General features: G+C 68.0%; 51 protein-coding genes (2 of these 51 cut by a window edge). 22 read left to right on the top strand and 29 right to left on the bottom strand.

Going from position 1 to position 55506, the window contains the following annotated elements:
* Nucleotides 1-2361: the 5' portion of an ATP-dependent helicase HrpB gene (hrpB, locus tag LMF57_RS19335; protein WP_229290432.1), read on the bottom strand. 147 nt of this gene lie to the left of the window's left edge; the window shows 2361 of its 2508 coding nt (coding positions 1-2361); the start codon lies at nucleotides 2359-2361; its stop codon lies beyond the left edge, outside the window.
* Nucleotides 2362-2429: 68 nt separating this feature from the next.
* On the opposite strand from hrpB, the gene LMF57_RS19330 reads away from it, so the two are divergent.
* Nucleotides 2430-3227 carry a TatD family hydrolase gene (locus LMF57_RS19330; protein ID WP_229290431.1) on the top strand — a complete coding sequence of 266 codons (798 nt, stop codon included), beginning with the start codon at nucleotides 2430-2432 and terminating at the stop codon, nucleotides 3225-3227.
* A gap of 81 nt (nucleotides 3228-3308) precedes the next feature.
* Here the strand turns inward: LMF57_RS19330 and LMF57_RS19325 are convergent, their stop codons facing one another.
* The 5 genes from LMF57_RS19325 to LMF57_RS19305 all read right to left on the bottom strand — a co-directional run bounded on the left by LMF57_RS19325 (nucleotide 3309) and on the right by LMF57_RS19305 (nucleotide 8850).
* Nucleotides 3309-4232, bottom strand: coding sequence for an NAD-dependent epimerase/dehydratase family protein (locus tag LMF57_RS19325; protein ID WP_229290430.1), 924 nt, complete (start codon nucleotides 4230-4232; stop codon nucleotides 3309-3311).
* A gap of 4 nt (nucleotides 4233-4236) precedes the next feature.
* Entirely contained in the window at nucleotides 4237-5175 is a 939-nt protein-coding gene (panE, locus tag LMF57_RS19320) for a 2-dehydropantoate 2-reductase (RefSeq protein WP_229290429.1), read from the bottom strand.
* A 249-nt stretch (nucleotides 5176-5424) separates the two neighbouring features.
* Nucleotides 5425-6339 (bottom strand): IS110 family transposase, encoded by a 915-nt coding sequence (locus LMF57_RS19315; protein WP_229290428.1) that lies wholly within the window; start codon nucleotides 6337-6339, stop codon nucleotides 5425-5427.
* Nucleotides 6340-7084: 745 nt separating this feature from the next.
* Entirely contained in the window at nucleotides 7085-7885 is an 801-nt protein-coding gene (locus tag LMF57_RS19310) for an ABC transporter permease (RefSeq protein WP_229290427.1), read from the bottom strand.
* Entirely contained in the window at nucleotides 7882-8850 is a 969-nt protein-coding gene (locus tag LMF57_RS19305; RefSeq protein ID WP_051501690.1) for an ABC transporter ATP-binding protein, read from the bottom strand. The genes LMF57_RS19310 and LMF57_RS19305 overlap by 4 nt, the downstream gene beginning before the upstream one ends.
* An 84-nt stretch (nucleotides 8851-8934) precedes the next feature.
* On the opposite strand from LMF57_RS19305, the gene LMF57_RS19300 reads away from it, so the two are divergent.
* Nucleotides 8935-9684 carry a ferredoxin--NADP reductase gene (locus tag LMF57_RS19300; protein WP_080149594.1) on the top strand — a complete coding sequence of 250 codons (750 nt, stop codon included), beginning with the start codon at nucleotides 8935-8937 and terminating at the stop codon, nucleotides 9682-9684.
* 65 nt (nucleotides 9685-9749) lie between these two features.
* On the opposite strand, the gene LMF57_RS19295 is transcribed toward LMF57_RS19300, so the two are convergent.
* Both LMF57_RS19295 and LMF57_RS19290 read right to left on the bottom strand, forming a co-directional pair.
* On the bottom strand, nucleotides 9750-10916 hold the full coding sequence (locus tag LMF57_RS19295; RefSeq protein WP_229290426.1) for a lytic polysaccharide monooxygenase: 1167 nt from the start codon (nucleotides 10914-10916) through the stop codon (nucleotides 9750-9752).
* A 236-nt stretch (nucleotides 10917-11152) separates the two neighbouring features.
* Nucleotides 11153-11638 carry a DUF1203 domain-containing protein gene (locus LMF57_RS19290; protein WP_229290425.1) on the bottom strand — a complete coding sequence of 162 codons (486 nt, stop codon included), beginning with the start codon at nucleotides 11636-11638 and terminating at the stop codon, nucleotides 11153-11155.
* A gap of 271 nt (nucleotides 11639-11909) precedes the next feature.
* Here LMF57_RS19290 and LMF57_RS19285 point away from each other — a divergent pair, with 271 nt between their 5' ends.
* The 3 genes from LMF57_RS19285 to LMF57_RS19275 are packed head-to-tail and all read left to right on the top strand — an operon-like array spanning nucleotide 11910 to nucleotide 15360.
* A complete protein-coding gene (locus LMF57_RS19285) occupies nucleotides 11910-13436 on the top strand; it encodes an alpha/beta hydrolase (protein ID WP_025877567.1) in 1527 nt (508 codons plus the stop codon).
* Nucleotides 13433-14179, top strand: a complete 747-nt coding sequence (locus LMF57_RS19280; protein ID WP_117311700.1) for an ATP-binding cassette domain-containing protein — start codon at nucleotides 13433-13435, stop codon at nucleotides 14177-14179. Before LMF57_RS19285 ends, LMF57_RS19280 begins: the two co-directional genes overlap by 4 nt.
* Complete coding sequence (locus tag LMF57_RS19275; protein WP_093819457.1) at nucleotides 14176-15360, top strand: ABC transporter permease; 1185 nt, start codon at nucleotides 14176-14178, stop codon at nucleotides 15358-15360. The genes LMF57_RS19280 and LMF57_RS19275 overlap by 4 nt, the downstream gene beginning before the upstream one ends.
* 72 nt (nucleotides 15361-15432) lie before the next feature.
* Here the strand turns inward: LMF57_RS19275 and LMF57_RS19270 are convergent, their stop codons facing one another.
* The gene (locus LMF57_RS19270; RefSeq protein ID WP_229291412.1) at nucleotides 15433-16236 is read right to left on the bottom strand and encodes a helix-turn-helix transcriptional regulator; all 804 of its coding nucleotides are present in this window, start codon (nucleotides 16234-16236) and stop codon (nucleotides 15433-15435) included.
* Between the two features lie 75 nt (nucleotides 16237-16311).
* Between LMF57_RS19270 and LMF57_RS19265 the strand changes: the two genes are divergently transcribed.
* The gene (locus tag LMF57_RS19265; protein ID WP_025877559.1) at nucleotides 16312-16566 is read left to right on the top strand and encodes a hypothetical protein; all 255 of its coding nucleotides are present in this window, start codon (nucleotides 16312-16314) and stop codon (nucleotides 16564-16566) included.
* 74 nt (nucleotides 16567-16640) lie between these two features.
* Here LMF57_RS19265 and LMF57_RS19260 read toward each other — a convergent pair whose 3' ends face one another.
* Both LMF57_RS19260 and LMF57_RS19255 read right to left on the bottom strand, forming a co-directional pair.
* Nucleotides 16641-17648 (bottom strand): energy transducer TonB, encoded by a 1008-nt coding sequence (locus LMF57_RS19260; protein WP_025877557.1) that lies wholly within the window; start codon nucleotides 17646-17648, stop codon nucleotides 16641-16643.
* A 201-nt stretch (nucleotides 17649-17849) separates the two neighbouring features.
* Nucleotides 17850-18476: a TIGR00645 family protein gene (locus LMF57_RS19255; protein ID WP_032976840.1), complete on the bottom strand. Its 627-nt coding sequence runs from the start codon at nucleotides 18474-18476 to the stop codon at nucleotides 17850-17852.
* A gap of 113 nt (nucleotides 18477-18589) precedes the next feature.
* On the opposite strand from LMF57_RS19255, the gene LMF57_RS19250 reads away from it, so the two are divergent.
* From LMF57_RS19250 to LMF57_RS19235, 4 genes are all read left to right on the top strand, one after another.
* A complete protein-coding gene (locus tag LMF57_RS19250) occupies nucleotides 18590-19279 on the top strand; it encodes a glutathione binding-like protein (RefSeq protein WP_229290424.1) in 690 nt (229 codons plus the stop codon).
* Nucleotides 19280-19436: 157 nt separating this feature from the next.
* Entirely contained in the window at nucleotides 19437-21662 is a 2226-nt protein-coding gene (locus tag LMF57_RS19245; protein WP_229290423.1) for a DPP IV N-terminal domain-containing protein, read from the top strand.
* A gap of 25 nt (nucleotides 21663-21687) precedes the next feature.
* Complete coding sequence (locus LMF57_RS19240) at nucleotides 21688-22203, top strand: cytochrome c oxidase assembly factor Coa1 family protein (protein WP_229290422.1); 516 nt, start codon at nucleotides 21688-21690, stop codon at nucleotides 22201-22203.
* Between the two features lie 76 nt (nucleotides 22204-22279).
* Nucleotides 22280-24076 carry a DUF885 domain-containing protein gene (locus LMF57_RS19235; protein WP_229290421.1) on the top strand — a complete coding sequence of 599 codons (1797 nt, stop codon included), beginning with the start codon at nucleotides 22280-22282 and terminating at the stop codon, nucleotides 24074-24076.
* A gap of 76 nt (nucleotides 24077-24152) precedes the next feature.
* On the opposite strand, the gene LMF57_RS19230 is transcribed toward LMF57_RS19235, so the two are convergent.
* Nucleotides 24153-24611, bottom strand: a complete 459-nt coding sequence (locus LMF57_RS19230; protein ID WP_025877548.1) for a hypothetical protein — start codon at nucleotides 24609-24611, stop codon at nucleotides 24153-24155.
* Nucleotides 24612-24792: 181 nt separating this feature from the next.
* On the opposite strand from LMF57_RS19230, the gene LMF57_RS19225 reads away from it, so the two are divergent.
* From LMF57_RS19225 to LMF57_RS19210, 4 genes are all read left to right on the top strand, one after another.
* Nucleotides 24793-25041 carry a hypothetical protein gene (locus LMF57_RS19225; RefSeq protein ID WP_032952021.1) on the top strand — a complete coding sequence of 83 codons (249 nt, stop codon included), beginning with the start codon at nucleotides 24793-24795 and terminating at the stop codon, nucleotides 25039-25041.
* A 123-nt stretch (nucleotides 25042-25164) separates the two neighbouring features.
* Nucleotides 25165-26082: a bestrophin family ion channel gene (locus tag LMF57_RS19220; RefSeq protein ID WP_208081776.1), complete on the top strand. Its 918-nt coding sequence runs from the start codon at nucleotides 25165-25167 to the stop codon at nucleotides 26080-26082.
* A 19-nt stretch (nucleotides 26083-26101) separates the two neighbouring features.
* Complete coding sequence (gene hemB, locus LMF57_RS19215) at nucleotides 26102-27091, top strand: porphobilinogen synthase (RefSeq protein ID WP_025877543.1); 990 nt, start codon at nucleotides 26102-26104, stop codon at nucleotides 27089-27091.
* Nucleotides 27092-27124: 33 nt separating this feature from the next.
* A complete protein-coding gene (locus LMF57_RS19210) occupies nucleotides 27125-27394 on the top strand; it encodes an SHOCT domain-containing protein (RefSeq protein ID WP_025877541.1) in 270 nt (89 codons plus the stop codon).
* 1443 nt (nucleotides 27395-28837) lie between these two features.
* Here the strand turns inward: LMF57_RS19210 and LMF57_RS19205 are convergent.
* Entirely contained in the window at nucleotides 28838-29701 is an 864-nt protein-coding gene (locus LMF57_RS19205; protein ID WP_208081633.1) for a PD40 domain-containing protein, read from the bottom strand.
* A gap of 48 nt (nucleotides 29702-29749) precedes the next feature.
* On the opposite strand from LMF57_RS19205, the gene aroE reads away from it, so the two are divergent.
* The 3 genes from aroE to dinG all read left to right on the top strand — a co-directional run bounded on the left by aroE (nucleotide 29750) and on the right by dinG (nucleotide 33204).
* Complete coding sequence (gene aroE / locus LMF57_RS19200) at nucleotides 29750-30595, top strand: shikimate dehydrogenase (protein ID WP_229290420.1); 846 nt, start codon at nucleotides 29750-29752, stop codon at nucleotides 30593-30595.
* 3 nt (nucleotides 30596-30598) lie between these two features.
* Nucleotides 30599-30949: a hypothetical protein gene (locus LMF57_RS19195; RefSeq protein WP_032976849.1), complete on the top strand. Its 351-nt coding sequence runs from the start codon at nucleotides 30599-30601 to the stop codon at nucleotides 30947-30949.
* A 152-nt stretch (nucleotides 30950-31101) separates the two neighbouring features.
* A complete protein-coding gene (gene dinG, locus LMF57_RS19190; RefSeq protein ID WP_025877533.1) occupies nucleotides 31102-33204 on the top strand; it encodes an ATP-dependent DNA helicase DinG in 2103 nt (700 codons plus the stop codon).
* A 40-nt stretch (nucleotides 33205-33244) separates the two neighbouring features.
* Here the strand turns inward: dinG and LMF57_RS19185 are convergent, their stop codons facing one another.
* Nucleotides 33245-33856, bottom strand: a complete 612-nt coding sequence (locus tag LMF57_RS19185; RefSeq protein ID WP_222388169.1) for a hypothetical protein — start codon at nucleotides 33854-33856, stop codon at nucleotides 33245-33247.
* 81 nt (nucleotides 33857-33937) lie between these two features.
* Nucleotides 33938-35776, bottom strand: coding sequence for a dihydroxy-acid dehydratase (ilvD, locus tag LMF57_RS19180; RefSeq protein WP_025877530.1), 1839 nt, complete (start codon nucleotides 35774-35776; stop codon nucleotides 33938-33940).
* A 504-nt stretch (nucleotides 35777-36280) separates the two neighbouring features.
* Here ilvD and LMF57_RS19175 point away from each other — a divergent pair.
* Genes LMF57_RS19175 through LMF57_RS19165 form a run of 3 tightly spaced genes read left to right on the top strand, consistent with a single transcriptional unit; the run spans nucleotide 36281 to nucleotide 38683 of the window.
* Nucleotides 36281-36850 carry a DUF1190 domain-containing protein gene (locus LMF57_RS19175; RefSeq protein ID WP_140225328.1) on the top strand — a complete coding sequence of 190 codons (570 nt, stop codon included), beginning with the start codon at nucleotides 36281-36283 and terminating at the stop codon, nucleotides 36848-36850.
* Nucleotides 36851-36857: 7 nt separating this feature from the next.
* The gene (locus LMF57_RS19170) at nucleotides 36858-38036 is read left to right on the top strand and encodes a glutathionylspermidine synthase family protein (protein ID WP_229290419.1); all 1179 of its coding nucleotides are present in this window, start codon (nucleotides 36858-36860) and stop codon (nucleotides 38034-38036) included.
* Nucleotides 38036-38683, top strand: a complete 648-nt coding sequence (locus LMF57_RS19165) for a hypothetical protein (protein ID WP_229290418.1) — start codon at nucleotides 38036-38038, stop codon at nucleotides 38681-38683. The genes LMF57_RS19170 and LMF57_RS19165 overlap by 1 nt, the downstream gene beginning before the upstream one ends.
* A gap of 144 nt (nucleotides 38684-38827) precedes the next feature.
* Here the strand turns inward: LMF57_RS19165 and LMF57_RS19160 are convergent, their stop codons facing one another.
* From LMF57_RS19160 to LMF57_RS19115, 10 genes are all read right to left on the bottom strand, one after another.
* Nucleotides 38828-40126: a DUF58 domain-containing protein gene (locus tag LMF57_RS19160; RefSeq protein ID WP_059065525.1), complete on the bottom strand. Its 1299-nt coding sequence runs from the start codon at nucleotides 40124-40126 to the stop codon at nucleotides 38828-38830.
* Nucleotides 40123-41109, bottom strand: a complete 987-nt coding sequence (locus LMF57_RS19155; RefSeq protein ID WP_025877520.1) for a MoxR family ATPase — start codon at nucleotides 41107-41109, stop codon at nucleotides 40123-40125. Before LMF57_RS19155 ends, LMF57_RS19160 begins: the two co-directional genes overlap by 4 nt.
* A complete protein-coding gene (locus LMF57_RS19150) occupies nucleotides 41106-42296 on the bottom strand; it encodes a DUF4350 domain-containing protein (RefSeq protein ID WP_229290417.1) in 1191 nt (396 codons plus the stop codon). The genes LMF57_RS19155 and LMF57_RS19150 overlap by 4 nt, the downstream gene beginning before the upstream one ends.
* Entirely contained in the window at nucleotides 42293-43924 is a 1632-nt protein-coding gene (locus LMF57_RS19145) for a DUF4129 domain-containing protein (protein WP_229290416.1), read from the bottom strand. The genes LMF57_RS19150 and LMF57_RS19145 overlap by 4 nt, the downstream gene beginning before the upstream one ends.
* Entirely contained in the window at nucleotides 43914-44906 is a 993-nt protein-coding gene (locus tag LMF57_RS19140; protein ID WP_032976855.1) for a stage II sporulation protein M, read from the bottom strand. The genes LMF57_RS19145 and LMF57_RS19140 overlap by 11 nt, the downstream gene beginning before the upstream one ends.
* Nucleotides 44903-45592 carry an RDD family protein gene (locus tag LMF57_RS19135; protein ID WP_117311681.1) on the bottom strand — a complete coding sequence of 230 codons (690 nt, stop codon included), beginning with the start codon at nucleotides 45590-45592 and terminating at the stop codon, nucleotides 44903-44905. The genes LMF57_RS19140 and LMF57_RS19135 overlap by 4 nt, the downstream gene beginning before the upstream one ends.
* A 124-nt stretch (nucleotides 45593-45716) precedes the next feature.
* The gene (locus LMF57_RS19130; protein ID WP_208082305.1) at nucleotides 45717-46247 is read right to left on the bottom strand and encodes a gamma carbonic anhydrase family protein; all 531 of its coding nucleotides are present in this window, start codon (nucleotides 46245-46247) and stop codon (nucleotides 45717-45719) included.
* 145 nt (nucleotides 46248-46392) lie between these two features.
* The gene (locus LMF57_RS19125; RefSeq protein WP_208082304.1) at nucleotides 46393-47211 is read right to left on the bottom strand and encodes a nucleotidyltransferase domain-containing protein; all 819 of its coding nucleotides are present in this window, start codon (nucleotides 47209-47211) and stop codon (nucleotides 46393-46395) included.
* Nucleotides 47212-47314: 103 nt separating this feature from the next.
* Nucleotides 47315-49204 (bottom strand): tRNA uridine-5-carboxymethylaminomethyl(34) synthesis enzyme MnmG, encoded by a 1890-nt coding sequence (gene mnmG, locus LMF57_RS19120; protein WP_229290415.1) that lies wholly within the window; start codon nucleotides 49202-49204, stop codon nucleotides 47315-47317.
* 557 nt (nucleotides 49205-49761) lie between these two features.
* Nucleotides 49762-50229 (bottom strand): hypothetical protein, encoded by a 468-nt coding sequence (locus LMF57_RS19115; RefSeq protein WP_229290414.1) that lies wholly within the window; start codon nucleotides 50227-50229, stop codon nucleotides 49762-49764.
* Nucleotides 50230-50388: 159 nt separating this feature from the next.
* On the opposite strand from LMF57_RS19115, the gene LMF57_RS19110 reads away from it, so the two are divergent.
* Nucleotides 50389-51351, top strand: coding sequence for a pyridoxal-phosphate dependent enzyme (locus LMF57_RS19110; RefSeq protein WP_025877505.1), 963 nt, complete (start codon nucleotides 50389-50391; stop codon nucleotides 51349-51351).
* Complete coding sequence (locus LMF57_RS19105) at nucleotides 51348-51980, top strand: YdcF family protein (protein ID WP_208082302.1); 633 nt, start codon at nucleotides 51348-51350, stop codon at nucleotides 51978-51980. The genes LMF57_RS19110 and LMF57_RS19105 overlap by 4 nt, the downstream gene beginning before the upstream one ends.
* A gap of 153 nt (nucleotides 51981-52133) precedes the next feature.
* Here LMF57_RS19105 and bioC read toward each other — a convergent pair whose 3' ends face one another.
* The 4 genes in view from bioC to bioF are tightly spaced (at most 29 nt apart) and all read right to left on the bottom strand, a layout consistent with a single transcriptional unit that may run on beyond the window.
* Nucleotides 52134-53018 carry a malonyl-ACP O-methyltransferase BioC gene (bioC, locus tag LMF57_RS19100; RefSeq protein ID WP_208082301.1) on the bottom strand — a complete coding sequence of 295 codons (885 nt, stop codon included), beginning with the start codon at nucleotides 53016-53018 and terminating at the stop codon, nucleotides 52134-52136.
* A 12-nt stretch (nucleotides 53019-53030) separates the two neighbouring features.
* The gene (locus LMF57_RS19095; protein WP_229290413.1) at nucleotides 53031-53810 is read right to left on the bottom strand and encodes an SDR family oxidoreductase; all 780 of its coding nucleotides are present in this window, start codon (nucleotides 53808-53810) and stop codon (nucleotides 53031-53033) included.
* 29 nt (nucleotides 53811-53839) lie between these two features.
* The gene (bioH, locus tag LMF57_RS19090; protein ID WP_229290412.1) at nucleotides 53840-54619 is read right to left on the bottom strand and encodes a pimeloyl-ACP methyl ester esterase BioH; all 780 of its coding nucleotides are present in this window, start codon (nucleotides 54617-54619) and stop codon (nucleotides 53840-53842) included.
* Nucleotides 54620-54637: 18 nt separating this feature from the next.
* Nucleotides 54638-55506, bottom strand: the 3' portion of a protein-coding gene (gene bioF / locus LMF57_RS19085; RefSeq protein WP_229290411.1) for an 8-amino-7-oxononanoate synthase. The gene runs 355 nt beyond the window's last position; the window shows 869 of its 1224 coding nt (coding positions 356-1224); its start codon lies beyond the right edge, outside the window; it ends in the stop codon at nucleotides 54638-54640.

The raw sequence follows: 55506 nt of genomic DNA, 5'->3' as shown, positions 1-55506 counted from the left end.
CAACGGCCGGCCACCCGGCGACAGCAGGTGCAGGGTCAGCGGCACCCGGCCATCGGCGATGCGTGGCGTATCGGCCAGGCCGAACAACTCCTGCAGCTTCACCGCCAGCACCGGCGGCAACGGCTCGCCGCTTTCGCCGTCCAGCGCGTAGCTGATCGGCCGCTCCAGCCCCGACGGCACGGTGATCCGGGTGGGCGCGTGGCGCTCGACCAGCTGCCGTTGCGACCATTCCAGTGGCGACTTCAGCGCTTCGCCGAAACTGGCCTCGTCCAGTGCATCCAGCCGTGTCCTGCCCGCGAACGCCGGCTGCAGCCACTGCGCACGGTTGGCCAGCAATGCGGCATCACTGCAGTCGGGCAGGCCCAGCTCGGGCATCCAGCGCCGCAGCGATTCCACCCGTGCCTGCCACTGGCGCAGACCGTCGGTCCATGGCAATGCCTGCAGGCCGAGCTCGGCAACGGCGTCGGTCAGTGCCTGCGCCGCCAGCTGCGGATCAACCCGGCCAGCCGAACGGCTGTCCATCACGATGCGGTCGAAGCGTGTTTCGCGCAGCGCGACCAGGGCGCGGCGGGTGTCATCCCAGCGCACCGCGTCTTCGGTCACGAAGCGCTCGGGCCAGTGCCTGCGCAGATAGCCTTCATCCACCGGTGCGGCGCGCAGCAGCAGCGCGTCGCGCGCCTCGAAGCGCAGTTCGCTGGCCACCAGCCACGGTTCGCCCCGCAGGTCGCTCAGTTCATGCAGGCGGGCGCTGCGGCCGTTGGCCAGCAGGTAACGCAGCGGGTCGTTCGGATGCTGGAAGGCAATGCGGTCGGGGAAGGCATGGGCCAGCAGGTCGCCCAGTTCGTGGGCCTCGATGCTGGCGGGCGGTGCGGCGTCACAACGCAGGCGACGGCGCCACTGTTTGGCAGCGGCATCGATGGCGGCCAGGCCACTGCGATTGGCATCGGCCGGCGCACGGCCGTTGCGGAAGGCCGCCAGTGCGCGCCAGCGTGCGGCCAGTGCATCACCGCCCTGGCGCAATGGGTCACGAGCTTCCAGCAATGCCGCCAGATCGGCGGCCAACGCCTGCGCGCGGGCATCAGCTGCGGCCAGCAGCATCGCGGCCATCCGCGGATGGGTGCCCAGCGCCAGCACGCGACGGCCAAGTGCAGTGATCGCGCCGCTGCTGGACAACGCGCCCAGGCGCTGCAGCAGTTCGCGTGCGGCGGCCATCGGCCCGCTCGGTGGCGGGTCAAGGAAACGCAGGTCACTGCTGCCCCAGGCGGCCAGTTCCAGCGCAAGGCCGGCCAGTTCAACCTGGTCGATCTCGGCGCGACGCTGCGGTTCCAGCCGCTGCGACTGCGGCCACAGCCGCCAGGCCACGCCCTCGGCCACGCGTCCGGCACGGCCGGCACGCTGGTCGGCCGAGGCCTGCGCAATGGCGACCACGTCCAAGCGGGTGAATCCACTGTTGGGGTCGTAGCGGGGCTCGCGCGCCTGGCCGCTGTCGATCACCACGCGCACGCCGGGCAGGGTCACCGAGGATTCGGCGACGTTGGTGGCCAGCACCACGCGGCGGCGGCCGTCGCTGGCGGCCTGCAGCACGCGCGCCTGCTGTTCCACCGGCAGTTCACCGTGCAGGGCCAGGACGTCCACCGCAGCGCCAGCAAGACTGTCCTGCAGGCCTGCCTGCACGCGTGCTATCTCACGTTGGCCGGGCAGGAACACCAGCAGGTCACCGGGGTGCTCGGCCAGCGCCTGCTGTACCGCGCGTCGCACCTGCAGTTCCAGCGCCTCGTCACGCCGGGCAGGGAAGTGGCTGATCGCCACCGGATAGCTGCGGCCTTCGCTGCTCAGTCGTGGTGCGTCGAGGAAGCGCGCCAGGCGTTCGCCATCGAGCGTCGCCGACATCACCAGCAACCGCAGGTCATCGCGCAGCTGCGACTGCACGTCCAGCGCCAGCGCCAGGCCCAGGTCGCCACTGAGGTGGCGCTCGTGGAATTCGTCGAACAGGATCGCGCCCACGGTCTCCAGCATTGGATCGTCCTGCAGCATCCGGGTCAGGATGCCCTCGGTGACGACCTCGATGCGCGTGCGCGCCGATACCTTGTTCTCGAAGCGGATACGGTAGCCGACGATGCCGCCGACCTCCTCACCGAGCTGGCGCGCCATGAACATCGCGGCACTGCGCGCGGCTACCCGGCGTGGTTCCAGCAGGATGATCCTGCGACCCTCCAGCCACGGCGCATCGAGCAGCGCCAACGGCACCTGGGTGGTCTTGCCCGCGCCAGGCGGGGCTTCCAGCACCAGCCGCGGGTGCACGGCCAGGTGCTGCTGGATCTGCGGCAGCAGCGGAGAGATGGGGAATTGCGGGGCGTTCATCTGCAAAGGATAAGGGGCCATGGCGGGCACGGGTACAATGCGCGGGTTTTCCTGCCTCTGCTGCCCCCATGCATCTGATCGATATCGGCGCCAACCTGACCCACGACTCCTTCGACCGCGACCGCGACGCCGTGCTGGACCGCGCACGCCGGGCCGGTGTGGTGCAGATGATCATCACCGGTGCCAGCCGCGAGCATTCGCCGCTGGCCCTGCAGCTGGCGCAGCAGCACCCGGGCTTCCTGTACGCCACCGCCGGCGTGCACCCGCACCACGCGGTGGAGTACACCGACGAGTGCGATGCGGAGATGCGCGCGCTGCACGCCCATGCCGAAGTGGTGGCGGTAGGTGAGTGCGGGCTGGATTATTTCCGCGATTTCTCGCCGCGCCCGGCGCAGCATCGCGCGTTCGAGCGCCAGCTGCAGCTGGCTGCAGACAATGGCAAGCCGCTGTTCCTGCACCAGCGCGACGCGCATGCCGATTTCATGGCGCAGATGAAGAATTTCGAAGGCCGCATCGGTCCGGCCGTGGTGCACTGCTTCACCGGCGAGCGCCAGGAGCTGTTCGATTATCTCGACCAGGACTGGTACATCGGCATCACCGGTTGGCTGTGCGACGAGCGGCGCGGTGGCCACCTGCGCGAGCTGGTGAGGAACATTCCGGCCAACCGGTTGATGATCGAGACCGACGCACCGTACCTGCTGCCGCGCACCTTGAAGCCGATGCCGAAGGATCGCCGCAACGAACCGGTGTTCCTGTCGCACATCGTGGAAGAGCTGGCGCGGGACCGTGGTGAGGATGTGCAGACCACGGCGGCAAACGCCACGGCTGCCACGCGTGCGTTCTTCCGGTTGCCGGACGCCGCCTGATCGGCAAACGGTAGTGCCGGCCGGGAGCGCCCGGATCCGGTAGCGCCGGGCCATGCCCGGCGAGCGAAGCGGTAATATCCGTCAGCCGGGAACGCCCGGATCCGGTAGCGCCGGGCCATGCCCGGCGAGCGAAGCGGCAAGATCCGTCAGCCCTTCCCGATACGTTGGAAACCGCGGCGTCCAGCCCAGCGCGTCGCGCGTGCTGCGGCTGTCGATGCGCTTGCTGCTCTGGTAGAAGCGCCGCAATGTCGCGCTCACTGATGGATCGTCCCAGGCCACCGCGGGCGGCAGGGTAAATCCCCCGAGCTGCGCAGCGAAGGCCAGTACATCCTGCGGTGGCGCCGGTTCGTCATCGCTCGGCAGATACAGCGCATTGGTCGCGGGGCGTTGCATCGCGGCGATCACCACCGCAGCCAGGTCGTCCACGTGCAGGCGATTGAACACCAGCCCCGGCCGCACCACGTGCCGCGCGCGGCCCTGCGCCAGCTGCAGCAGCGCGTTGCGCCCGGGTCCGTAGAGGCCCGGCAGGCGGAACATCGCCGAGGCGATACCGCGCGCATCCGCCAGCGCACGCCATTGCGTTTCGGCGAGGCGACGCTGCATGCCTGCCGGCCCGGTGGCATCGGCCACGCTGTGCTCATCGATCCAGCCACCGTCGCGGTCGCCGTAGACCGAGGTCGACGACAGGTAACCGAGCCAACGCAGTGAACTGCTGTCGCGCAACGCGGCATGCAGCAGGCGCAGCGCAGGGTCGCCCTCGGCATCGGGAGGGACGCTGCACAGCACCGCGTCGGCATGGGCAATCGCAGCGAGCAGGCTCGGGGCAAGCGCGGCGTCAGCACGCAGCTGATGACGCAGCAGGCCATCGTCAGGTGCCGACGCCGGATCGCGCACCGTGCCTTCCACGTGTACGCCCTGGGCCTGAAGGCGCGCGGCCAACACGCGGCCACTCCAGCCCATGCCGAGGATCAGTACGCGCTTCGGCAACGGGCCAGGCATGTTCATCGGATCACACCGAGCGCTGGGCCTGGTAGGCCTGCAGGCTGCTGTAGGCGACCTGCAGCAGCAACGCTTCCTGGCCCGCGGCGCGCGCACGCGCCAGCATGTCGCCGACAATCTGGGCCGCTTCCACCTGCTGGCCTGCCTCCAGGTCGCGCAGCATCGACGCCTTCAACGCCGAACCGGCCTGGGTCAGGGTGCCACGCGCGGTGTCCTGCGCCGCCTGCGGCACCGGCTCACCCGCTGCTTCGGCCACCGCCAGGCATTCGTCATAGAGCCCACGCACGATGGCGTCGCCGTCGTCGGTGGCCACGATCGTGCCGATGTCCGCACGCAGCAGGCAGGTGGCCGCCGCCAGCGCGGTCAGGAACGTGTACTTGATCCACTGTTCCTGGCCGATGTGCTCACTGGCCAGATGATCGAGATTGGCCTGCGCACACGCTGCTGCGAACGCCTGCACGCGCGCGGAGATCGCACCGCCATCGCGTTCGCCGAAGGTCAGCTTGGCCGGCTTGCCCAGGTGCAGCACGGCGCCATCAGGCGCCTTGGTCGCACTGATGAAGCACAGCCCGCCGAGCACGGCGTCGCGGCCGAAGCGCGCGTCGAGCGCGTTGTAGTGATGCAGGCCGTTGAGGATCGGCAGCACGGTGGTACCCGCGCCCACCGCCGGGGCGATGGCATCGATCGAGCTGTCCAGGTCGTAGGCCTTGCAGCTGAGGATCACCAGATCGAACGGCGTGTCCGCAGCCAGCGCAGGCAGGGCATCAGCGATGACGTGCTGTACCGGGAACGTGGCATCGCCCACCGGGCTGCGCAGCACCAGCCCATCACGATCCAGCTGTGCGGCGCGCGCGGGGCGCACGAGGAAGGTCACGTCCACGCCAGCCTGGGCCAGGCGACCACCGAAGTAACCGCCGGTACCGCCGGCGCCGAGGATCAGGATACGCATTGCACGCTCACTGCAGTTGGGGGATTCACTGCAGCGATTGTGCCGGAGTTTGCGGCCAACGGCTGAGCCCCTCGTGGTGGTTTGAAGCGCAAGCTGTGTTTGGGTCGGGCGGGGTGGGCTCACGGGGGACGCCGCAAGTACGTCCGTGTAGCAACTGTGTTGCAGGAGGAGCCTGGGCCCCTCCTGCAGACGGGCACGGTAGTGCCGGCCGCTGGCCGGCAGCCTCAGGAGCAACGCCCTCTGGTGCGCTCAGGCGGGGATCGATCCGCCTTGAGCGTCACGCATACGGGCGTTGAGAATCACCAGCATCTTCCGCATCACCGCCACGATGGCCACTTTGCCTTCCTTGCCCCGCGCTCGCAGCGACTGGTAAAAGTCCCGCAGGCGAGGTTCATGCCGCATGGCCGACATGCTGGCCATGTAGAGCACCTGACGGATCTCAGCCCTGCCGCCATGGATGCTTCGTTTGCCACGCATGGTCCCGCTGTCATGGGACATCGGTGCCACACCGACCAGGCTGGCCACGGCCTTGCCACTGATCTTGCCCAGCTCGGGAAGATAGCTGGCCAACACGGCCTGCAGGCCCGGGCCAACACCTTTCATCGACTTCAGGACAGCCAGTTGAGGCTGCTTGGAAACCTGTTCGGAAATCCGCTTTCCCAAACGTTCCACCGTTCTCTGCAAGCAAGTGATGTTGGCCTGAAGCAGTCGGCGTAATTCACGATTACCCACCATTTCCTGCTGCTGCCGCGCGACGGTCAGCGCGTGCATCGCCTGTCGACGTGCCCGCACAAATTCCCGCATCTTCCGCTGCCAAGGTTCCAATGGCTGATAGGACGGCAGTTTCACCAAGGCCGCCATCTGCGCCAATGCATAGGCATCCAGGCGGTCGGTCTTGGCCATCTGCCCCATCCCCTGGGCCAGCCTTCGGGCCCGCAGCGCGTTGGCGCGGACCACCGGATGACCAGCGTTGTGCAGGAAGTCCAGCACAGGCTGTTCGTAGCCACCAGTGGCCTCCAGCACGATCTGGACGGCTGGGCGTTTTCTCAGCCAGAGGTCCAATTCAGCAAAGCCGGAGCGGCTATTGCTGACCTGCAGGGTCTTTCCGTCTGTCGTGCCAACGTCGAGCCGGCGCTTGCTGACATCAATCCCGATCCCGTTCATCACCGGACTCCGTATAGTCTGGAAGGGTCGAGAGCTCCCCGCTTGCCCAGTCTTATCACTGCGAGTGTCAGCTCCAGCAACTGTTCGGGCGGATCAAGGGAGATTCCGGCGTGGGCGCCAAGCTACATGGCGATCGTCGAGATCCAGGCTTACACGGCGGCCCACGCCGGCTCTCGACACCTACGTTGCCAGATTCCAATCAGATAAGGCTTGGCCGCGCCATCCATGGCGCGGACACCCCCGCGAGCCCACCCCGCCCGACCCCTGACGGTTTCCGTGTGCGTCCACCACGGAATACAAAGAAGAAAATCAAAAGCAACAGCGGGTCGCTTCGCTCGTTCCACGCGATCATCTTTTCGATGGATCCCCATCCATCAGTTCACAAACGAAAAGAGCCGAGCAGATGCTCGGCTCCATCGCGAATGCTTCATCCACGCATGGCGTGGATCTACTGTGTCGACCAGGGTCGACACCCACCAACAGCAGCACAGACCGCCGTTACGACAGCAGCGGAAAACTGTCGAAGGCGGGGTGGTGTCGGGTTGCGGGGTGTCCGCGCCATGGATGGCGCGGCCAAGCCTACAAGGACGTACTTGCGGCGTCCCCGCAACCCGACACCATCCCGCCATCCCACGGATATCTCGCTTTTGACGTTGACGTTGCTGTTGACGTTGCTGTTGCTGTTGCCGGCCAGCGGCCGGCACTACCAACGCGGGTGCAGGGCCGCAGGCCCTGCAGAACATCCTCAGCTGCGCATGCCCACGCCACGGCGCAACAACCACAGCGCCAGCGCCGTCAGCACCACCACGAAACCGATCATCAGCGCATACGCCACCACCACCGGCACATCGCTGCTGCCCAGCAGGCCATAGCGGAACGCGTTGACCATGTAGAAGATCGGGTTCGCGTGCGTGGCCGCCTCCGCCCATGGCGGCAGCAGCTTCACCGAATAGAACACGCCGCCCAGGTAGGTCAGCGGAGTCAGGATGAAGGTCGGCACGATCGCCACGTCATCGAACTTCTTCGCATACACCGCGTTGATGAAGCCGGCCAGCGAGAAGATCGTCGCGCCCAGGATCACCGTGCTCAGCGTCACCAGCGGATGCGGGATGCGCACCGGGGTGAAGAACATCGCGATGATCAGCACGATCACGCCCACCATCAGGCCGCGCAGCACCGCACCGGCCACGTAGCCCCACAGGATCACCCAGTTCGGCATCGGGCTGACCAGCAGCTCTTCCACGTGGCGGCCGAACTTGGCGCCGAAGAACGAGGAGCTGATGTTGCCGTAGCTGTTCTGGATCACGCTCATCATCACCAGGCCCGGCACGATGAACTGCATGTAGGTGTAGCCGCCCATGTCGCCCACGCGCGAACCGATCAGGCCGCCGAAGATCAGGAAGTACAGGGTCATGGTGATCGCCGGCGGTACCAGGGTCTGGCCCCAGATGCGCATGATGCGGGCGACTTCGCGGCGCACGATGGTCATCAGTGCGATGCGGTTGCGCTGGCCGTCGGTCAGGACCGGGGTCGGGGTGCTGCTCATGCGGACGTCTCCTGGTTGCCGGTGAGGCGCACGAACAGTTCCTCCAGGCGGTTGCTCTTGGTACGCATCGAGCGCACGCGGATGCCCGCCGCGTTCAGTGCCTCGAACACGCGGTTGAGGTCCATCGCACGTGGCATGTCGATGTCCAGCGTATGGCCGTCGGTGGCGGTCAGGGTTGCCCCCTCGATCACCGGCAACTGGGCGGGCAGGGTGCCGTCGATGTCCAGCAGGAAGCCTTCCACGTCAAGCTTGGCCAGCAGTTCGCGCATCGGGCCCTGGGTGACGATCTGGCCGTGGTCGATGATGGCCAGGTTGCGGCACAGGTGCTCGGCCTCTTCCAGGTAGTGGGTGGTGAGGATGATCGTGGTGCCGGCGGCGTTGATCTCCTTCAGCACCCGCCACATGTCGCGGCGGATCTCGATGTCCACGCCAGCGGTCGGTTCGTCCAGGATCAGCAGGCGCGGCCGGGTCATCATCGCGCGGGCGATCATCAGCCGGCGCTTCATGCCGCCGGACAGGGTGCGGCTCATCACCTGCGCCTTCTCCCACAGGTGGGCGCGCTTGAGCTCGACTTCGGCCATCTGCTCGGCTTCGGCGCGCGGCACGCCGTAGAAGCCGGCGTAGTTCACCAGGATGTCGAAGGGCTTTTCAAACAGGTTGAAGTTGATCTCCTGCGGCACCAGCCCGATCAGGCGCATGGTGGCGCTGCGGTTGCGCACCAGGTCGCTGCCGAACACTTCCACCTGGCCCTCGCTGAGGTTGACCAGGGAACTGATGATGCCGATCAGGGTGGACTTGCCGGCACCGTTCGGGCCCAGCAGGGCGAAGAAGTCGCCCGGAGCCACTTCCAGCGAGACCCCTTTCAGGGCCTGGGTGCCGTTGTCATAGGTTTTACGCAGGTCGCGCACGCGCAGGGCGGGCGCCGTATCGTTCAGGGAAGCCAAGCTCGAAGCCTTCGCGCCCATGGGCTGGCGCTGGAGAGGGGCGGGGAAGGTCTATTATAGAAGACCCCGAGGGCTTGCCCCGGCTACACACTGTCCCGAAAAGTCGTGCCTGTCCAATTCCCCATCAAACTGGTCGACCGCCGCATGCTGGCGCCCTCCATCGGCCATTACCAGTTCGTGCGTGACGACGGCCAGCCGCTGGATTTCCAGCCCGGCCAGTTCATCCAGGTCCATTTCAGCTACGCCGATGGCACCGAAACCAAGCGCAGCTATTCGCTGGCGACCATCCATGACCACGCGCTGGGGCCAGGCGAGGCGGTGGATATCGCGGTCAGCTTCGTACCCGGTGGCGCCGCCACGGCGCTGTTCGAGGCGCTGGACATCGGCGGCCAGGTCAGCGCGTCCGGTCCCTACGGTCGGTTCTGCCTGAACCCGGGCGACCACAACGGCCGCTACCTGCTGATCGCCACCGGTACCGGCGTCACCCCGTACCGCTCGATGCTGCCGTTGCTGGCAACGGCGATGGCCGAGCGTGGCGTGCAGGTGGTCCTGCTGCAGGGCGCACGCAGCCCTGGCGAGCTGCTGTACAGCGAAGACTTCTACAGCTTCGCCGAAAAGCACCCGAACTTCCGTTATGTGCCTTGCCTGTCGCGGGAACTGCCGGCCGAGCCGCACCCGGACGTACACCATGGCTATGTGCAGCAGGCGCTGGCGGCCTTCACGCCGGACCCGGCCACCGACATCGCCTACCTGTGCGGCAACCCGGACATGGTCGACGCCTGCGCCGAAGCGCTGAAGGCGGCGGGCCTGGGTAATCCGCAGATCCGCCGCGAGAAGTACGTCAGCAGCAAGTAGTGCCGGCCGCTGGCCGGCAACCCCGCACACCGGAGGCGGCACAGCGCCGCCCCCGGGACCATGCCTCAGTACGGCACCCACGCATCGCGCCAGGCCGAACCCACGCCCGGCCGGTAGGCCTCGGCATTGACGTTGCACCACGCGCCTTCCGGGAACGGGCGGCAGGCGTACAGCTTGCCGTCGCTGCTCTTCACCACGGTCTGCCCGGGCACGTAGCTGCCGATACCGGCCGGATACACATGGTCGAAATCACCGCCGGGTGACGGCGTACCCGGATCTGGCACCTTGGTGTCCAGCTGGAAGCGGTTGCCGTCCTTCAGGTACACGCGGTTGTCGGTGGCCGAGGCGGTGGGCGTGATCGCGCCGTTGCTGAGTACGCCGACGCGCGCGTGCTGGGCACTGGCGTTGACCTTGCGCGCAAGCGCCAATGGCCACTGCGCCGGCGTGGTCTGGCCTGCGGCCAGGGTGGCTTCCACGCGTTCCACGTCGTTGCCGTTGGCATTGAACACACGCAGCGCCAGGGTGGTGCCCACCGGCAGCTCGGTACGTGCAGTCACCGGCCCGGCATCCTGCCACTGCGGCACCGGCGTGGTACCGCCGCCTTCAAAGCGCACGTCCATGCAGGTATAGAACGCTTCGGTGGAATCGGCGCGCTGCCAGGTGTTGTAGATCACATGCTGGCCGCTGCGCTGCGGCAGCGTGCACTGCAGCTTGTAGGTGCCATCGGCCGACAGCGGCGTGTTGCCCAGCGAGCAGAATTCCTGCAGGTCGGCCCAGCGCAGCGGGCTGCCCGGTTGCCAGCCGGCGCGGGTGACGAAGAACTTCCAGTCGCGCGTGGCGTGCGGGGCGGTCGCCTTGAACACGAAGGTGAACCTGCCGTTCGCATCGGGCTGGATCGGCGTGGCCTGCCAGTCGCTGCGCTCCAGGTCCAGGCCGCGGAAGGTCGGGTTGTTGCCGCTGCACAGCTTGCCGTCGGGCACCACGGCCTGGTGGTTGCCGTTGGCGTTGGCCTGGTTGATGCCGTTCCAGTCGTAGAACGCCTGCGAGCCGGCCACGGCCTTGGCGGCCGCGCAGGCCGGGTTGGTGGGGTTCTCCGGGTTGCCCTGGAAGCAGGCATAGACGCGGCTGACCGGGGTGATCATCGTGCCGTGTGCAGCCGCGTTGCCGGCAACGCCAACACCGGCGCCAACGATGACGGTGGCCAACAGCAATGGGGTGTATCGCAGAGACATGGCGCATCCTTGTGGTCGTCGAAGGGAGCGGTGACCGCAGCACCCACGCCGTATCGCGCGACGGACGATGAGCGGTACCGCCGCGAGTATCGAGCTGCAATACGCAGTGGGAAACCACGTCAATGCCGATCCGTGACTACGTGTGTGAAGCCCTTCCCGCAGGCTTCACGCCACACTGAACGAATACGCTGGTGGTCACGCCTGCGGCGCGGCGACGATCACGTTCCCGTGCAGCGTCATTGACGCGGGTGGCCGACCCGATCCACCTGGCACGAAAAGCATCCATGTCCTGCGTTGTGCAGCTGCACGAAGGCCACCGTCGTATCGGCGAACAGCCGGTCCAGGTGCGTGGCAACCTCGGTGCCCTGGCAGACCAGGCCGCTCAGCATGAAGTCCGCGCTGTCATAGGCGCGCACCGAGATCAGCCGACGCTGCACGTAGGCAGGTACCACGCCCGCTGGCAGCACGCAGCGGGTTGCACCGCGCTGCACGAAGATCGGGCCCGAGGCGCGGTAAGGCGAATGCGTGGCCAGGTGTGTGTAGGGCAGCAGAAGCAGTTCTGAACCGGCAGGCGCGTCGGTCAGGCTGACCCTGCAGGGGTAGCCGCCGCTGTCGCCGGCGCGCCGGCGCACGATTCCCCGCGCGGCCAGCGCATCGTCGCTGGATTCGAAAAGCGCCTCGAACGGCTGGTGGTCGATGCCACTGAGTTGCCACGGATGCATGGAGTGTCTCCCGGTTCTGCGCGCATTCTGCCGGCGCCACGGGCCACCTGCTCGCCATTTTCCGCCACCTCATCGCGCTGGCCGATACCGCCCTGTACCGGGCAAAGGCCGAGGGTCGAAACCGCTTGGTGGCCGTGCCGACGCCGGCCCAGGACATCCGCCTGTCGCCGTCAGCGTCCGGCGCGTGTAAGTTGGGTCACATTCGATTGGTCACATCTGCCGCGACAGACCGTCGTGGTGGACAGGAACGTTCCCAGGGGAATCACGCACGATGCAAAGACACCATTTCGCGCGGGCCGGGTTGCTGGCCAGCATGCTGATTGCCGGCTGCAGTGCGCCACCGCAGGCAGGATCCGACGGCGCGGGCGATACACCCAGCCGCCGCTATGGCCAGATCGATTTCCGCCCCTGCACGCTGGCCACCGAAGGCGCCAATGCCAACGTCGAGGCGCAGTGCGCGACGTTCCAGGTGCCCGAAGACCGGAGCAGGCCGGATGGCCGCAGGATCGATCTGCGCGTGGCCTGGCTGGAGTCGGGCAACAGCGGTTCGGGCCTGCCGGACCCGGTGTTCTTCCTGGCCGGCGGACCTGGCCAGGCGGCCAGCGAGGTGGCCGTCATCGTCGATACGGCACTGCGCCAGGTGCGCAAGCAGCGCGACATCTTCCTGATCGACCAGCGCGGCACCGGCGGCTCCAATCCGCTCAGCTGTCTGGGCGCGGACGGCAAGGAGCTGCCGATGGATGAAGACGCTGCGCCCAGCGAGGCACTGCTGCGCGAGTACGCGGAGCGCTGCGCCGCGTCGCTGAAGGGCCGTGCCGACCCGCGCTTCTATACCACCGCCGAAGCCATCGCCGATCTGGACGCGGTACGCCAGGCGCTGGGCGCCAACACGCTGAACCTGGTCGGTGGCTCGTACGGCACCCGCGTTGCCCAGCGCTACGCGGCTGCGTACCCGCAGCACACCCGCAGCATCGTGATCGATGGCGTGGTACCGAACGAGCTGGTGGTCGGCGGCGATTTCGCCACGACTTTCGACAACGCGATCACCCTGCAGTCCGAGCAGTGCCGCAAGGATGCTGTCTGCAGCAAGCGCTTCCCGGTCGACACCCGTGCGCAGCTGCGCAGCGTGGTGGAAACCCTGCGCCGCGCGCCGGTCACGGTCGACTACCGCGACCCCGGCACCAACGCACCGCGGCAGGAGGTGCTGACCCCGGACAGCGTGGTCGGCCTGGCGTTCGCCTTCTCCTACGTACCGCAGTACTCCTCGCTGTTGCCGCTGGTGCTGGATGAAGCGGCACAGGGTCGCTATGCACCACTGGCGTCGCTGGCGCGCGGTGCGACCCGCAGCATGGATTTCCAGATCAACCGCGGCATGCAGTGGTCGGTGATCTGCAGCGAAGACGCTCCGCGCTACCAGGCGCCGGTCGAAAGCAGCGACAGCCTGGTCGGCCCGGAAGTGGCGCGCGCGTTCTTCGCCGCCTGTCCGGTGTGGCCGCACCAACCGGCTGCGGCGGCGGCGGCAGTGCCGCTGCACAGCGACCTGCCAGTGCTGCTGCTGTCGGGCGAACTGGACCCGGTGACGCCGCCGCGTTACGCCGAACAGGTGCTCAAGGGCCTGCCGAAGGGACGCGCGCTGGTTGCCCGCGGCCAAGGCCACGGCACCCTCACCGCCGGCTGCATGCCACGCCTGCTCGGCCAGTTCATCGACACCACCGATGCCAAGGCGCTGGATGCCAGCTGCCTGGACACGCTGAGCTACGTGCCGGCGTTCACCTCGTTCAACGGATGGGCCCCATGATCGTCGCCGATAACCTGCACAAGGCCTTCAATACCCGCACCGGTCGCATCCAGGCGGTGGCCGATGTCGGCTTCCGCGCCGAGGATGGCCGCATCACCGGCCTGCTCGGGCCGAACGGCGCCGGCAAGACCACCACCATGCGCATGCTGTACACGCTGATGACGCCCGATGAAGGCAGCATCACCGTCGATGGCATCGACGCGGCCCGCGATCCGGTGGAAGTGCGTCGCCACCTCGGCGTGCTGCCGGATGCACGTGGCGTCTACAAGCGGCTGACCGCACGCGAGAACATCGCCTACTTCGGCGAGCTGCATGGCCTGTCCGCGTCGCGCATCCGCGAACGTATCGAGGTGCTGTCGCATGCGCTGGACATGGCCGACATCCTCGATCGGCAGACCGATGGCTTCTCGCAGGGTCAGCGCACCAAGACCGCCATTGCCCGCGCGCTGGTGCACGACCCGCGCAACGTGATCCTTGATGAACCCACCAACGGCCTGGACGTGATGACCACCCGCGCGCTGCGCCGCTTCCTGCTGGGCCTGCGCGAGGAAGGGCGCTGCGTGATCCTGTCCAGCCACATCATGCAGGAGGTCGGTGCGCTGTGTGACCACATCGTGATCATCGCCAAGGGTACGGTGATGGCCGCCGGCGGTGCCGATGAACTGCGCGCGCAGTCCGGCGAGCCCAACCTGGAAGATGCGTTCGTGAAACTGATCGGCAGCGAAGAGGGCCTGCACGCATGAGCATGATGTCGACCCTGATGACGGTGATGCGCAAGGAACTGCGCGACCTCTCGCGTGACCGCCGCACCCTGCTGCTGACCCTGCTGTTCGGCCCCGTGCTGTACCCGCTGCTGATCCTGGGCATGGGCAAGCTGGCGGAAAGCCGCGTGCGGATCCAGATCGAACAGCCGCTGCAGATCCCGACCATCGGTGCGGAGAATGCGCCGAACCTGGTGCGCTTCCTGGCGGCGCAGGGATTGAACGCCGCGCCGGCACCGAAGGATCTGGCCGAAGCGATCCGCTCGCAGGAGATCGACGTGGCCCTGCGCATCAGCCCGGAGTTCGGCAAGGACTGGGCCGATGGCAAGCCCGCGCTGGTGGAAGTGATCCGTGACAGCACCCGTCGTGCCGCCGAAGTGCCCAGTGCGCGCCTGCAGGCGGCCCTGGCAACCTACAACGGCCAGGTTGGTGCGCTGCGGCTGATGGCGCGTGGCGTCGACGCACAGGTTGCACGACCGCTGGATGTGGCCACCCAGGACATGGCCAGTGCCGAGGCCAAGCGCGGCATGATGCTGTCGATGCTGCTGCCGGTGCTGCTGACGCTGACCTCGTTCATCGGTGGCGCCTACCTGGTGATGGATGCCACTGCCGGCGAGCGCGAGCGGCAATCGCTGGAACCGCTGCTTGCGACACCCGGGTCGCGCAGCGCCATCGTCAGCGGCAAGATCGCCGCCGCCTGCGTGGTCGGCTTCGCCTCGTTGCTGCTGACCTTGATCGCGTTCAAGGCCAGCGCACAGATCGCGCCCGGCAACGTCGGCCGGCAGCTCAACATGAACATCGGCTCGATGCTGCAGATGCTGCTGGTGATGGTGCCGATGCTGCTGATCGGCACCTCCTTGCTGACCTTCCTCTCGGCCGCGGCCAAGAGCATGAAGGAAGCACAGAGCCACATGACCTGGCTGGTGCTGCTGCCGATGCTGCCCGGCTACGCGCTGATGGCTTACCCGGTGAAGAGCGAGCTGTGGCAGTACGCGGTGCCGTTCCTGTCGCAGAACCAGATGCTGCTGAAGGTGATCCGCCACGAGGTGATCAGCCCGACCATCTGGGTGATCTACCTCGGCGCCAGCCTGGCGCTGGCCGCCGTGCTGTGGTTCGCCGCCGTGCGCCGTTACCACAACGAGCGGCTGGCGATTTCCGGCTGAGCGTAACCGGTAGCGCCGGGCCACGCCCGGCGGATGTGAAACGAGGCCCGGTCATTCCGGGTCTCGTGCATTTCAGCGCCGTGAAGCGCTTCCGTCTGCATACCGCGCCGGCGTCACTCCCATCTCGCGCTTGAATACTGCGATGAAGGCGCTGGCCGTGTCGTAGCCCAATGACAGCGCCACGGTGGTGACGGATTCACCGGCCAGCAATCGCGGCAGGGCCAGCAGCACGCGCAGGCGCTGCCGCCAGCGGGTCAGGGTCATGTTCGTTTCGGCCTGCCAGCGGCGGGCGAGGCTGCGACTGGACAGGTCGCTGGCGGCTGCCCAGTCCTCGACGGTGCGGGTGTCATGTGGCACACGTGCCAGGGCGGCGGCGATGCGGCGCAGGCGGCGGTCACCGGGTTGCTGCAGCGCAAGTGGCAACGGCGTGCCTGCAGCGATCTCATCGGCGATCACCCCGGCCAAGCGCTGTTGCCGCGCATCCAACGCCTGCCCGCACCAGTGCAGTGCCCGCGGCACTGCCACCTGCAGCAGGTCGCTGGGCTGGAAGATGCGGGGTGCGGTGGGCAGTCCCGCGCAGGACTCCTTGTTGAAGTACAGGCTCCAGCCATCGAAGCTGCCGATGCTGGAAAGCGCATGCGGGTGCTGCGGCGGAAGCCATGCCACGTGCCCGGCCGGAAGCAGCCAGTGGGTGTTGCCCACCTCGATCCGCAGCAGACCCGTGTGGGCACCCAGCAGTTGCCCGCGCGCGTGCTGGTGGCGGGCGGTGCGCCGTGAACCCGGCATCGCCAGCTGCGCGCCGAGCAGGGCCGGACCGCCGCTGGCCTCAGCCAACGCAGGGTCGATCAGTGGTGTCTGCAATGTCTGTTCTGCCATATCCATTGGCAGTTATACGGCAGAACCGCCGGTGGTGAGCGTCGACACTGGGCGCCCACCTCCCAGGAGCACGCCATGCAGCCGCACGACATCCTTCCCGACCACCAGAACGAGGTGCAGGTGAACGGCCTCACCGTACGCAAGGGCAGCGTCGGCGCCTTTCTCGCCACCGTGCGGGAGTGGCAGGACCCAGCCCGTGATGCCGACCTCCGTGCCGCCGCCGAAGCTGATCTGCGCGGCCTGCTGCCCGGGCTGCACGCGCTGGGCCTGTTCCAGGTGCTGAGCGCGCGTGATCCTGCGCTGCAACGGCTGATCGACAGCGCAGCCTGAAACGCACAAGGCCCGGACATGCCGGGCCTTGCTCCAGAACCGCCGGGCGCGGCCCGGCGCTACCGCCTTGGGCATCAGCCGCCCGGTGCGAACACCAGCGTGCGGCGGGTGGTGACCGGGGCCGTGACCGGCTCGAAGCGCCAGCGCTTGACCGCGTTGAGCGCTTCGCGATCAAAGACACGCGATGGCGTGGCGCGCAGTACGCGCGCATTGGTCACCGAGCCGTCGGTGCCGACGGTGATCTCCACCAGGACTTCGCCGGAGGTACCCGAACGCAGTGCTTCGGCCGGGTAACGCGGGGCTGGCGTGCTGACCGGGCGCAGGCTTGGCGCAGCGGCGGTCGCGGCCTGGCGGGCGGCGTTGGCCTGCTGCGCAGCGGCCTGCTGCTGCTTCTGCTCGGCATCGCGACGCGCGGCAGCCTGGCGCTCGGCTTCCTGGCGCTCGCTGTCACGGCGGGCAACGTCCTGCTGCGCAGCAATCTGCTTGGCCGCCTCGGCTTCCTTGGCACGCTGTTCGGTCAGGCGCTGCTGCTCGGCCAGCTGCTTGGTGCGGTCTTCAGCGTCCTTCTTGACCTTCTCGGTCTCGTCTTCGGTGCGCTTGGCGGCAACCTGCACGCCCTTGGTCAGGCCTTCCTTCAGGCGCGGCAGGGCCGGGGCCGAGGCATCAACCTTTTCGATCAGGGCGACCAGCCGCTGCGCTTCAGTGAAATCCTCGCGGCCCAGATGCTGCTCGGCGGCGATCAGGGTGTACGGCAGAAGATCGGTCAGCGCGCTCTTCACCGAGGCATCGTCCGGCGTCTTGTCGCGCAGTGCCAGGTAGTACTCGATGGCATTGTCGCCGGCCGGGGCGTACATGCGGTTCTCGCGCAGTGCCTGGCTGGCCGATTCGCGCAGCTGCTCGGTACCCATCGACTGCACCTTGGCGGCCACTGCCGGTGCGGCTGGTGCTGCAGCGGCGGGGGCAGCGGCACCCTGCGCGGCCGGAGCCGGTGTTTCATCCTTGCCCGAGCAGGCAGCCAGGGCCAAAGCCAGAGCGACCGGCAACCACCGGCGCGCGGCAGCGATCATTGCGACGTGCGACATCCTGCTCCCCTCTAAGAAGACGACGTTACGAAAAACGTGGATACGCATGGCCGGGACGCAAGGTCCGGGCGTGGCGGGGGACGTTTCCCAGCGTCACCGTCGCCTGTAGCGAGGGTGCAATCTAGCATCCCGGCCTCACCTGCGCACAAGGGCAGGCGTAGCGGGCCGGTGGCGGCACAGGTACCGCCACCGGGATTGGGATCAATGGACGGCAGACTTGCCGTGGCTCTCAGCCTTGTCGTGGCTGCCGGACATCAGCTTGTCGGTCCACGCGATGCCGATGGCGGACAGGATGAACACGCAGTGGATGATGGTCTGCCAGAGGACGCCGTCGGCCGTCAGCATCGAGCAGCGCGCCACGCCGATGTTGGCGGCAGCCACGCTCATCTGCTCCGGGGTACACAGCGGGATACCGCCCAGCGCGCCGGTGGCGATGAACGTCTTCAACAGATGGATCGAGGAGATGCCGATGATCGCCATCGCCAGCTTCACTTTCAGCACGCTGGCGTTGACGTGGCTCAGCCATTCCGGCTGGTCCGGGTGGCCTTCCAGGCGCAGGCGCGAGACGAAGGTTTCATAGCCGCCGACGATCACCATCACCAGCAGGTTGGAGATCATCACCACATCGATCAGCCCCAGCACGATCAGCATGATCTGCTGCTCGCCCATCGACACCGAGTGCGAGATCAGGTGCCACAGTTCCTTGCCGAACAGGAACACATAGACGCACTGCGCCACGATCAGGCCCAGGTACAGCGGCAGCTGCAGCCAGCGCGAGGCGAAGATCAGGGTGGACAGCGGGGAGAGCGGCGGACGGTTTGCACTCATGCGGAGGATGCTGCGTTTCGGGGGAGCGGCGAGGTTACCGGCCCGCCATGACGGTGCCAAGCCAACGCACGCACTAGACTTCAGGTTCCTTTCCGTACCCCAGAGCCGCCGCCATGATCGACCTGTATTACTGGCCTACCCCGAACGGCCACAAAGTGACCCTGCTGCTGGAAGAAGCCGGCCTGGAGTACCGCATCCACCCGGTCAACATCGGTTCGGGCGACCAGTTCAAGCCGGAATTCCTGGCCATTTCCCCCAACAACAAGATGCCGGCCATCGTCGACCACGCCCCGGCCGACGGCGGTGCGCCGCAGAGCGTGTTCGAGTCCGGTGCGATCCTGCTGTACCTGGCCGAGAAGACCGGCCGCTTCCTGCCGGCCGACCCACGTGGCCGCGTCACCACCCTGGAATGGCTGTTCTGGCAGATGGCCGGGCTGGGCCCGATGAGCGGGCAGATGGGCCACTTCAATGTGTACGCGCCGGAGAAGATCCCGTACGCGATCGAGCGCTACGACAATGAAGTGCGCCGCCTGCACGGGGTGATGGACAAGCGCCTGGCCGAGCACACCTTCCTGGCCGGCGAGGAGTACACCATCGCCGACATGGCCAGCTACCCGTGGGTTGGCGCCTACGACAAGCTGCCGGCGGACTTCGACGCATTCCCGAACCTCAAGCGCTGGCACCAGGCCATCGCCGCCCGCCCGGCGACCCAGCGCGCCTATGCGCTGCGCCAGCAGGTCAACCCGGACGCAGGCAAGCCGCTCAGCGACGAAGAGCGCAGGCACCTGTTCGGCAAGCGCTGACCCGGGACGGTGGGTGCCGACCGTTGGTCGGCACGCATTATGGGAAGACCTCATGGGCAGAAGGTCATGCTGTCTTCCAGCACCGGCTTGGTTAGGATGGACGCTGACCGTCCCGCGCCTGTCGCGGTGGCGGACCTGCCGTTTGCCGGGACCCTCCATGCGCCATCTGTTCGCCTCGCTCGCCCTCATGCTTGCCACCAGTACCGTCGCCCACGCTGAAAAACTCACCCTGGAAGCCATCACCGGTCCGCTGCCGTTGTCCGGCCCGACCCTGATGAAGCCGAAGGTGGCGCCGGATGGCTCACGCGTGACCTTCCTGCGCGGCAAGGACAGCGACCGCAACCAGCTGGACCTGTGGAGCTATGACATCGGCAGCGGCCAGACCCGCCTGCTGGTGGATTCGAAGGTGGTGCTGCCCGGCACCGAAACCCTCAGCGACGAGGAAAAGGCCCGCCGCGAGCGCCAGCGCATCGCCGCCATGACCGGCATCGTCGACTACCAGTGGTCGCCGGACGCGCAGCGCCTGCTGTTCCCGCTGGGCGGCGAGCTGTACCTGTACGACCTCAAGCAGGAAGGCAAGGCCGCGGTGCGCCAGCTGACCCACGGCGAAGGCTTTGCCACCGACGCCAAGCTGTCGCCCAAGGGCGGCTTCGTCAGCTTCATCCGCGGCCGCAACCTGTGGGTAATCGACCTGGCCAGCGGGAAGCAGATGCAGCTGACCGGGGATGGCAGCACGACCATCGGCAACGGTGTCGCCGAGTTCGTCGCCGACGAAGAGATGGATCGGCATACCGGCTACTGGTGGGCACCCGACGATTCGGCCATCGCCTACGCCCGCATCGATGAAAGCCCGGTGCCGGTGCAGAAGCGTTACGAGGTCTATGCCGACCGCACCGATGTGATCGAACAGCGCTACCCGGCCGCCGGCGATGCCAACGTGCAGGTGAAGCTGGGCGTGATCTCGCCGGCCGAACATGCGCAGACGCAGTGGATCGACCTTGGCAAGGAACAGGACATCTACCTGGCCCGCGTCGATTGGCGCGATCCGCAGCACCTGAGCTTCCAGCGCCAGTCGCGCGACCAGAAGAAGCTCGACCTGGTGGAAGTCACCCTGGCCTCGAACCAGCAGCGCGTGCTGGCCCACGAGACCAGCCCGACCTGGGTGCCGCTGCACAACAGCCTGCGTTTCCTCCATGACGGCAGCGTGCTGTGGTCGTCCGAGCGCACTGGCTTCCAGCATCTGTACCGCATCGACAGCAAGGGCAAGGCCACCGCGCTGACCCACGGCAACTGGTCGGTGGATGAACTGCTGGCGGTGGATGAAAAGGCCGGCCGGGCGTACTTCCGTGCCGGCATCGAATCGGCGCGCGAAAGCCAGATCTACGCCGTGCCGCTGCAGGGTGGCCAGCCGCAGCGCCTGTCGAAGGCGCCAGGCATGCACAGCGCCAGCTTCGCGCGCAACGCCAGCGTGTACGTGGACAGCTGGTCCAACAGCAGCACGCCGCCGCAGATCGAACTGTTCCGCGCCAATGGCGAGAAGATCGCCACCCTGGTCGAGAACGATCTGGCCGATCCCAAGCATCCGTATGCACGCTACCGCGACGCGCAGCGCCCGGTCGAATTCGGCACGCTCACCGCGGCCGACGGCAGGACGCCGCTGAACTACAGCGTGATCAAGCCGGCCGGCTTTGATCCGGCCAAGCGCTACCCGGTGGCGGTGTACGTGTATGGCGGCCCGGCCAGCCAGACCGTCACCGACAGCTGGCCCGGCCGTGGCGACCATCTGTTCAATCAGTACCTGGCCCAGCAGGGCTATGTGGTGTTCTCGCTGGACAACCGCGGCACCCCGCGCCGCGGCCGTGACTTCGGCGGCGCTCTGTATGGCAAGCAGGGCACGGTGGAAGTGGCCGACCAGCTGCGCGGCGTGGCGTGGCTGAAGCAGCAGCCGTGGGTGGACCCGGCGCGCATCGGCGTGCAGGGCTGGTCCAACGGCGGCTACATGACCCTGATGCTGCTGGCCAAGGCGTCGGACAGCTACGCCTGTGGCGTGGCCGGCGCACCGGTCACCGATTGGGGCCTGTACGACAGCCACTACACCGAGCGCTACATGGACCTGCCGTCGCGCAACGATGCCGGTTACCGCGAAGCACGCGTGCTGACCCACATCGAGGGCCTGCGTTCGCCGCTGCTGCTGATCCACGGCATGGCCGACGACAACGTGCTGTTCACCAATTCGACCAGCCTGATGAGCGCGCTGCAGAAGCGCGGCCAGCCGTTTGAACTGATGACCTATCCGGGTGCCAAGCACGGCCTGTCCGGTGCCGACGCACTGCATCGCTACCGCGTTGCCGAAGCTTTCCTGGGGCGTTGCCTGAAACCTTGATCATCCTCCGGGAAGGAGCCCGCCCATGACCCTGCCGCCGCCGATTCCTGCGCCCTCCACCCTGGCTTCCGGCTGGTGGTGCCGGCATTGGCGTTGGGCGATGCCGTTGGCGGTGCTGCTGTTCCTGGCCGCACTGGGCGGCGCCATCGCCTGGAGCGTGCTGCGCTGGACCGAGGCAGCGCACGACAGTGCGCCGATGCGCGAGGCCATGCGCCGTGCCGGCTGCAGCGTCGAACTGGTGCAGGTATTCGGCGAACCGCTGCAGGCCGGCACGCTGCCGCTGGGCAGCATGCAGACCGCCATCAACGGCGAGCGCGACGTTGGCCTGACCGTGGCGCTGGAAGGGCCGCATGCGCACGGCCGCCTGTTCGTGAAGGGCACCCGCAGCGACGACGTGTGGGATTACCCGGTGATGTACGTGCTGGCCGAAGACAAGCAGACCTTCGACCTGAGCGCGCTGGATGATGCCGAGGCGGCCGGCGAATGCGAACTGCAGGCCTGTCGGGAGCGTGGCGAATGCGCGCTGACGGCAGCGCTGTAGATGGCGTGACCTCCGGCCGATTGTCGCCACCGCCGTGAGCGCGTAGGGTGCGGGCAACCCTGTCCTGGAGTGCTCCATGAAGCCGATCGCGCTTGCCATCGCCCTGGCCCTGACCGCCGCCCCGCTGCTGTCGGCCCCACCGGCCCTGGCCGCACCGGCCGCCAAGGCCTCCACGCCGGCCAGCCCGGCCTGGGTCGCGCGCAGCAATGCGCTGGCGCAGATCCTGCTGGATGCCCAAGGCCCGTTCCAGCCCGAGGAGACCGGCTTCTTCGGCGTGCCCGGCTACGACGACAAGGTCGCCGACCTCGGCCCGGACAACGACCAGCGCTACCGCGCCGCGATGGCCAAGGCCCGCGACGAACTGAAGGCCAAGCTGGCCAGCGAGAAGGATCCCAACGTCCGCCAGGACCTGGAGATCATGATCGCCGCCGCCAACCAGAGCATCGAAGGCAGCGAGCTCAACCAGAAGTACCTGCTGCCGTGGCGTGATGCGCCGCAGAGCGTGTTCAGCGGCCTCAACCTGCTGCTGTCCGACCAGGTGCCGGCCGAGCGCCGGGCCAAGGCGGTCGATCGCCTCAAGGCGTATGCGGGCCTGCAGCCGGGCGGCACCGCGTTCACCACGCTGGCCCGCCAGCGCTACGAAGAGCGGTTGAAGGACAGCACGCTGCTGCAGCCGACGAAGATCGAAGTGCAGCAGTCGCTGGACAACGTCGAGACCTACATCACCGGCATCGAGTCGCTGCTGAAGAAGTACCAGGTCGCTGGTGCCGACGAGGCGATGAAGGCGCTTGCCGCACAGATGAAGGACTACGCCGCATGGACCCGCAAGGAGGTGCTGCCGAAGGCACGTGCCGATGCGCGCCTGCCGGCTCCGCTGTACGCCTACCAGCTCAAGCAGGTCGGCATTGATATCGACCCGAAGCTGCTGATGCAGCGCGCGCAGCTGGAGTTCATGGAAACCCGCTCAGCGATGCGCCAGCTGGCGCCGCTGGTGGTGAAAGAGAAGGGCCTGAAGGTCAGTGATCCGAGCGACCCGGTAGCGGTGATCCGCGCGCTGAAGGGAGAGAAGATTGCCGATGACCAGCTTGAAGGCCACTACCGCAAGGTGATCGATGCCATCGATCCGTTGATCCGCGAACACCGCATCGTCGACGTGCCGCAGCGCGCGATGCAGATGCGCCTGGGCTCGGCCGCCGAAAGCGCTGCCAGCCCGGCACCGCACTTCCTGCCTGCGCCGCTGGTCAACAACACCGGGCAGCAGGGCACCTTCGTGCTGCCGCTGGGCAACCCGGCTGCCGGTGCGGGTGCGCAGTACGACGACTTCAACTTCGGTTCGGCGGCCTGGACGCTGAGCGCGCATGAAGGCCGCCCGGGCCACGAACTGCAGTTCACCGCGATGGTCGAGCGTGGCGTGTCGCTGGCGCGCACGATGTTCGCGTTCAATTCGGTGAACGTGGAAGGCTGGGCGCTGTATGCCGAGGCGGAGATGGTGCCGTACGAGCCGCTGGACGGGCAGATGATCGCGCTGCAGTTCCGCCTGTTGCGTGCCGCCCGCGCGATGCTGGACCCGATGCTCAATCTCGGCCTGACCGACCGTGCCAACGGCGAGCGCGTGCTGATCGAGCAGGTGGGTCTGTCCAAGGCGATGGCCACCCAGGAACTGGACCGCTACATGGTGCGCATGCCGGGCCAGGCGGGCAGCTACTTCTACGGCTACACCCGCATCCTCGAACTGCGCATGCAGACCGAGCTGGCACTGGGCGCAAAGTTCGACCGCCTGGCGTTCAACAACTTCCTGCTCGACCAGGGCCTGTTGCCGCCGGACCAGCTGGCCGAAGCCGTGCAGCAGCAGTTCGTTCCGAAGTACCGGTAGCGCCGGGCCACGCCCGGCGAGCGCAGCGGAAGAGACGCCGGGCATGGCCCGGCGCTACCCGCGGTGACGCCGCCGCTCAGCGCTGCGGGGTGATCGTCTGCGTCGGCAGGCGTGCCGGCGGCGCCGGATCCGGTACCCAGATCGCCACGCCGGCGGCGCGCTTCTGCGTCGTCGGTATGCCGATGCCCACGCCGCCGCCCACGTGCGAACCGTAACTGCCGGCACCCACCGACATGCCGACCGGTGAGCCGCTGCTGCCCACGCCCATCAGGATCACGCCGTTGGCACCCAGTGCAGCCGCTTCGCGCTTGAGGCGAGCCACGGCGGCATCAGTCTGGCCCTGCGTGCCGAAGCCCACCGCCGAAGACGATTCCAGCTGGGCGATTTCCTGCGAACCGGCGGGCGGCGTCGAATAGATCTGCACCTGGGACGGATCGATCGGCGCGCGGGCGCGGCCCAGCATGACCTTGGAGGTACTGGCGCAACCGGCAACGGTCAGCAGCATGGCCGCCAAGGCGACCCAACGGATGTTCATGGCGTATACCCCTGTAGGACTGGTTTGGATCATCAGCCGGGCACTCTGAATCGGCGCCAACATCGAGGCTCGACCCATGGCCGCACGCTAGCACGGGGCCGGTGAGGCTGACGGCAACGGCGGTAGGCGGCGCTGCCGGGAACGGCTATGGTTGGCGCATGAACAACCACGGGAGGGCGCTATGGGTGTGATCAGTCTGTTGTGGGGCGTGCTGGCGCTGCTGTGGATGATCCTGGCGTTGATACCGCTGCTGGGCTGGGGCAACTGGTTCCTGATCCCGTTCGCCGCGGTCGGCGCGATCATCGCCGCGCTCGGCATCCTGTTCACCCACCCCAGCAAGCGCGGCCGCGCCTGGACCGGGCTGATCCTGAACGGCATCGTGGTGGTGGTCGGCATCCTGCGCCTGGGGCTGGGCGGCGGCGTGATCTGAGCCGGCCGGGCCGGTGCGACCGGGCGTCGCAGGGACACGGCCGCCGGCCGGGCAGGGAGTAGAATGGGCGGCTGCGCGAGCCCCCCGCGTGCCTGTCGAACCGCGCCCTGCGCGGCTGCTCCCATGATCATTCGTTCCCGTCCCCACGGCTGGCAACTGCTGTACATCCTGCGTGGCTCGATCGTTCCGGCCATCGCGCCGAAGGTGCTGGCCATCCTCGTCCTGTCCATCGCGGTCGCCGCGGTGGTGGAACTGGCGCCGCCGATCGGCATCGAGCGCGTCTCGGTCACCCCGTTCACCCTGCTCGGCCTGGTCCTGTCGATCTTCCTCAGCTTCCGCAACAGCGCCTGCTACGACCGCTGGTGGGAGGGCCGCAAGCTGTGGGGCCAACTGGTCTTCGAATCGCGCTCGCTGGCGCGGCAGGTACAGGTGCTGCTGGCCGACGACGCACCGCGCCGCCAGCGCATCGGCTACCTGACCACCGCCTTCGCCCATGCACTGGCCGCGCGCCTGCGCGCCCGCGACGTCGCGCTGGCGGCGGTGCCATGGCTGGGCGAGGAGCAGCGCGGGCAGCTCGCCCAGCGCGGGAACGTGCCCGATGCGTTGCTGGCGATGATCGCCGCCGAACTGGCCCAGGTCCGTCGCGCCGGCACGCTCGATTCCATTCTTTACGTCCAGCTGGAAGAGCGCCTGCACGCGATGTCCTCGATCCAGGCTGGCTGCGAACGCATCCTGACCACCCCGCTGCCGTTCGCCTACACCCTGCTGCTGCACCGCTGCGCGTGGATGTTCTGCGTACTGCTGCCGTTCGGCCTGGCCAGCTCGCTGGGCTGGGCCACGCCGGTGCTGTCGGCGGTGCTGGCCTACGCCTTCTTCGGCCTGGACCAGCTGGGTGAAGAAATGGAAGACCCGTTCGGCCTGGAGCCGAACGACCTGCCGCTGGACGCGCTGGTGCGCACCATCGAGATCGACCAGCTCGACGCCCTCGGCGAACGCCCGTTGCCCGCACCCCTGCTGCCGCAGGGCTACCTGTTGCAATAGCCACTCCCCGGAGCCTGCCATGCCTCATCCCCATTACCGCCCGCGGCGCATGCGCCATGACGAATTCTCGCGCCGCCTGATGCGCGAGAACACGCTGACCACCGACGACCTGATCTATCCGGTGTTCGTGCACGAACCGGCCGGCCGCGTTGCGGTGCCGTCGATGCCGGGCGTGGAGCGGCTGTCGATCGAAGAGCTGCTGAAGGTGGCCGAGGAAGCGCTGGAACTGGGCATCCCGGTGATCGACCTGTTCCCGGTGCTGGATGCCTCGCAGAAGTCGCTGGACGCCTCGGCGGCGTGGGCCGAGGACGGCCTGGCGCAGCGTGCGATCCGCGCGCTGAAGTCGCGCTTCCCGGAGCTGGGGGTGATGACCGACGTAGCCCTGGATCCGTACACCACGCACGGCCAGGACGGCATCATCGATGACAAGGGCTACGTGCTCAACGACATCACCGTCGAAGCGCTGGTCAAGCAGTCGTTGTCGCATGCCGAGGCAGGCGCGGACATCATTTCGCCGTCGGACATGATGGATGGCCGCATCGGTGCGATCCGTCGTGCGCTGGACGCCGACCACCACCTCAACGTGCGCATCATGGCCTACTCGGCCAAGTACGCGTCGGCGTTCTACGGTCCGTTCCGCGATGCGGTGGGCAGCGCGGCCAGCCTCGGCAAGGCCGACAAGAAGACCTACCAGATGGACCCGGCCAACGGTGACGAGGCGATGCGCGAGATCGCGCTGGACCTGGAGGAGGGCGCGGACATGGTGATGGTCAAGCCGGGCATGCCGTACCTGGACCTGGTGCGGCGGGTGAAGGAAACCTTCGGGGTTCCGACCTTCGCTTACCAGGTCAGTGGCGAGTACGCGATGATGAAGGCGGCGTTCGCCAACGGCTGGCTGGACGAGCGCGCCTGCGTGCTGGAATCGCTGCTGGGCTTCAAGCGTGCCGGCGCCGATGGCGTGCTGACCTATTTCGCGCCGCAGGTGGCGCGTTGGCTGCGCGAGCGCTGACAATAGCGCCCACGACGGACGGAGGAACACGCGATGGGACCTGAAATGGGTTGGATGCAATGGCTGATCTGGGGCACCGGTACGCTGGTGTTCGGGGCCATCATCGTCGGCGTGTTCGTTGCCGCCTGGCGCGCCGCGCGGCGCCCGCCCGAGCAGCTCTCCGCTGCCGCCCGGGTCGCCCGCGAGCAGGCCGTGCCGGAAAGCGTGCAGGCCGAACTGGCCGCCCTGAACCGGCGCAAGGACAACGGCCAGCTCAGCGAAGCGGAGTACGAACAGCAGCGCGCGAAGGTGCTGTCGCGCTGAGCGCCGTGGCCCGGGACCCGGGCCATCCACGCATGGCGTGGATCTACTGGTAGTCGCCAACCTTGGTTGGCGGTTTTGTTTCTGTGTCGACCAAGGTCGGCACCTACCGGAGCGGGGGAGCGGTCGGTGTCCACCGAACCATCATCCACGCATGGCGTGGATCTACCGGTAGTCGCCAACCTTGGTTGGCGGTTTTGTTTCTGTGCCGACCAAGGTCGGCACCTACCGGAGCGGGGGCGGCCGGTATCCACCGAACGCTCATCCACGCATGGCGTGGATCTACCGGTAGTCGCCAACCTTGGTTGGCGGTCTTGTTTCTGTGCCGACCAAGGTCGGCACCTACCGGAGCGGGGGCGGCCGGTATCCACCGAACGCTCATCCACGCATGGCGTGGATCTACCGGTAGTCGCCAACCTTGGTTGGCGGTCTTGTTTCTGTGCCGACCAAGGTCGGCACCTACCGGAGCGGGGGAGCGGTCGGTGTCCACCGAACCATCATCCACGCATGGCGTGGATCTACCGGTAGTCGCCAACCTTGGTTGGCGGTTTTGTTTCTGTGCCGACCAAGGTCGGCACCTACCGGAGCGGGGGCGGCCGGTATCCACCGAACGCTCATCCACGCATGGCGTGGATCTACCGGTAGTCGCCAACCTTGGTTGGCGGTCTCGTTTCTGTGCCGACCAAGGTCGGCACCTACCGGAGGGGGCGGCCGGTATCCACCGAACGCTCATCCACGCATGGCGTGGATCTACCGGTAGTCGCCAACCTTGGTTGGCGGTCTTGTTTCTGTGCCGACCAAGGTCGGCACCTACCGGAGCGGGGGCGGTCGGTATCCACCGAACGCTCATCCACGCATGGCGTGGATCTACCGGTAGTCGCCAACCTTGGTTGGCGGTTTTGTTTCTGTGCCGACCAAGGTCGGCACCTACCGGAGGGGGGGTCGGTATCCACCGAACGCTCATCCACGCATGGCGTGGGTCTACCGGTAGTCGCCAACCTTGGTTGGCGGTCTTGTTTCTGTGCCGACCAAGGTCGGCACCTACCGGAGGGGGCGGTCGGTATCCACCGAACGCTCATCCACGCATGGCGTGGATCTACTGGTAGCCGCCAACCTTGGTTGGCGGTTTTGTTTCTGTGCCGACCAAGGTCGGCACCTACCGGAGCGGGGGCGGCCGGTATCCACCGAACGCTCATCCACGCATGGCGTGGATCTACGGGTAGTCGCCAACCTTGGTTGGCGGTCTTGTTTCTGTGCCGACCAAGGTCGGCACCTACCGGAGGGGGCGGTCGGTATCCACCGAACGCTCATCCACGCATGGCGTGGGTCTACCGGTAGTCGCCAACCTTGGTTGGCGGTCTTGTTTCTGTGCCGACCAAGGTCGGCACCTACCGGAGGGGGGGGCGGTCGGTATCCACCGAACGCTCATCCACGCATGGCGTGGATCTACTGCATGCACCCGGGCACTGCCGCCACCTTCGGCACGGCCAGCCGGTATACATCCACGCCACCGGCGCGGGGCGACTTCGCCGCGCTGCTGGCCACCATCATTTCGCCCGGCTTGGCGTTGTCGACCACCGGCGTGCCGGTCCAGCCGCTGGCCTGGTTGAACGACAGTCCGATCGGCTGCGGCGCAGCGCCCGTCCATGCACAACCGCTGGTCCAGACCTGCGCGGTGTCACCGCTGCCCCGGCTGAAGGCCACCGCGCCAGCGCTGCCCAGCCAGTCGCCATCGGTTTCATCGGCGGGGCTGTTCAATGCCTGCAATGCCGTCGCCGGGCCTCGCACGCCCTGCGCGTCCAACGAGGCCACGAACAGGTCCCAGCCGGCACCACGGCCCTGCTGGCGGGCAAACAGCAGCTGTCGCCCGTCCGCGCTCAATGCCGGCCCGCGCTCTTCATGGCGGCCGCCATCGCCTGCCAGCGCTTGCGGCGCCCCCACGCTGCCATCGGCGGCGATCGCCGCCCGGTACAGCCCCGACCGGCCCTCGCGGCCTGCGGCGAACAGCAGCCAGCGGCCATCGCGGCTGAAATACGGATCGCGCACCTCGCCGGACACCGCCAGCGGCAATGCCTGCGCCTGCTGCCAGCGGCCGTCGACCACGCGCGCCTGCCACAGCCCCCAGCCGGCCTCGCCACGGCGGGCGAAGACGATGCGCTGGCCATCGGCGCTGATCGTGGCCCGGCCTTCATCGGCACGGCTGGAGACCACGCCCATGCCTTCGATGCCGTACTCGTTCAACGCCATCGCCACCGGGGCAGAGAGTAGACTGGCGGCGAGCACCAGCAGGGTCGGGGCGATACGCATCATCCAGGTCCATGCACGAAAGAGCACCAGTCTAGCCAGCTTGAGGATTCCATGACCGATCGTTACGCCGTCTTCGGACACCCCGTCGCCCACTCGAAGTCGCCGCAGATCCATGCGGCGTTCGGTCGCCAGGAAGGCATCTCCCTCGACTACCGCAGCATCGATCTCGCCCCGGACGCATTCCTGGCCGGGCTGGAGGCGTTCGCCTTCGAAGGCGGTGTCGGTGCCAACGTCACCTCACCGCACAAGGAAGCGGCGTTCTCGGTGTGCACTACGCTGACCGCACGCGCGCGCCGCGCCGGCTCGGTCAATACCCTGCTGCGCAAGGGCGACCGCTGGCACGGTGACACCACCGATGGCATCGGCCTGGTGCGTGACCTCACCGACCGCCACAGCCTGGACCTGCGCGGACGCCGCGTGCTGCTGCTGGGCGCCGGTGGTTCGGCGCGCAGCGTCGCTCCGGCGCTGCTGGATGCCGGCATCACCGAACTGGTGGTGGTCAACCGCACGCCGGAACGTGCCGATGAACTGATCGATGCCATGGGCGAGCCGGGCCGCGCGCTCAGCCGCTACTGGGACGATCTGCGCGACCTCGGCGATTTCGAGCTGATCCTCAACGCCACCTCGGCCGGCCGCGATCGCGACGCCGAGTTCAAGCTGCCGCTGTCGCTGGTCAATTCGATGACCACGGCCGTCGACCTGAACTACGGCGAAGCCGCCATCGCCTTCCTGGCCTGGGCGCGCGCCGCGCAGTGCCGCAACACGGTCGATGGCCTGGGCATGCTGGTCGAGCAGGCGGCGGAGAGCTTCCTGCAGTGGCATGCCGTACGCCCGCAGACCGACGAGGTCTACCAGCAGCTGCGCGCTGGTGCCGGCGCCTTCGCCGGGCAGGACTGATCGATGGATACCCAGGCGCTGATGGTCTCCCTGCTGACCATGGTCGGCGTGCGCCTGCCGGTGCTGATTGCCCTGTGCGTCGGCCTGGTCTGGGTGATGGGCGCGCCGCGCGATCCGGCACGTACCGGTGCGCTGACCGGCCTGCTGCTGTTGCTGGCGTCCAGCATGGGCAGCCTGCTGGCCAACCTGGTGCCGATGTGGATGGTCAGCAACGGTGACTTCGGCGCGATCTCGCAGCTGAGCACCGTGCTGGGCGTGGTGCACTTCGGCCTGGCGATGCTGGATGCCGTCGGCACGGTCCTGCTGGTCTGGGCACTGGTACGGTTGCTGCGGCAGCGCACCGCTACACCCTGACTCCGATGGCGGCCTTGGCCGCGTCGGTAGTGTTGCGGGGCGCGCATCCAGCCATCGCGCGACGCGGCTGACCCTGTTCAGCGCCCGCGCCTCGGAGCCCGTGGCCGGCCATGCGACAATGGCCGGCCTGACCCCGCTACGGTAGTTCTGGCGTGACCGAAACCGTCGCCGCTCCACGCAAGCTCGATGACACCTTGAAGGACGCGATCCGCAAGGCGTACACGACGCTGCAGGCCAACACCCCCGGCTTCTCCACCCGCCGCTCGCAGAGCCAGATGATCGGCGTGGTGTCGCGTGCGCTGTCCACCAGCGGTGGCGTGGGCGTGGTCGAGGCGCCGACCGGCGTTGGCAAGAGCCTGGGCTACCTGACCGCCGGGGTGCCGATTGCCCTGGCCAGCAAGAAGAAGCTGGTGATCAGCACCGGTACCGTGGCGCTGCAGTCGCAGCTGGTCGAGCGCGATATTCCGAACTTCCTCAAGGCCACCGGCCTGGAGGCGACCGTTGCCCTGGCCAAGGGCCGCACCCGCTATCTGTGCACGCGCAACGCCGCCGAGGCGCACGGCGAGGGCGCGCAGAACGGCATGTTCGAGGACGAGCAGCCGCTGTTCGACCGCCCGCTGGCGCCGATCGAGATGGACATCGCCAAGCGCCTCACCGTGGCCTTCACCAGCGGCAGCTGGGACGGCGACATCGACAACGCACCGGAAACCATCAGCCCCGGCCTGCGCAGCCGCATCACCACGCCGGCCTCAGGCTGCGCGGGGCGACGCTGCGCGTACTCGGCGCAGTGCGCGGTGCTGCGCTCGCGCAACACCGTGCGCGATGCGCAGATCGTGGTCACCAACCACGCGCTGCTGCTGTCGGCGCTGTCCATTGGTGACAGCGACAACGGCCAGCCGATGATCGCCGCGCCGTCGGACATGCTGCTGGTGCTCGACGAAGGCCACCACGTGGGCAACGTGGCCATCGACCAGGGCGCGGCCAGCCTGGCATTGGATGAAATGGCCAAGCGCACCGGCCGCCTGCAGATTCTGATCGCCGGTGCCTACCGCGCGGTCGACAAGGATCGCCTCGGCAACCTTCTGCCGAACGAAGCCATCGACGCGGCCAGCAACGTGGCCAAGGGTCTGCGTGCGTTCCGCGACCACGTCGAGGCGGTATGGATGCCGGCGCCGGCCGACGAGGAGCCGATGTGGCGCGCGGCCAACGGACGCCTGCCCGAGGCCTGGCGCGAGCCGATCGAGGCGCTGGCCGACGATACCCGCAGCCTCTACAACTGGGCGCACGCGGCCACCGCGCAGGTCGCCAAGGGCAAGCCGGACGATCCGGCGCGCGAGCGCCTGCAGCGCAACCTCGGCATGGCTCTGGAGATGATCGAGCAGCAGTACAACCTGTGGCAGGTCTGGCGCCGCGAGGACAAGGAAGGCGCGCCACCGATGGCACGCTGGGTGACCGCCACCCGCGATGGCGACCTGGTGCTGCATGGCTCGCCGGTGTCGGCCGCGCACGTGCTGCGCAAGCTGTTGTGGGATGAAGTGGACTCGGTGGTGATGACCTCGGCGACGCTGACCGGTGGCGGCGACTTCCAGGCGCTGGCGATCGACAACGGCATCCCCGAAACCGCCGAGATGGTCTCGCTGTCCTCGCCGTTCGACCTGCCCAACCAGGCCGAGCTGATCGTTCCGCCGTTCCCGGTCACGCCCGATGACCGCGAAGGCCATCCGCGCGAAGTGGCGCGCTACATCGGCAAGGAACTGGACTGGACGAAGGGCTCGATGGTGCTGTTCACCTCGCGCTGGAAGATGGAGAAGGTGGCGGGCCTGATGCCGGCCGCCAAGCGCAAGCAGGTGCTGGTGCAGGGCGAGATGTCGAAGACGCGCATGATCGATGAACACCTGCGCCGTGTCGCCGCCGGCGAGGGTTCGGTGCTGTTCGGGCTGAACTCGTTCGGCGAAGGCCTGGATCTTCCCGGCGAGGCCTGCACCACGGTGGTGATCACCCAGGTGCCGTTCGCGGTGCCGACCGATCCGCAGACCGCCACCCTGAGCGAATGGGTGGAAGCGCGTGGGCTCAATGCGTTCAACCTGATCGCGATCCCGCATGCGCTGCGCACGCTGACCCAGTTCGCCGGCCGCCTGATCCGCACCTCCACCGACACCGGGCGGGTGATCATCCTCGACTCTCGCCTGCTGACCCGCCGTTACGGCAAGCGCATCATCGACGCGCTGCCGCCGTTCAAGCGCACCATCGGCTGAGCCCGCACTGGTAGCGCCGGGCCATGCCCGGCGGAGAGCCTCAACCGCCTTCCGGCTTCCGGCAGGCCGGGTTGCCCATCGCGTTGTGGTAATCGCGGTCGAAGCAGCGCAGGAAGGCATCGAGCACATCGAGATTCGGCGGCCAAGGGGCATCCACCTGCTGCCCGCCTTTGGTAGTGAAGTGGAAACGACCGTTCTTGATGTTCTCCGCCATCGTGGGTGGCGTCGGTATCGCGACCAGCGCGGCACGTGCCTTTTCCAGTCCGCTGCGATCACGCCGCAGGAACGCGATCGTGCCGTCCACGTAGGCGTTCCAGTAGCCGGGGTCGGTGTCCTTCGGCTTGTAGGTGCGCTGCATCAGCGCAATCGCCTGCGCGGTTTGCCCAAGCTCCGCGCGCAGCTGCCCTTCGTGCCAGATGAGGGTGGTGTTGCCCGTCGCCTTGGGCAATGCCGCATACGCGGCCAGCAGGTCCGCGGCTTCCTGGGTGCAGCCGCGATCGGCCAGCGGGCGCCAGCCCCCGTCCATGTCCTGGTCGAACATGCCCGGTTCCATCGCCAGCATCGCCGCGCGGTCGTAGCCGCAGTCAGGAGCCTGCGGCGGTTCGGCGCTCGCGCCCATGGCCACGGCCAGGGCGAGGAAAAGCGGCGTCATCACAACCTCCGTGTCGGTGATATCGGGATACCTTAGCGGACTACGAGGGAGGCTGCCGGCCAGCGGCCGGCACTACCGTCTTCAGTCGCCCAGCAGGGCGGTGTTGCGCACGGCGCCCTTGTCGGCGCTGGTGGCCAGCAGGGCATAGGCCTTCAGCGCGCTGGTGACCTTGCGTGGGCGCGGTGCGCGCGGCTTCCAGCCCCGTGCATCGGCGTCGGCGCGGCGCTGGACCAGCGTCGCCTCCTCCACCAGCAGGTCGATGCGCCGCGCCGGGATGTCGATGCGGATGCGGTCACCATCCTCCACCAGTCCGATCACACCGCCGCTGGCCGCTTCCGGCGAAACGTGGCCGATCGACAGGCCCGAGGTGCCACCGGAGAATCGGCCGTCGGTCAGTAGTGCGCACTGCTTGCCCAGGCCTTTCGACTTCAGGTAGCTGGTCGGGTACAGCATCTCCTGCATGCCCGGGCCGCCCTTCGGGCCTTCGTAGCGGATCACCACCACGTCGCCGGGCTTCACTTCATCGGCAAGAATGCCGGCCACGGCGGCGTCCTGGCTTTCGAACACGCGCGCATTGCCTTCGAACACGTGGATCGATTCGTCCACGCCTGCCGTTTTCACCACGCAGCCGTCGACGGCAAGGTTGCCGCGCAGCACGGCCAGCCCGCCTTCCTGCGAATAGGCATGTTCCAGCGCACGGATGCAGCCTTCGGCGCGATCCTGGTCCAGCGACGGCCAGCGCGTGGCCTGGCTGAAGGCCTCCTGGGTGGGAATGCCGGCGGGACCCGCCTTGAAGAAGGTGTGCAGGGTGTCGTTGTCGCTGCGCATCACGTCCCAGCGATCCAGTGCTTCACCGAGCGTGGCGCTGTGCACGGTCGGCACCGAGGTATCCAGCAGGCCGGCGCGATCCAGTTCACCGAGGATGCCGAACACACCACCGGCGCGGTGCACGTCCTCGATGTGGTACTTCGGCGTGTTCGGTGCCACCTTGCACAGCTGCGGCACGCGCCGCGACAGTGCATCGATGTGGGTCAGGTCGAAGTCGACCTCGCCTTCCTGCGCGGCGGCCAGCAGGTGCAGGATGGTATTGGTCGAGCCGCCCATGGCGATGTCCAGGGTCATGGCGTTGGCGAACGCGGCCTGGGTGGCGATGCCGCGCGGCAGCGCACGCGGGTCTTCGCCGCCATACCAGCGGTGGCAGAGTTCGACGATCAGGCGGCCGGCGCGACGGAACAGCGCTTCACGGTCGGCATGCGTGGCCAGGGTGGTGCCATTGCCCGGCAGCGACAGGCCCAGTGCTTCGGTCAGGCAGTTCATCGAGTTGGCGGTGAACATGCCCGAGCACGAGCCACAGGTGGGGCAGGCGCTGCGCTCGTAGTCGGCGACCTTCTCGTCCGAAGCGCTGTCATCGGCAGCGACGACCATCGCGTCGACCAGGTCCAGCTTGTGCTCGGACAGCTTGGTCTTGCCGGCTTCCATTGGTCCGCCGGAGACGAACACCACCGGGATGTCCAGGCGCAGCGCCGCCATCAGCATGCCGGGGGTGATCTTGTCGCAGTTGCTGATGCACACCAGCGCATCGGCGCAGTGGGCGTTGACCATGTATTCGACGGCGTCGGCGATGATCTCGCGGCTGGGCAGCGAGTACAGCATGCCGTCGTGGCCCATGGCGATGCCGTCGTCCACGGCGATGGTGTTGAATTCCTTGGCGACGCCGCCGACCTGTTCGATCTCGCGCGCGACCAGCTGGCCAAGGTCTTTCAGGTGCACGTGGCCGGGCACGAACTGGGTGAAGGAGTTGGCGATGGCGATGATCGGCTTGTGGAAGTCGCCATCCTTCATGCCGGTGGCACGCCACAGGGCGCGGGCACCGGCCATGTTGCGGCCGGCGGTGGAGGTGCGGGAGCGGTATTCGGGCATGGCTGGCGGAACGGGCGGGCCGTACGACGTGGGGGTCGGTTGATCATGGCGGAGTTTTTCGGTTGCTGCTGCAACCACCGGGTGGGGTTGGGCAGGGCTGCGCCCTGCACCTGCCGAATCAACGTCAACGTCAAAATCAAAAGCGGGCTATCCGCGGGATGGCGGGGTGGGTCCGGTGGCGGGGGACGCCGTAAATACGTCCATGTAGGCTCGGTCGCGCCTTGCTCGTGTGCGCTGTCCTGCGCACACGGCAAGACCAGGGTTGGGCGTCCTGCCCAACCCGCCCGAGGCATGCCTCGGGCCCATGGCGCTCACGCCCCCGCAACCGGACCCACCCTGCCTTCGACAGGTGGCCGTGGGCCAGTAGATCCACGCCATGCGTGGATGAAGCTCGATAGGAACGACGAAAATGAAATTCCGTTCATCTTTCCTACTTTGCCGATTCCGGTTGTTGGCCCGGATTTGGCATGATGGGGCATTGTTCCGACTTGAAGGCATGAGGCCATGAAACGTTCCCGCACCACCGCGCTGCTGCTGATGAGCGCTGCGCCGCTGCTGTTCACTGCCTGCCAGAAGGAAGAGCAGGTGCAGGTGCAGGAAGGCCTGTATACCTCGGTGGAGGCCTGCACCACGGCTACCGCTGATCCTTCGGCGTGCCGCAATGCGTTTGCCGAGGCGCAGAAGAAGTCTGCCGACGCAGCACCAAAGTACGCGACCAAGGAAGCCTGCGAACAGGATTACAAGCCTGAGCAGTGCGTGCAGCAGCACACCTCGGCCGGCACCTCGTTCATCGGCCCGATGATGATGGGCTTCTTCATGTCGCAGATGCTGAGCAACCGCGGTGGCCTGGCCCCGCAGGCGCCGGCTTCGGCACCGGCCTACCAGGACAAGAGCGCCGGTTGGGCGCGTCCTGCCCCGGGCGGCAGCGGCGGCCTGAACACCGCCAGCGGCATCGGCGCGGGCAAGGCCGGGCTGGCCCCGGTCACCAGCGAACCGAACCGTGCGGTGACCGCCAGCCGCAGCGGCTTCGGCAGCACCAGTGCGCGCCGCAGCGGCAGCAGCGTCGGCGGCTGATCGACCCATGCAACGTATCCGTATTGCCGAGCGCGCCCAGTGGCGGGCGCGCGCGGAGGAAGCCGGTTTCCGCTTCCACACCATCGACGGCCAGCCGTACTGGGATGAAAGCGCGTATTACGCGTTCACCCTGCGCCAGATCGAACAGGACATCGAAGACCCCAGCGCCGAACTGCACCAGATGGCGATGGACCTGGTCGGCGATGTCACCGCCAGCGAGCGCCTGATGGACCAGCTGGCGATCCCCGCGCATTATCGCGACTGGATCGCCGACAGCTGGCGCCAGCGCCAGCCGTACCTGTACGGGCGCCTGGATCTGGCCTACGACGGCACCGGCCCGGCCAAGCTGTACGAACTGAACTACGACACGCCGACCTCGTTGTTCGAAGCCAGCTTCTTCCAGTGGCAGTGGCTGGAGGACCAGCGCAACGCCGGCCGCCTGCCGCAGCACGCCGACCAGTTCAACGCGATCCATGAAGCGCTGGTCGAGCGTTTCGGCGAACTGGCCACGCAGCTGCCGCCGCCGCTCTACTTCAGCGCGGTGGGCAGTTCCGAAGAAGACCGTGGCACTGTCGACTACCTGCGCGACTGCGCCTCGCAGGCCGGCCTGCATGGCCAGGCCATCGCCATCGAGGACATCGGCCTGTCCGAAGACGGGCGCTTCACCGCGCTGGACGATACGGTGATCGGCACGCTGTTCAAGCTGTACCCGCTGGAAGACCTGATGGCCGAGGAGTTCGGTCGCGCGCTGCCGGGCTCGGGCGTGCAGCTGCTGGAACCGGCGTGGAAGGCGGTGCTGAGCAACAAGGGCATCCTGCCGCTGCTGTGGCAGCGCAATGTCGGGCATCCGAACCTGCTGGAAGCACACTTCGATGATGGCAGCGCGCTGGCCTCGGGCTGGGTGCGCAAGCCGCTGTTCTCGCGCGAAGGTGCCAACATCGAGATGCACCTGGCCGACGGCAGCACGCAGCGCAGCGACGGCCCATATGACGGTCCGGCGATCATCCAGCGCGCGCATCCGCTCACCCGCTTCGAAGGCGGCTACCCGCTGATCGGCAGCTGGGTGATCGGCGACCACGCCTGCGGCATCGGCATCCGCGAGGACGACGGCGCGATCACCCGCGACAGTGCGCGCTTCGTGCCGCACGCGATCGTCGATGAGGCGCCGACGCGGATCTACGTCTGATGGCGGTGCAACGCCCGCCCGCTCGGCGCGGGCGTCCTGCTCCCGTGCCGGGCCGTCACTTCGACGATGGTCGCGGCCTGAACGCGTTCGCCGACCGCATCGCGGTGCGCTGCCATCGCTGCGATACGCCGGGCTGGGTGCTGGCGAGCTGGCAGCCCTACCGCTGGACGGCGTGTTTCCGCTGCACCGGCTGCAGCGTTGCGCTGGACAGTGGCGACTGGGTGGGCGCGGTGTGCATGCAGGGGCGTCGGCCGTGTGGGTACTGCGGGCACCAATGGTTGCATGTACATCGGAGGATTCCCGCTGGCGTGCCCGCACCACCAACGTTTTCGTCCAGATGCGGGCAATGCGGTCGCAGCAGCGATGTCACGGTCGTGACGCGTCCGCTGCGCGATGCCGAGCCGGCCGATCCACATTTCGGCCTGCCGCTGCATCTGGTCGAGCCGACCCGCGCAGGTCTGCTTTGGGCCTACAACGCCGAGCATCTGCAGGCGCTTCATGAGTACGCTGTGGCGACACTGCGTGAAACCAAAGGGCATCATCGCTCGATGTTCTCGCGGCTGCCGCAGTGGATGAAACTGGCGCGGCATCGCGTGCTGCTGCAGCGCGCGGTGGAGCGTCTGCAGCGGCGGTTGTTGCAGGGGTAGTGCCGGCCGCTGGTCGGCAACCGCTGTTGGTAGAGGCCGACCTTGGTCGGCGCTGTGGTGCGTGTGCCAACCAAGGTTGGCATCTACCAAGGCGACGTGTCGGTAGCGCCGGGCCATGCCCGGCGAGCGCAGCGGTCCCACAGGTCAGAGCAGCCCTTCGCGCTTCACCGCCAGATAGCGCTCCACCAGCGCGGCGGGCAGGGCATCGGCCGTGACGTCCAGCACCATCACCCGTTCGGCACGCAGCGCGTCATGCGCCTGCGCGCGCTGTTGCAGGTACAGCGCGGCGGCACCGGCCTGCGCGGCATCTTCCACCGTGTGCACCTCACCTTCCAGCGCAGCATCCAGCTCGCGCTCGCGCAGGCTGGCTACGCACACCAGATGACGGCGCTGCAGCAGGCGCACCGCCGCAAGCAGGTCTTCGATGTCCTCGTCGCGCACGTTGCTGACCAGCATCACCAGCGCGCGCCGGGGCTGGCGCAGTGAGACTTCGGTGGCGGCAGCCAGGTAATCGGTGGCCACGGCCTGTGGCTGCAGGTCGTAGCTGGCGCGCAGCAGGTGCTGCACCGTGTCCATGCCGCGCTGCGGCGCCACCCAGCGACGCTCGCCGCCTACCGCGAACAGGCCGGCAGCATCGCCCTGGCGCAATGCCAGGTAGGCCACCACCAGCGAGGCGTTCAAGGCATGGTCGAAATGCGAGAGCCCACCTTCGCTGGCCAGCATGCGCCGGCCACTGTCGAGCATCAGCAGCAGCTGCTGGTTCTTCTCGTCCTGGTACTCGCGCGAGATCAGCTTGCGCGCGCGGGCGGTGGCCTTCCAGTCGAGCTGGCGCAGGCTGTCGCCGATGCGGTACTCGCGCATCTGGTGGAAGTCGGTGCCTTCGCCACGGCGGCGCTTCACATGGGCACCGACCAGCCGCGAGGCCTGGTCGGCACTGAACAGCGCAAATCGGGTGAGTGGCACGAAGTTGGGATAGACCCGCACCTCCAGCGCCGGTGGCAGCGTGCGTTGCTGCCACCACAACCGCCATGGCGAGCGGATGCGCAGCTGCACGCCTTCGAAGGCAAAGCGGCCGCGCTGCTGCGGCTGCACGTGGTAATGCAGCGAACTGGCATGGCCCGCCCGCAACTGCACGCGTTGCGGCAGTGATTCCAGTGGCCAACCGCCTGGCACCAGATCGAATACCTGTACCTGCATGGCCTGTCCGGACTGCAGGCGCAGGCCGATCTCGCGGCGCACGCCCAGTGCCAGGGCTTCGGGCACGTCGCGCTCGACGCTGGGCGATGGTCGACGCCGCTGCCGCCACAGATCAACCAGTGCCAGCACCGCAACCAGTGCGCCGGCCAGCGCCCAGCTCCAGCGTGGCAGCAGCCCGGCCAGCACCACGCCGCCCAGCGCGGCCCAGGCCAACAACAACGCCAGCAGCAGCGGCGCAGGCCTCATCGGCGCGGCGCTTCCACCTTGGCCAGCAGCGCACCCAGCACGTCGTCGGCACCCTGGCCTTCGATCTGCAGCTCCGGTGCCAATGCGATGCGGTGGCGCAGGGCAGGGCGGGCGATGTCGCGCACATCATCGGGGGTGACGAAGTCACGACCGGCCAGCACCGCCTGCGCGCGCGAGGCACGCACCAGGGCGATGCTGCCACGCGGGCCGGCACCGACGGCGATGCCCGGCCACTGCCGGGTGGCAGCGACGATGCGCACCGCGTAGTCGATCACTTCGTCATCCACGGTGATTGCCGCGGTGGCCTGCTGCAACGCCAACAGTTCGCCGGCACCGAGCACGCGCGGCACCTGGCTCAGGTCGAAATCACTGGCGGCACGGCCGCTGGTGATCGCCGCGACCATGCGCTTCTCGTCCTCCAGCTGCGGATAGTCGATCAGCACCTTCAGCAGGAAACGGTCCAGCTGCGCTTCCGGCAGCGGATAGGTGCCTTCCTGTTCCAGCGGGTTCTGCGTGGCCAGCGCCATGAACGGCGGTGCCAGGGTGAAGGCCTTGCCTTCGATGGTGACCTGGCCTTCCTGCATCACTTCCAGCAGCGCGGACTGGGTCTTGGCCGGGGCCCGGTTGATCTCGTCGGCCAGCAGCAGGTTGGTGAACACCGGGCCGCGACGGATCTTGAAGCTCTCGCTCTTCGGGTCGTACACCGCATGGCCGCTGACGTCGCTGGGCATCAGGTCGGGGGTGAACTGCACGCGGCCATAGTCCAGTTCCAGTGCCTGCGCCAGCGCACGCACCAGCAGGGTCTTGCCGAGGCCGGGCACGCCTTCGATCAGCACGTGGCCACCGGCCAGCAGGGCGACCAGGATCTGGTCGAGCACATCCGCCTGGCCGATGAAGGCGTGGCCGACGGCCTGGCGGATGGCGTCGACGCGTTCGATCAGGCGGGCGGTGGCGGCCGCCGGAAGTTCAGGGGCATCGGTCATAGCAGGGATCTCATCTGGAGCAGCAAGCGGATGCGCTCGCGCAGGGCGGAGGAATCATGCGGCGAAGGCGGAGTGAGTGCACTGGCGACTCGACTGACGGGCCATTGCAGCACCGCGGCGATGGCTTGGTCACGCGCAGCACCGTCGAGTGCCGCAGCGACAGGCGCGCGCAGGCGCAGGCGGTGCAGGAACAGCGCATGCACGGCCAAGTACAGGCGCGTGCCATGGCCGAAGCGCAGCAGCAGTTCGCCACTGGCGCGGACGTGTTCCAGCAACGAACGGCGTTCGACCACCGGCGCGGGCAGGGCACTGCCGAAGCGTTGCGCGCGTGACCACAGCCAGCCGAGGATCGCCAGCAGCAGCGGCACCCACAGCGGCCAGCCCTGGTAGAAGATGCGCGCGCCCAGCGATGGCGGGCGACTGCCGTACACCAGCCACATCGTGCCGCGCCCATAGTTGGGATCGAGCAGGTAGCGCGTCAGGTCGCGGTGCGAGAGGTCATGCAGGCCATCGCGGGCAACGGCATCGGCGTCGACAGGGCGGCGGCGTGTTGATGCGGACGGGCCTTCACCGCGCATGACGTCCATGTCCGCCAGCACGTCGATGCGGCCCTTGCCATGCGGCAGGCGCGCGAACACCAGTCCTTCCTGGCCACCCCAGCGGCGCTCGGCCGTGGCGTTGGCCTGGAAGCCCAGGCTGAAGCGCCGGCCGCCGCAGAACTCGACGTGGCTGGGATCATCCACCACGTGGAAGGGTTGGCAGTCGCTGCCATGGAACAGGCTTTCCACGCCGATCCTGTCCAGCAGGGGGCCCTGCGTGCTGCTGGCATCGTCCTCGGCCGGTGGCTGCGTGCGCAGCAGCAGATGGCCACCCGTGCCGACCCAGTCCAGCAATGCCTGCGCAGTGCGCGGCGGCATGTCGGCGGTGTCCTGCAGCAGCACCACCGTATCGGTGGCGGCCAGTGGCATCTGTGCCAGGTCCAGCCGCTGCCGGGACTGCACCTCGATGCCGTCGGCGCGCAGCGCCTGGCCCAGCACATACAGCGGGTTGTAGCTGGCTTCGCCCTGCGGCGGCAGCACGACGGTCTCGGTCACCTTTTCGTGCGTGCGCAGGAACAGGATGGTCAGCGGCACCCCGAACAGGACCAGCGCGCCGAGCAGCAACGACCAGAACAGGCGCGGGCTCATGCCTGCCACCCGTACTGCTGGCGCAGCATGCTGGCCAACGCGTCGAAATCGTTGCGGGTGGGCAGGCGCCCACCGTAGGCGGCGTACTGCCACATGCGCACGATGCGCGCGAACAGTTCACGGTCGGTGCTGTCGGACATGCGTCGCGAGGCACGCAGGCACTGTGCTTCGGTGGCACCGGGCGGCAACGCGATACCGGTGCGCTCCACCAGCGTGCGTACGCTGGCGCGATACAGCAGCGCCAGTGCCTGCCGCGGCCGTCCCTGGTCCCACAGCAACCCAGCCTGGGTCGCCACATCCGGCGGCAGCACCACCGGCATTTCCACCTGCTCTTCGGTGATCTGCGGTGCCTGCTTTTCCTTGCGGCGGCCGGAACCGCGCAACCACGGCAGCCACAGCCGCGCGGTCAACAGCAGCACCAGCAGCAGGACCCCCAGCAGCCCCCACAGGCCCCATTCGGCGAGCCGGGCCAGCCACAACTGGCCGCTCCTGCGTGCCTTGCGGTCCGCGTTGCTGCCGCTGTCCTTCTGCAGATCCTTCTTGTCCTTCTTCTTTTCGGCGGCGTCTTCGATCGGCTTCCATCGGCTGACCTGCCGCGTCGGCCGCTGCAGCGGGTCTTCGTAGGCGCGGTTCACCGCTTGGCGGAAGCCCGCGGTATCCACCGGTTTGTCACCGAAGATCACCAGCGGTGTATTGGCCGGATCGTTTTCCGCAGTGGCCGCTTCTTCAGCGTCTTCCGCGTCTTCGTCGTCGTCTTCAGCGGCGTTGGCCGTGGCGGTCTGCGCGGCGTCCGGCGTGTCGGCGTCCTGTGCGTGCACGGGCGCCAACGGCAGCGCCAGGCACAACAGCAGCAGCAACGAAGAGGCGACCGGCAGCAGGCGTTCGCGCAGGCGGCGCAGGGCGATTTCCACGTCCCAGGCTTCCATCTGCGTGCGTCGGTTCAAGTACAGGCCGAAGCCGGCGCCGACGTAGAACGGCCCGATCAGCGCCGCCGCCAGCCAGCACAACAGGTTGAGGCCAAGCTTGGCCCACGCAGGCGCCTCCACGCTGACCATCGCCCACGCTGCGCGCCAGGATTCGGGCAGCAGTTCCAGCGGGATGAAGATGAAGATCGTGGCGATCGCGCCCACCACCAGCACCAGCTCGAATGCCAGGCAGATCACCGCCAGCACCAGCGCAGGGCCCGCAGCGCCGGCGGCGACTGCACGCCGGCGTGGGCCACGCTGGGCGGGCGCATTGCCCTCCAGCAGATTGACCGGCAGGCACAGGCTGCGCAGGCCGCTGAAACGGCGCCAGCCCAGATAGCCCCAGAAGCCGCTGCCGCCCCACTGCCGCTGTGCGCGCAGCGCATCGCGCGGGCCGACCCGTTCGCCGAAGATGCCGCGCGAGAGCACGTACAGCGGTGCGCGTTCGAACAACGGTCTGCACCACCACATCGCCAGCCACGCCCAGCCGAAGGCATCCAGCCACCAGGCCAGTGCATTGAACAGCACGAACAACGGTGCACTGGCCAGCAGCCAGCTGCCCCACACACCGCGTGCGTGGCGGCGGACCAGCGCGCTGCCCAGCTCCATCGCTTCCCAGCTGCTGCGCGCGCGCAGCACCACGTCCAGATGGTCAATCCGCATGGCCACCTCCGCGTCCACCGCGCCACAGCCACAGCAGCACGCCGGCCCACAGCACCCCGGCCACGCTGAACTTCACTGCGGCCGGAATGTCGGCGATGGAGGACCAGAACGCTTCCACGAACGCGGCCAGCAGCAGCATGAAGGCCACGCCCAGGCACAGCCGCGCGCCGATGCGCCCGCCTTCGACCAGTGCATCCAGGCGGCGCCGCCGCCCGGGAGCCAGCAGTTTCATGCCCAGCTGCAGGCCGGCGCCGCCGGCAATCACGATCGCGGTCAGCTCGAATGCACCGTGGCCGGCCACAAAGCGCCAGAACGGGCCGCCATGGCCGATGTGCTGCAGGTGGCCGGCGACCGCGCCGATGGTGATGCCATTGAAGAGCAGCACCAGCAGCGTGCCCAACCCCGCCAGCAGGCCGCTGGCGAAGGTGCGCAGGGCGATGCTGATGTTGTTCATGATGTAGTAGCCGAACATCATCCAGTCGGTGCCGCTGTCGCGGCCCAGGCGCTCGGCGGATGGATCGTACATGCGCTCCATCTCGGCGATCTGGCCGTTGTCCATCAGCAGGTGGATGCTGTCCGGGTACACCTGCACCAGCACGAAGCAGGCCAGCGCCGGCACTGCGAACATCGCCAGCGCTGCCCACATGCTGCGCGCCTGGCTGCGCACCAGCAGCGGGAAATCAGCAACCAGGAATTCCAGCGCGCGCCGCCAGCGGGTCGGCGGCGTGCGGTACAGCACGCCATGCCCGTGCTGCATCAGCTGCTGCAGGCGTTGCACCAGCTGCGGGCTGTAGCCGCGTTCGCGGGCCAGCGCCAGCTGCTGGCACAGCCGTCGGTAACGCTGCGGGAAGCTGACATCGCCGGCTTCTTCCGCGCCCGGCCTGCGCCGGCGCCGCCGCGAGGCACCGGCGCGATGCTGCAGCCACTGCTCCAGGTCATGCCATTCCTGTTGATGGCGGGCGACGAACTGCTCCTGCTTCATCGTCGTCCCAGCAACCAGTTGGCCATTGCATACAGGCGCAGCACGCCGACCTGGCCGGACGCGCTGGTCAACGGCTCGGCGATGCCGGCCAGTTCCTGCTGGCGTGCGGGTGACAGGCGTGGCGCGCGCTCGGCGAAGGCCATCACCGCCGCCTGTTCCTCCGGCCGCAGCGGTTGCGGCGGCGCCAGCGCGCTGTCGATGGTGGCCGGCGGCGGCAGGTAATGCGGCGGTGCATGTACCACCATCGTGCCGGCAACCAGATCGCCCAGGCGGCGGCCATGCGGATCGAACAGGCTGCTGATCAGGCCCAGTGCGTAGCCGAAAGGCAGCATGTCCACGGTGCGCAGCAGGTTGCGGGTGATCGAGGCCATCCAGCCCACCGGCGCGCCATCCTGCGCGAGCACCCGCAGGCCCAGTACGCGCTTGCCGAGGGTACGGCCCCACAGCGCTTCGCAGACGATGGGGTAGGCCCACATCAGCAGGAACATCAGCGCCATGTACAGGCCGCGGCCGAACTCATCGAGCAGGGCCAGCGGAATGGACAGCACGGTGAGCGCGCCGAAGCGGACGGCCAGGTCGATCAGCCAGGCCAGCGCACGCGGCATCGGCCCGGCCGCAGGCAACTGCAGCGGCACGCCTTCCGGCGTTACCACCTCGCGGTAGGTATCGAGCATCGGCGCGGCCATCAGCGCGATGGCCGCCGAAGTGGGCGCTGGAGTCCTCTCCGGCGTGCAGCCACGGGCATGGGGGTCTCGACGGTTCCTGGTCGGGCCCAGACTTTAGCAGAGCCCGGCCATCGGCGAAGCGGCCTCAGCCCAGGTATTCGTCCTTCAGCCGCACGTAGTGGTCGGCCGAATAGTGCAGCGACTCGATCTCCTTGTCGCTGAGCGTGCGCGCCGGACGGGCAGGGTTGCCCACCCACAGTTCGCCTTCGCCCACCGCCTTGCCGGGGCCGACCACCGCACCGGCACCGACGAAGCCATGGCGCTCGACCCGGGCACCGTCGAGGATGCACGCGCCCATGCCGATCAGGCTGTAATCGCCGATGCTGCAGGCGTGGATGATGCAGCCATGGCCGACGGTGACGCCTTCGCCGATCAAGGTCGGGTAGCCGGCCTTGTTGTACGGGCTGTGGTGGCTGACGTGGATGATCGTGCCATCCTGCACATTGGTGCGTGCACCGATGCGCACGAAATTGACGTCGCCACGGATGACCGTGCCCGGCCAGACCGACACGTCATCGGCCAGTTCGACATCACCGATGATCGTGCAGGCCGGATCGACATACACGCGCTGGCCGAGTACCGGCATCTTGTCGCGGAAGGGGCGCAGCGGGGTCATCGGAATCTCCGGAAGAGCGGGGCAATCGCGATGATGATACCGCGTGCAGCACGCAGCCCTGCCGGTAGTGCGGGCCGCTGGCCGGCAACTGCAGAGGTTCTGCCGAAGGTGCATCGGGTTGCCGGCCAGCGGCCCGCACTACCCCTTAGTGCTGCGCGTGTTCGGCCAGCATCTGCCGGAACAGGGCATCCAGCCATGGACCATCGCCATGCCCGGCGGGCAGTTGCGGACCCTCGGCGCGCGTGGCCATTTCCTGGTCGATGTAGTCGCTGATGGCGATGATGCGGGGACCGGCCGTCACTTCGGCGCTGGCACGCTTAACCACCAGCAGCGCTTCGATCGCCCCGCGTACCGGGCCATCCGGCAGCAAACGCTCCAGCAGATGCTCGAATGCCATGGGCGGTGGGCTGGACTCGCTTTCGATCCACTGGCAGGCCAGCAGCGCGCGCAGCACGTACAGATACTTCTTGGTGCTGATGGCGCCGCCGCCGAGATGTCGGCTGTACGTGGTGCGCGCCATGCTCATGTAGTGCCACCAGCTGCCCAGCGGCGAGTAGAAGCGCTGGGCAGCCTCCCAGAGTTGCGCCACGGCAGCATCGTTCTGCTGGTAGATGATCGGCGAACGCAGCCATTCGATCAGCGTCGGGTTCGACTTGGATACCAGCCGCAGTGCCTTGCGCAGGTCCCAGCCGCTGACGTCCAGCTCGTCGTCGATCGGCAGTTCGATCACATCGCGCTGGGCCTCGCCCGGGCCGGTGCTCTCGTTGACACTCAGGTACCAGGGCTGGCGGTGCACGTAGATGAAGCGTGCATCGTAGTCGCTGTCCGGCGACGAGAAACCCCAGCCGCGGCTGCCCGATTCGCAGGCCAGCAGCACGCGCACGTCGTGCGTGCGTTCGATGTCGGCCAGGGTGGCCAGGATGGCGGCGTGCTTGTCCGCCGCGATCGGATGGATGTCGTCCATGCAAGGAAGCTCCTGCTGTTGTTGCGTCGAGCCGATCGACTCTACAGGCAGCAGGCGGATACGTGTAGCGCCAGGCCATGCCCGGCGCACGCGATCATCGGGGCTATGCCACGCGTCCGCGCCGTGCGCGCTCCAGGTGCACCAGCAGCAGCGAGATCGCCGCCGGGGTCATGCCCGGAATGCGCTGGGCCTGGCCGATGGTCTGCGGACGCACGCGCTCGAGCTTCTGCAGCGCTTCGGCCGACAGCCCGAGCACGATGGCGTAGTCGAAATCGCCGGCAATCGGCGTTGCTTCATGGCGCTGCTGGCGCTCGATCTCCTCGCGTTGGCGATCCAGGTAACCGGCGTACTTCACCCCGATCTCCACCTGTTCGGCCACCTTGCCATCGGCCACGGCCGGGCCGAGCGAGGGCACCCGCATCAGCTGTGCGTAATCCAGTTCCGGGCGCTTGATCAGGTCCAGCACGTTGGTTTCGCGGCTGACCGCCACGCCAAGCGTTTCCTGCACTTCGCGGCCCAGCGCATTGGCCGGCGTGGCCCACAGCGCGCCCAGGCGCGTGCGCTCGGCGGCTACGGCAGCCTGCTTGGTTTCGAAGGCCCGCCAGCGACGATCATCGACCAGGCCCATGTCGCGGCCGGTCGGGGTCAGGCGCTGATCGGCGTTGTCTTCGCGCAGCTGCAGGCGGTACTCGGCGCGGCTGGTGAACATGCGGTACGGCTCGTTGGTGCCGTGGGTGATCAGGTCATCCACCAGCACGCCGAGGTAGGCTTCGTCGCGACGCGGGCACCAGCCCTCGAGGCCACGCACCTGGCGAGCGGCGTTGAGGCCGGCCAGCAGGCCCTGTGCGGCAGCCTCCTCATAACCGGTGGTGCCGTTGATCTGGCCGGCGAAGAACAGGCCGTTGACCAGCTTGGTTTCCAGCGAGGCCTTCAGCCCGCGTGGATCGAAGAAGTCGTACTCGATGGCATAGCCGGGGCGGGTGATGTGCGCGTTCTGGAAACCACGGATGCTGCGCACCATCTCCAGCTGCACGTCGAACGGCAGCGAGGTGGAAATGCCGTTGGGATAGATCTCGACGATGCCCAGGCCTTCGGGCTCGACGAAGATCTGGTGGCTGGCCTTCTCGGCAAAGCGCACCACCTTGTCCTCGATGGAGGGGCAGTAGCGCGGGCCGATGCCTTCGATCTGGCCGCTGTACAGCGGCGAACGGTGCAGGGCGTCGCGGATGATCTGGTGGGTCTGCTCGCTGGTGTGGGTGATCCAGCAGCTGACCTGCTGCGGATGCTCATCCACCGAGCCGAGGAAGGACATCACCGGGCGTGGCGTGTCGCCGGGCTGCTCGTCCATCACGCCGTAGTCCAGCGAACGGCCGTCGATGCGCGGTGGCGTGCCGGTCTTCAGGCGGTCCACCTGGAACGGCCGCTCGCGCAGGCGTGCGGCCAGCGTGGTGGCGGGCGGGTCGCCCATGCGGCCGGCTGCGTACTGGGTCGGGCCGACGTGGATCTTGCCGGCCAGGAAGGTGCCGGCGGTCAGCACCACGGCCTCGGCATCGAAACGCAGGCCGGTCTGGGTGATGACCCCGCGCACGTGGTCGCCCTCGATGACCAGGTCATCCACCGCCGCCTGGAACACGGTCAGGTTGGCCTGGCCCTCGACGATGGCGCGGATCGCCATGCGGTACAGGTTGCGGTCGGCCTGGCAGCGGGTGGCGCGCACGGCCGGGCCCTTGGAGGCGTTGAGGGTGCGCCACTGGATGCCGGCGCGGTCGGCGGCATGCGCCATCGCACCGCCGAGGGCGTCGATTTCCTTGACCAGATGGCCCTTGCCGATGCCACCGATGGCCGGGTTGCAGCTCATCGCCCCCACCGTTTCGATGTTGTGGGTCAGCAACAGGGTGCGCACGCCGGTACGGGCCGCAGCCAGCGCGGCCTCGGTGCCGGCGTGGCCACCGCCGATGACGATGACGTCGTAACGATGGAAGGAATCGATCATGGGGGCTGTTCAGCAAGGGGCAGGCGCAGCCGGAGACGGCGCCGGGGTGGCGATTTTAGCGCCAATCGGGGCAGGGACGTTGGCGCCGGCCGGCCGGCGTCGAAATCAACCCTAAAGTTGGCAGGATTTTTGCAGATAACCCAATAGCACCCACCGTGGCTGGCGCCGCAGGCGCTGGTGACCGGAATTGGAACAGGGGCCGGTACAGGCGCACGGTGGGGAAGCAGAGGGGCCGGCAGTCGGGGGACTGTCCGGCCCTGTTTTTTGGGGTGGCTGGGAACGCGTCATCCACGCATGACGTGGATCTACTGCCCGCGCGCCCTGGTGTCCCCAACAACAAACGGCCCCGCAGTGCGGGGCCGTTCGTCTTTAAAGGTGCCGACATCCGACAGGGCCGGAACAGGGGGGATCCAGATGTTCCTGTCGGATATCGACGTAGAGCTGTTTGGGACGGGCCCTTAACGCTTTTGTCACTTTGTGACGCTGGCCGTCACCACCTGCGTAGATTGAGGCTTGGACCGTGTGAAATGCAAGATGGAACAAGCGTCAACTGTGCGCTATCTCTCACGATCCATGGCACGCCAGGGGGAACTGTTCATCCTCGGCGCACGCGGAGCCGGAGCCGGACGCGCCTGCGGCGGCGGCGAGGGGCGCTCGACCCGCTGTGCAGGCTGCGGCGGTCGACGCATCGAATCCATGTTGCGCCAGGGCGAGCCGCCACTGTTCTGGCGCGGCGGCGGTGGCGGGCGGTTTTCGCCGCCGTTGCCGGGACGCGGTGGCGGGCGGTGGTTGTGGTGCGGCGGGCGGTAGATCGGCCGCTGGTAGTACGGGCCGCCATAGCCGTAATAGCCACCGCCGCCGTAATACGGATAGCCGTAGCCGGACGGGTAGCCATACGGGTAGCGGTACTCCACCGACGGCGCGCCGTGGTAGTAACCGCCGCCGCGGCCACCGACATAGTCATAGGTGGTGCAACCGGTCAGGGCCAGCAGCAGGCCACCGGCAAGCATCAGGCGCGTTTTCATGATGGGTCCCCCCAGAGGACGGGTATGCAGGCAGCTTCAGCCGCCGGCGTTGAATCAGCCCTTAATTCCGCCGGCCAGGATGAATGGCGGTGTAGGCATGCATGCTGGCATGACCGATGGCGCCCTCGCCAGCGCGGGGCCATACGTTAATCTTGCGTCATGAGCGATTCACTGTTGCCCCGCGCTGATGACGTCCTCGCCGCCGCCGCGCGGATCGCGCCCCATGCCAGCGTGACCCCGGTGCTGCGCTCGCGCACGCTGGACGCGCTGGCCGGTGCGCAACTGGCGTTCAAGGCCGAGCACCTGCAGCGCGGCGGCGCGTTCAAGTTCCGCGGTGCGTGCAATGCGGTGTGGTCGCTCGACGCCGATCACGCCGGTGCCGGTGTGGTGACCCATTCCTCCGGCAATCACGGTGCCGCCTTGGCGCTGGCTGCCCGCACACGGGGCATTCCCTGCCATGTGGTGGTGCCCGAAGGGGCTGTGGCCGCCAAGCTGGCCAATATTGCCCGGCATGGCGCCACCCTCTGGCGCTGCCCGGCCACCATTGCCGACCGCGAGGCCACCTGCGCCAAGGTGCAGGCCGATACCGGCGCCACTCTGGTCCATCCGTACACCAACCCCGCGGTGATCGCCGGGCAGGGCACGGCCGCGCTGGAGCTGCTGCACAGCGAGGGGCCGTTCGACGTGCTGGTGGTGCCGGTGGGCGGTGGTGGCCTGGCCAGTGGCACTGCGTTGGCCCTGCAGCACGCCAGCCCGGGTACGCGGCTGGTGCTGGCCGAGCCGGCCGGTGCCGACGACACCGCCCGTTCGCTGGCGACCGGCAAGCGCCAGGAGGCATTTACCCCGGACACGATCTGCGACGGACTGCGCACGCTGATCGGCGCACCCAACTTCGCGCTGCTGCAGGCCGCGGGCGCCGAGGTCATCGTGGTTGACGATGCCGCCACCGTGGCGGCGATGCGCCTGCTGTGGGACGTGCTCAAGCAGGTGGTCGAGCCGTCCTCGGCGATCGTGCTGGCGGCGGTGCTTGCCCAGCCTGCACGCTTCGCCGGCCTGCGCGTTGGACTGGTGCTGTCCGGCGGCAATGTCGATCTGCCTGCGCTGCGTTGGGGAGCGCCATGAGCCGTGGCCGCCATCGCGAACGCACCGGCCTGTTCGGTTGGGTGTGGCGGTTGTTCGTACTGCTGGTGATCTGGCTGCTGGGCGTGACCGCCTGGATCGTCTGGGTCGGCGAGCGCGACCAGGCGGCCAAGGCGGACGCGATCATCGTGCTGGGTGCGGCGGCCTACGATGCCAAGCCCTCGCCGGTGTTTGAAGAGCGCATCCGCCACGGCCTGGATCTGTACGACGCCGGCTACGCACCACTGCTGATCTTTACCGGAGGCTACGGCGGCACCGGTGCGCGCTTCTCGGAATCGCAGGTGGCCCGGCGCTATGCCCTCAAGCACGGCATTCCCGATGAGGCGATCCTCATCGAGACCGCCTCGCGCAATACCGTGCAGAACCTGGTCGAGGCCAAGCGGCTGATGGACCAGCGCAAGCTGCATTCGGTGATCATCGTCAGCGACCCGCTGCACATGGCGCGCGCGCTGCGCCTGAGCAAGGCGCTGGGCATCCAGGCGTTGGCCTCGTCCACGCCCAGCACGCGCTTCCGCAGCTTCCATACCAGCTGGCGCTTCCTGGTGCAGGAGATCTACTTCTTCCACCGCGACCTGGTACGGCCGCCGTTGAGTTCACCGGCCAATACCTGAGCGGCTGCCGCTGCGCTCGCCGGGCATGGCCCGGCGCTACCCATAACGCGTGCCTGCCCGGGACCTGATTTTGGTAGTTGCCGACCTTGGTCGGCACGGGAAGCACAGCGCCGACCAAGGTCGGCATCTACCAGTGCGGATCGCGTGCCGACATCAGGTCTGCTTGCGCCGGATCGGGATCGCCGACACCGGCACGGACGCAATGTCATGCCCACCTTCGCGGATCGGCGCGCCCGGATCCGGCGCCCAGGCATGGGCGTAGATCACTTCCCAGCTGCTGGGCAGCGTGCCATCGGCACGGCGCATCGGTTCGTACGCCGCCGCTGCCGCCGCGAACCGCCCCCGGCCGGTCAACGTATGGCGGCGATCGACCCGTGCGTTGGTCGCGCCCATCGCGCGCAGCTCGCGCATCAACGAGGGCAGGTCGTCGTAGGTCAGGGTGAACAGGTCGCGGTCCAGTACTGGATCGCGGAAGCCGGCCATCATCAGCGCATCGCCGAACTGGGCGATCTGCGCGAAGCGGCTCACGTGCGGGCGGTCGTCGGCGGCGGCGAAGGCCTCGTTGAGCTCGACCAGCGTTTCCGGCCCGAACGTCGAACACACCAGCAGCCCACCGGGCTTGAGCACGCGGCGGAAACCGGCGAACACCGCTGGCAGGTCGTCCACCCACTGCAGGCACAGGTTGCTGAAGATCACATCGACGCTGTTGTCGGCCAACGGCAGCGCCGTGGCATCGGCGGCCAGGCGCTGGAACGGCTTCCACCAGCCGGCCTGGCGCTTGGCCTGGTCGAGCATCGGCAGTGCCACGTCCAGCGCGATCACCTGCGCCTTCGGCCAGCGCTTCTTCATCAGCGCACTGGCATGGCCGGTGCCGGCACCGATATCCAGCACTACCTCCGGCTTGCGTGCCTCCAGGTAGTCCAGCGATTCCAGCAGGCGCGACTGCACCTCGCGCTGCAGGGCGGCGGCAGCGTCGTAGCTGGAGGCGGCGCGGGCGAAGGCGCGGCGGACATGGCGGGCATCGAAGTGGGACGGCATTGCAGAAGTCTCTTAGAACGTACCGGGGTAGGCGCCGCCGTCGATCAGCAGGTTCTGCCCGGTGAGGTAACCGGCCTGTGCACTGCACAGGAAGGCGCAGGCGGCGCCGAATTCGTCCGGCGTGCCGAAACGGCCGGCGGGAATCTGCTGGCGGCGGCGTTCGGCCACCGCCTGCACGTCCCCGTCCTGGCTGGCGGCGTGGGCGAAGTTGGCGCGCAGGCGGTCGGTATCGAACTGGCCGGGCAGCAGATTGTTGATCGTGACGTTGTGGACGACGGTGCGCCGCGCCAGCCCGGCGACGACGCCGGTCAGGCCGCTGCGCGCGCCGTTGGACAGCGCCAGCGCGTCGATGGGTGCCTTCACCGATGACGAGGTGATGTTGACGATGCGGCCGAAGCCGCGCTCGATCATCGCGTCCACGGTGGCGCGGATCAGCGCGATCGGTGCCAGCATGTTGGCGTCCAGCGCGGCGATCCAGTCGTCGCGCTCGAACGTGCGGAAGTCGCCCGGCGGCGGGCCGCCGGCGTTGGTCACCAGGATGTCGACCTGCGGGCAGGCGGCCAGCGCCTGGGCGCGGCCCGCCTCGGTGGTGACGTCGGCGGCGATCGCACGTACTTCAGCGGCACCGGGCAGCGTACGCAGTTCTTCAGCCGCAGCCTGCAGCGCAGCGTCACCGCGGGCGACAATGACCACGTTCACGCCTTCGCGCACCAATGCGCGCGCGCAGCCCAGGCCAAGCCCCTTGCTGGCGCCGCAGACCAGTGCCCAGCGGCCGGAAATGCCCAGATCCATGCGTCAGTCCTGTACAAGCTTAGGAAGGCTCATTGTCCGCCATCGGCCGGTGACAGGCCGGCAACGAAGTGTTGCAGGGCGGCTGCAACGTCATCGGCATGGCCGAGGAAGGGCGCGTGGCCGCCCTGGCCGACGGTCAGCGACTGCCCGCCGGGCGCCAGCGCGGCAGCGGCCTGCATCGCCGCCGGCGAGACCAGACGGTCACGCTGGCCGGCAATCCACAGGCTGGGCTTGCCCAGTGCGGGCAGGGCACCGCGCAGGTCGGTGTTCTCCAGCAGCTGCAGGCCCTCGCGCAGTGCGCGTTCGGTGGGCGCTCCGCGTTCGACCAGGCGCTGGCGCAGGGTGCGCAGTTCCTCGCGGGCATGCGCCGAACCCATCACGTCCAGTGCCAGGAAACGTTCCAGGGTGCCACTGAAGTCCTGCGCGAGGTCACGACCGAACTGCTCGAATACCGATGGCTCCACCGCATGCGGCCAGTCATCACCGCGCACGAAGCGCGGCGTGGCGGCGATCATCGCCAGACCACGCACCTTCGGCAGCGTGGCCGCCGCGTGCAGCGCGAACAGGCCGCCCAGTGACCAGCCGCACCACACCGCCGGCGGCGTGGCCGCGGCAATGGCGTTGACCACGAACGGCAGGCGCAGCGGGGTGCTGTCATCGCGGCTGTGGCCATGGCCGGGCAGGTCGACCAGATGCAGCGTGAATCGATCGGCCAGGCGCTGCACCAGCGGCGCAAACACGCCGCCCTGCAGGGCCCAGCCGTGGATCAGTACCAAGTCCGGCCCATGGCCGGTCACTTCAATATGCATGGGGAACTACACGATCACTCAGGCCAGCGCCGGCAACGACGGCGGCAGCACTTCACGCGCGGCAAAGGCCACGCGGTCGCGTGCAACGGCGATGGCTTCGACCAGGCCGCGTACCTGCTCGGTGGTGTGCAGCGCGGACAAGGTGACGCGCAGGCGCGCCTTGCCTTCCGGCACGGTCGGTGGGCGGATCGCGCCGACCAGCCAGCCGGCCTGCTCCAGCGCCTGCGACATCGCCATGGCAGTGTGGTCGTCGCCACACAACAGCGGCTGGATCGGCGTTTCCGATGCCATCAGATCCAGCCCATGACGTCGCGCTTCGCTGCGGAACAGGGCAATCAGATCGGCCAGCTTCGCCCGCCGCCAATGATCGCGGCGGGCCAGGCGCACCGCTTCCAGTGCGGATGCCGCCAGCGCCGGCGCCATGGCGGTGGTGTAGATATAGGGGCGTGCGGTTTCGGCCAGGTGCTCGATCAGGTCTTCGCGGCCGAGCACCAGCGCGCCGGAACCGCCGAGCGCCTTGCCCAGGGTGACCAGCTGCAGCGGCACATCGTCCACGTCCAGGCCGGCGGTGGCGACCGCGCCACGACCATCGCCGAGCACGCCCACGCCATGCGCGTCGTCCACGTAGAACAGCGCCTGCTGCAGGCGCGCGACCAGCGACAGCGCACGCAGCGGCGCGATATCGCCATCCATGCTGAAGACACCGTCGGTAGCCAGCATCGCTGCGCCATCGGGCGCATGCTTGAGCTGGCGCATCGCACCTTCCGCGTCCAGGTGCGGGTAGCGGCGCAGGCGCGCGCCGGCCAGCCGGGTGGCATCGAGCAGACTGGCGTGGTTGAGCTTGTCCTGCACGCAGACATCGTTCTCTTCGCCCAGCAGCGCCTGCT

Source organism: Stenotrophomonas sp. SI-NJAU-1 (assembly GCF_020883215.1).
In the GTDB taxonomy this organism is placed as follows: Bacteria; Pseudomonadota; Gammaproteobacteria; order Xanthomonadales; family Xanthomonadaceae; genus Stenotrophomonas; species Stenotrophomonas indicatrix.
The sequence above is the reverse complement of the archived record's forward strand: the minus strand, read 5'-3'. Positions and strand labels throughout refer to the sequence as shown.

Excerpts from the sequence above, each read along its gene's own strand:
- LMF57_RS19330 (WP_229290431.1), top strand. The coding sequence starts at position 2,430 with ATGCATCTGATCGATATCGGCGCCAACCTGACCCACGACTCCTTCGAC.
- LMF57_RS19325 (WP_229290430.1), bottom strand. The coding sequence starts at position 4,232 with ATGAACATGCCTGGCCCGTTGCCGAAGCGCGTACTGATCCTCGGCATG.
- panE (WP_229290429.1), bottom strand. The coding sequence starts at position 5,175 with ATGCGTATCCTGATCCTCGGCGCCGGCGGTACCGGCGGTTACTTCGGT.
- LMF57_RS19315 (WP_229290428.1), bottom strand. The coding sequence starts at position 6,339 with ATGAACGGGATCGGGATTGATGTCAGCAAGCGCCGGCTCGACGTTGGC.
- LMF57_RS19310 (WP_229290427.1), bottom strand. The coding sequence starts at position 7,885 with ATGAGCAGCACCCCGACCCCGGTCCTGACCGACGGCCAGCGCAACCGC.
- LMF57_RS19305 (WP_051501690.1), bottom strand. The coding sequence starts at position 8,850 with ATGGGCGCGAAGGCTTCGAGCTTGGCTTCCCTGAACGATACGGCGCCC.
- LMF57_RS19295 (WP_229290426.1), bottom strand. The coding sequence starts at position 10,916 with ATGTCTCTGCGATACACCCCATTGCTGTTGGCCACCGTCATCGTTGGC.
- LMF57_RS19290 (WP_229290425.1), bottom strand. The coding sequence starts at position 11,638 with ATGCATCCGTGGCAACTCAGTGGCATCGACCACCAGCCGTTCGAGGCG.
- LMF57_RS19285 (WP_025877567.1), top strand. The coding sequence starts at position 11,910 with ATGCAAAGACACCATTTCGCGCGGGCCGGGTTGCTGGCCAGCATGCTG.
- LMF57_RS19280 (WP_117311700.1), top strand. The coding sequence starts at position 13,433 with ATGATCGTCGCCGATAACCTGCACAAGGCCTTCAATACCCGCACCGGT.
- LMF57_RS19275 (WP_093819457.1), top strand. The coding sequence starts at position 14,176 with ATGAGCATGATGTCGACCCTGATGACGGTGATGCGCAAGGAACTGCGC.
- LMF57_RS19270 (WP_229291412.1), bottom strand. The coding sequence starts at position 16,236 with ATGGCAGAACAGACATTGCAGACACCACTGATCGACCCTGCGTTGGCT.
- LMF57_RS19265 (WP_025877559.1), top strand. The coding sequence starts at position 16,312 with ATGCAGCCGCACGACATCCTTCCCGACCACCAGAACGAGGTGCAGGTG.
- LMF57_RS19260 (WP_025877557.1), bottom strand. The coding sequence starts at position 17,648 with ATGTCGCACGTCGCAATGATCGCTGCCGCGCGCCGGTGGTTGCCGGTC.
- LMF57_RS19255 (WP_032976840.1), bottom strand. The coding sequence starts at position 18,476 with ATGAGTGCAAACCGTCCGCCGCTCTCCCCGCTGTCCACCCTGATCTTC.
- LMF57_RS19250 (WP_229290424.1), top strand. The coding sequence starts at position 18,590 with ATGATCGACCTGTATTACTGGCCTACCCCGAACGGCCACAAAGTGACC.
- LMF57_RS19245 (WP_229290423.1), top strand. The coding sequence starts at position 19,437 with ATGCGCCATCTGTTCGCCTCGCTCGCCCTCATGCTTGCCACCAGTACC.
- LMF57_RS19240 (WP_229290422.1), top strand. The coding sequence starts at position 21,688 with ATGACCCTGCCGCCGCCGATTCCTGCGCCCTCCACCCTGGCTTCCGGC.
- LMF57_RS19235 (WP_229290421.1), top strand. The coding sequence starts at position 22,280 with ATGAAGCCGATCGCGCTTGCCATCGCCCTGGCCCTGACCGCCGCCCCG.
- LMF57_RS19230 (WP_025877548.1), bottom strand. The coding sequence starts at position 24,611 with ATGAACATCCGTTGGGTCGCCTTGGCGGCCATGCTGCTGACCGTTGCC.
- LMF57_RS19225 (WP_032952021.1), top strand. The coding sequence starts at position 24,793 with ATGGGTGTGATCAGTCTGTTGTGGGGCGTGCTGGCGCTGCTGTGGATG.
- LMF57_RS19220 (WP_208081776.1), top strand. The coding sequence starts at position 25,165 with ATGATCATTCGTTCCCGTCCCCACGGCTGGCAACTGCTGTACATCCTG.
- hemB (WP_025877543.1), top strand. The coding sequence starts at position 26,102 with ATGCCTCATCCCCATTACCGCCCGCGGCGCATGCGCCATGACGAATTC.
- LMF57_RS19210 (WP_025877541.1), top strand. The coding sequence starts at position 27,125 with ATGGGACCTGAAATGGGTTGGATGCAATGGCTGATCTGGGGCACCGGT.
- LMF57_RS19205 (WP_208081633.1), bottom strand. The coding sequence starts at position 29,701 with ATGATGCGTATCGCCCCGACCCTGCTGGTGCTCGCCGCCAGTCTACTC.
- aroE (WP_229290420.1), top strand. The coding sequence starts at position 29,750 with ATGACCGATCGTTACGCCGTCTTCGGACACCCCGTCGCCCACTCGAAG.
- LMF57_RS19195 (WP_032976849.1), top strand. The coding sequence starts at position 30,599 with ATGGATACCCAGGCGCTGATGGTCTCCCTGCTGACCATGGTCGGCGTG.
- LMF57_RS19185 (WP_222388169.1), bottom strand. The coding sequence starts at position 33,856 with ATGACGCCGCTTTTCCTCGCCCTGGCCGTGGCCATGGGCGCGAGCGCC.
- ilvD (WP_025877530.1), bottom strand. The coding sequence starts at position 35,776 with ATGCCCGAATACCGCTCCCGCACCTCCACCGCCGGCCGCAACATGGCC.
- LMF57_RS19175 (WP_140225328.1), top strand. The coding sequence starts at position 36,281 with ATGAAACGTTCCCGCACCACCGCGCTGCTGCTGATGAGCGCTGCGCCG.
- LMF57_RS19170 (WP_229290419.1), top strand. The coding sequence starts at position 36,858 with ATGCAACGTATCCGTATTGCCGAGCGCGCCCAGTGGCGGGCGCGCGCG.
- LMF57_RS19165 (WP_229290418.1), top strand. The coding sequence starts at position 38,036 with ATGGCGGTGCAACGCCCGCCCGCTCGGCGCGGGCGTCCTGCTCCCGTG.
- LMF57_RS19160 (WP_059065525.1), bottom strand. The coding sequence starts at position 40,126 with ATGAGGCCTGCGCCGCTGCTGCTGGCGTTGTTGTTGGCCTGGGCCGCG.
- LMF57_RS19155 (WP_025877520.1), bottom strand. The coding sequence starts at position 41,109 with ATGACCGATGCCCCTGAACTTCCGGCGGCCGCCACCGCCCGCCTGATC.
- LMF57_RS19150 (WP_229290417.1), bottom strand. The coding sequence starts at position 42,296 with ATGAGCCCGCGCCTGTTCTGGTCGTTGCTGCTCGGCGCGCTGGTCCTG.
- LMF57_RS19145 (WP_229290416.1), bottom strand. The coding sequence starts at position 43,924 with ATGCGGATTGACCATCTGGACGTGGTGCTGCGCGCGCGCAGCAGCTGG.
- LMF57_RS19140 (WP_032976855.1), bottom strand. The coding sequence starts at position 44,906 with ATGAAGCAGGAGCAGTTCGTCGCCCGCCATCAACAGGAATGGCATGAC.
- LMF57_RS19135 (WP_117311681.1), bottom strand. The coding sequence starts at position 45,592 with ATGGCCGCGCCGATGCTCGATACCTACCGCGAGGTGGTAACGCCGGAA.
- LMF57_RS19130 (WP_208082305.1), bottom strand. The coding sequence starts at position 46,247 with ATGACCCCGCTGCGCCCCTTCCGCGACAAGATGCCGGTACTCGGCCAG.
- LMF57_RS19125 (WP_208082304.1), bottom strand. The coding sequence starts at position 47,211 with ATGGACGACATCCATCCGATCGCGGCGGACAAGCACGCCGCCATCCTG.
- mnmG (WP_229290415.1), bottom strand. The coding sequence starts at position 49,204 with ATGATCGATTCCTTCCATCGTTACGACGTCATCGTCATCGGCGGTGGC.
- LMF57_RS19115 (WP_229290414.1), bottom strand. The coding sequence starts at position 50,229 with ATGAAAACGCGCCTGATGCTTGCCGGTGGCCTGCTGCTGGCCCTGACC.
- LMF57_RS19110 (WP_025877505.1), top strand. The coding sequence starts at position 50,389 with ATGAGCGATTCACTGTTGCCCCGCGCTGATGACGTCCTCGCCGCCGCC.
- LMF57_RS19105 (WP_208082302.1), top strand. The coding sequence starts at position 51,348 with ATGAGCCGTGGCCGCCATCGCGAACGCACCGGCCTGTTCGGTTGGGTG.
- bioC (WP_208082301.1), bottom strand. The coding sequence starts at position 53,018 with ATGCCGTCCCACTTCGATGCCCGCCATGTCCGCCGCGCCTTCGCCCGC.
- LMF57_RS19095 (WP_229290413.1), bottom strand. The coding sequence starts at position 53,810 with ATGGATCTGGGCATTTCCGGCCGCTGGGCACTGGTCTGCGGCGCCAGC.
- bioH (WP_229290412.1), bottom strand. The coding sequence starts at position 54,619 with ATGCATATTGAAGTGACCGGCCATGGGCCGGACTTGGTACTGATCCAC.